Raw genomic sequence first — 57,671 nt, 5'->3', positions numbered from 1 at the left:
AATCTGTCCGCCGGCGGCGTTGGCTTGCGTATTGATGGGGGGCTCCCCGCCTGTATCGTGAACGGGCTGCAGTTAAAAAAGGTGAAGCTGGATCTGGAAGAGTACGGCAGTTTTACCGTCAACATGGAGTTGGTTGGCGTCAGTGAAGATTACGAGCTTGACGACGACAACCGTGAGCATTGTTTTTGGCGCCTGTCCTGGCGTTTCGTCAATCAGAGCCTGGCGATGGAGCGCAAACTGCAAAGCGCGGTGTTTGCGCTGGAACTGGATTTTAACAAAAGGAAACGGCGCTGAGCAGCGCCTCAGCCGAGGGCGCGCAGGCTGCCGATTTCCTCCCAGCCGTACCGTTCGGCTTCGGTTAATACCTCGCAGACTTCACCGCTGGCCGCCAGTATGGCTTCCCGCAGGCCGCTACCATTCAGGAGATAGCTAATCAACAACGCGGTGAACAGATCGCCGGTGCCTTTGACCGCCGATTGGCGTTTAGGATGGCGAAAACTCTGTACATCGCGATGGCTGACAAGCAGCAGGCCGACTTCATCGGCGTTTTTCGCGATGCCCGGCGCGCTGGTCACCAGCACCCATTCCGTTGCGCCCCCCAGCAGTTCCTGCGCGGCCTGCAGAGTTTGTTCCTTGCTGTTGAGCTTGTGGCCGCAGAGTTGCTCAAGTTCAAAGCCGTTCGGCGTCAGGCCGTTGGCGAGCTGCAAAAAAGGGGAGCGGTAGCAGTTTACGATACGTTCATCCACGTAGATCCCTTCACCGTAATCGCCCATTACCGGATCGATATAGATCTGAATCGCCGGATTAACGCTGCGCACGCGCGGCAGCCAATTGGCCAGGATATGGCACTGCGAAACATTCCCCAGATAACCGACAACGATGGCACGCGCCCGTTGGACAACCCCACGGGTAAGTAAATCTTCCAGGAAACCGCTGAACCAATCGTCGGGGATCACACCGCCGCTCGGGGCGCCGTAGTAAGGGGGGCAACCGAACAACACGCTGGGCACCTGCAAGGCTTCCAGGCCTTTTTTGAGCAGGGCGCGATAGGCAATACCGTTACCAACGCTGCCATAAACCACCTGCGACTGGATGGTGATAACGTCAATCAGCGGCGGGCGCAGCGTGGGGTTCTGTTGCATGGTGTTTCCTCAGTTATGGCGGTCAGCCCTCGCGGCCTGGGCGGAAAATATGATAAATGTTAGGCCGATCATCTTTTTATCTTGCCGGCTTTATTTGAACGGCGAGAGGCTGCTATGCTTATTTGCACTAGTACAAAGATGGATATGTATGAATTCATTTTATGCAAAAGGCGGCAGCGCTGTCCAGATAGCCGAACACATCAGCGCACAGATTAAAGCCGGCGAATTGAAGCCGGGCGAGGTGCTGGCTCCGGTGCGGAAAATGGCGCAGGTGCTGGGTGTTAACCCCAATACGGTGGCCAGCGCATACGGCAAGCTGCGTGATGCCGGGCTGGTGGCTACCCGCGGCCGTGCCGGGACGGTGGTGCTACAACCGTTGGCGCCGGTGGCGCGCAGCCCGCTGCCGGTTCCACCGGGCATGCGGGATCTCGCCAGCGGCAAATTGGATGCGGCGCTGCTGCCACGGCTGGCGTTCACCGCCGCGGATATTTTCCCACAGCATAGCGGCTATGACGTTAGCGAGGATTTGCCGGCGCTGTGCACGTTGGGGTGTAACTGGCTGGCTGGGCAGGGCGTGGCGGCCGATGGCCTGGCGGTGTTTTCCGGCGCACTGGACGCCATTGAAAAGGCGTTGCGCTGCCATGCGGTGCCCGGTTCTGCCATCTGGGTGGAAGATCCCTGCTGGCCACCGCTGCTCACGCTGCTGCGCCATCTGCGCTTGAAGGCGTTGCCGCTACCGCTGGATGAACAAGGATGTTGCCTGCCGGAGAGCCATACCGAACGGGGCTGCGCGGTGATTTTTACCCCGCGCGCGCAAAACCCGACCGGGTTGGCATTGAGCGCCGAACGGGCGCAGCGCTGGCGTGCCTTCCTGCGCCAAAACCCGGATTGCCTGGCGATCGCCGACGATTTCTGGGGCCCGCTGTCTAGCCAGCCGCTGCACCTGCCGTTTGACGGGACTCACGGCCTGTATGTGCTGTCGGTCAGTAAATTCCTGGGGCCGGATTTGCGCATCGCGCTGGCCTGCGGCAAGCCCGCAGTGTTGCAGGCGATGCGCGCTGATCAATCTATCCGCGAGCGCTGGGTCAGCCATATTTTGCAACAGGCGACGGCAACCCTCTGGGCCGGGGCGGGCGAGGTGCTGGCGCAGGCGCGGCAAGTCTATCACCGGCGGCGGCGGTTACTGGTAGAAAAACTGCAGCAGTTGGCTGGTTTCCCTTTGCCGCCGGGGGAAGGGCTGTATCTTTGGCTACCGGTGCGCTCGGAAACGGCCGCCTGCCAACTGATGGCGCAGCGTGGCTGGCTGGTGCAAAGCGGCGAACCGTTCCGGCTGAAAAGCGGCCCGGCGCTGCGCATTAGCCTGGCGAATGTGCCCGAGGAACAGTTGGCCACGCTGGCGCAAGACCTTAGCGCCGCCATGCAGGCCAATGTGCAGGTGAATTAAGGCCGTGGCGTGCGCAGGATATATCCGCAAATACTAGCTTACAGTCGTGTTAAATTCAGTGCGCTATAGCTAGATATAGCTAAATAGCGCCACGCGCTTTTGTGCGCTACTGCCTGATACGTGGCATATAGACGATGACAAACTCCTGAAGGGGAACGCCATGCCAGAAACGAAAACCCTTGGCACAGAACAACTCAGTGCGCCGCCTACCGCAACCCAGCTATTTACCGGCTTTCTGATGCTGGGGTTGATCGGTTTTGGCGGCGTGTTGCCGTTGGCGCGTAATATGTTGGTGGAAGAACGCCGTTGGTTAAGTGGCGAGCAATTCACTGAGCTGCTGGGCCTGTGCCAGTTTTTGCCCGGCGGCAATATCATCAACCTTTCCGTTGCCGTGGGGATGGAGTTTCGCGGGCTACGCGGGGCGCTGTGCGCCCTGCTAGGGTTGATCTGCGCGCCGACCGCCATCGTGATCGGGCTGGGGGTGGTGTACGCCCGCTATCAGAATGATCCTCATGTACAGCATGTGTTTGCCGGCCTGGCCGCCGCCGCCGCGGGGTTACTGTTGTCTACCGCCTTAAAAATGCTGCTGCCGCTGCGCGGCAAATGGTTGTCGTTAACCCTTGTTGCCACATGCCTGGTCGCCATCGCTTGGCTGCGTTTGCCCTTGTTGCCAACCATGCTGGTGTTGGCGCCGGTCAGTATTTTGCTGACATGGAAGATCCGCCAATGATGGGGGTATTGCTCTCGCTGGCGCTGATCTTCACCGAGCTTTCGCTGATGGCCTTTGGCGGCGGCGTGTCGATTCTGCCGGAGATGCAGCGCCAGGTCGTCGAAGTGCATCACTGGATGAGCGCCCAGGAATTCAGCGCGCTGTTCGCCATGGCGCAGGCGGCCCCGGGGCCGAATATGATGGTGGTGCCATTGATTGGTTGGCATGTCGCCGGTTGGGCCGGGCTGTTGGTGTCATCCGTGGCCAAGTTCGGCCCTTCGTCGCTGGTGACGCTGCTGGTGATGAACGCCTGGAAGCGTTTCAAGGATAAACCGTGGCGGCGCATTGTGCAGACCGGGCTGGTGCCGGTGACCGTCGGCCTGGTGGCGGCCAGCGGGCTTTTGATTGCTGAAGCCTCGGCCACCAATTGGCGGCTGGCGGTGTTGATCCTGTTGGCCACGGTCTTCGGCATGAGCAAACGCATTCATCCGTTGTGGGTGCTGGCTGGGGGCGCGCTGCTCGGTTTGTTGACGGCATGAAAAACAGGGCCCGCATGGGCCCCAGTGCATTATACCCAGCCTTTGCCGCGGAATTGGTGCATGGTTTTCGCCACGAACGCCATCTCTTCCGGGGTGCCGAGCGAGACGCGGCACCAGTTATCGGCCGGCGGAAACGCTCTGCCAACCAGGATGCCGGCGCTTTTCATCTGCTGCTGGTAATCCTTCAGCGGCACGTTGAGCTGATGAAAAACAAAGTTTCCCTCTGAAGGCAGGTAAGGGATCGCCAGCTGATCCAGCGCCTGCAGTAGGATTTGCCGCGCGGTGTCGTTGCTCTTTTTGCTGTAAGCAATAAAGGCGTGATCGTCCAGTGAAGCCAGTGCGGCATCCACCCCGCAGAAGTTGATTTTCTCACCGGCGACATGGTTGCCTAGCCGCGCGATGAGCGCCGGTTGGGCAACGGCATAGCCAACACGCATCCCCGCCATGGCAAAGATTTTCGAAAACGTTTTCAGCAGAATGACATTATCGGCGCCGTTATGAATTAACGGGCCGACGGAGCGGAAGCGACGATCGTTAACAAATTCGGCGTAGGCTTCGTCGACGATAAACAGCGTGTTGGCCGGTTTGCTGGCGATCCACGGCTCGATCAGATCCGCCGGCGTAATGGTTGATGTGGGGTTGTTGGGGTTCACCAAATACACCAGCGACGGGCCGGCGTAGCTTGCCACGGCATTTTTCAGGCCTTCGATATTGAACTGCCAGCCGTCGAGCATCGGCACTTTGGTGATTTTCATGCCAGCGATTTTGGCGAAGTGTTCACCATCACCATAGGTCAGTTCGGGGATCACCAACTGGGTATCCAGCGTGGCATAGGCCTCCACCGCGGCGCGAATGCCTTCGGAAGAGCCAGCGGTGAGCAGAATAGCGGTTTCCGGCACCTGATACTGGCTGGCCAACTTGCTGCGAAGGGCGATAATCTCGTCTTTGGCATAACGATTGGCTTTACTCACCGCCTCGCGCGCAGCGGCCTGCGCCTTGGGCGACATACCCAGCGGGTTCTCGTTGAAGTTTATGCGGATTGGGTGCTCTGCCGTCGGGGTTTGGAAATTGCTGACGCCGCTGGGGGCGGCGGCCAGCGCATTGCGCTGTAATCCCGCCAGTGCGACACCCCCCATCAGTGCGCCTGAAAGCTTTAATAATTGTCTGCGTTTGGCGTTCAATACGTTGTTTTCTGACATATCTACTTTCTCCTTGTAAAGAATCAAACTTCACTCAAGACAAAGCAGGATGTATGCCAATAGTTAATGTATTGATTTATATGATTAACTAAATAATGGTGCATTATAATGCATCATGATGATGCACTATAATGCACCGTGGTGATAACCCGTTCTTTTTATTGCGATACAGGGTACCTCTAAATCGTTATTGAGAATGATAATTAATTTCAATAACATCTACACTCCTTGTTATTTCTCTTTGTATCATTTTATGAAAATCAATCCTGTCATTTTGTCATCGACATTATTTTTCCCTTTGGGTTACACGCACGCAGAAAATAAATCCACGGTTAGTGAGGATACTATTCTAGTTTCAGCCGCGCGCAATGATGAACCTATCATCACGGCGCAAGACATAGATAAATACAGAGGCAGTTCTAATTCGAATATTTTTTCATCAATGACGTCCGTGCAGGCAAATAATATGCGCAATGAGGCAGGTGCTATTGATATTGGTATCCGGGGCTTACAGGGGGAAGGGCGGGTTCCGGTATTTATTGATGGCAGCCTGCAATCTACGCATACTTCACGTGGTTATCAGGGGACCAGTGACAGAACCTATATCGACGCTGATTTAATTAGCCGCGTGGCGGTGCAAAAAGGGGCGGCGGTTAATGCTTCGCCATTCGCATCCGGCGCTATTGGCGGGGTGGTTAATATCAAAACCCTTACGGTGGATGATATTGTTAACCCCGGCGAACAAAGTGGTTTTTTGATCAAACTGCGCAGTTACAACAATAATCGCAAGCCCGATATTCCCGATGACTACGAACAACAAAATTATTATCAACTGACGCCAAAGCCGAAGTCTCGCCAGTTCAACAATGGCTCGGCGACGGCGGCTTTTGGTTTTCGTGATGAGTTTTTTGATGCGGTAATTGCATACAGCGAACGGGCCTCGGGGAATTACTATGCTGGGAAGCACGGTTTTGCTCGCTATCACGAACCGGTGGTTACCCCGAATCATGAGGTGGTCAACACCAGTTTCCAGAGCCAGTCTTTCCTGGCGAAAATGGGGCTGCATACCAATAATGGCCAGGATTTTGAATTCGCTTACCGTAACCACCGGCAACAAGCCGGTGAGGTTTTGGCGGCCTATTGGTACCAAAACAACAACGACATAGATTTCAACCCACTGCCAGAGGGTGTTGAATCCATGCCGCAATGGGCGCTGGGCAGCGCTATCGTCAACAGCTACAGCGCCAGCTATGCCTATAAACCCTATGACAATGATTTAGTCAATTTGAACGTCGGCTTGTGGTTAACCGATGCCAACCTGCGGCAATACAACGGGTTGTGGGGCATCGGCGTCAATGCGCAACAATATTTGCACGCCTACAGCAACGATCGCAAAGGGGTGAGCGTTTATAATGAAAGTGCCTTGCAACGGCTGCCGTTGATTTTGCGCTATGGGGTGGCGTTGCAGGATGAACGGCTTAAACCTGAACAAGATGGCGTCATTCGGTTTAGCGATATTGCGGTAACTTCGCGTAACGGTAAAAGAAGCGAGAAAAGTGCGTTTATTAACGGGGAGCTTGATCTCTCCCCGCTGACTGTGTATATCGGTTTTAACCTGCACGCTGCGAAAATAACCGATTTCCAGAGTAATGAATCGCTAAACTACCGCCCAAAACTGGATGTGCTGTCTGAACTGGATTATCACCTGACGCCGACAACGGCACTGTTTTTTAAAGCGTCAAGAACCTATCGCATGCCGAGCCTTTATGAAAGCACGGTGTCAAATGAGGTGTTCAGCTACAACCCGTATAACCGGCTATCGCCAGAGATTTCATTGCAGCGTGAAATTGGGCTGAAAACTAAGCAGCAAGATCTTTTGTTGCCAGAGGACAAACTGGATCTTTCCCTGTCCTATTTCCGCAACAAGGTTAATGGCTTTATTTCCGGCGGTGTGTTGGATAAAACGCCGGACATGTCTGAATGGCGGGAGAATTATACCTTCATCAACTACGATAAGATGGATCTTTCCGGGGTTGAGTTATCGGCCAATTATGATGCAGGGCTGTTTTATACTCATGTTTCCGCGACTCTGTATACCGATACCCAGGTTTGCTCCCATTATCAGGCGCAGCGGGCCAACACCGATAACTGTAATAGCCTGGGATTTGCCTGGGGATTAACCCCCAGCCGCATTCCGGCCAAAAAGAATCTGGTGGTCAACGTGGGGAAAAAATTCATGGCGGGGGATCTGGATACCGGGGTGCGTTATAAATATCACTCCGCCAAAACAAACCCGTCGGATTGGCTGGTCGGCACTGGAGCGTCGCCGATTATTGATATCCCCTCGGGTTATCAACTTGATTTATACGGGCAATACCGGGTTAATAAAAACGCAACGCTGTTCGCCGCGGTGAATAATCTCACTAACCGTTATGATATTCAGCCGGGATCGGTGATCAGCATGCCTGAACCGGGGCGCACCGTCACTCTGGGGATTGATGTCCGGTTTTAAGCGTCGGTATGGGTTCGGCGGAGCACTTGGCTCCGCCGTTTTCTTTTGGCGCCGCCGGTTCAGGCCAACTTGCGCCGCCACAGCCGGGTGAAATGTTCGGGCTTACTGAACATCACCAGATTGCCCAACAGGATCAGGCACAGACCGAGCACGGCATTCAAGTGCCATTGATAGCCTTCATACAGGGTGGATATAGTCAGTGCCACCAGCGGGAACAGCAGGGTGCTGTAAGCGGCGGCACCGGCGCCAATGCGGCCTAACAGGATAAAATAGGCGGCGAAGGCGATCACCGAGCCAAAGATGGCCAGATACAGCAGCGATCCGATATAGCTTATATTCAAGGCGATCTGGAACGAAGCGCCTTGCGCCAGCGCGATGAACGCCATCAGGATGGCGCCGTAGCTCATGGCATAGGCATTGGTTGTTAACACGTCCAGCCCGTGGCGTTGGTGGCGGGCGCTGATCATGTTGCCCAGTGAGAATCCATAAGTCCCCAGCATACTCAGGCCAATGCCCTTCAACAGCTCTGGCGCCAGCTGCGTGGCGTGCAGATCTTGCCAGAACAGGGCGATAATCCCAGTCAGCCCCAAGATCACCGCCGGCAACAGATTGGGCGTCGGGCGTTGGCGGAAGAAAATCATGCCGTTCAGCGCGTTGAATAGTACCGCCATAGAAAAAATCACCGATTCTAAACCGCTGCTGATGTAGGCCGCGGCATGATAGAAGCAGTAAAAGTTGAAGCCAAACACACAACAACCCTGGATCATGCAGAACAGATGGTCACGCGGGCCGATCCGCCGCAGGCGGCGCAGCAGCAGCAACACCGCCAGCAGGGTGATCGCCGAGATCAGAAAGCGGTAGCTGATGGAAACCGGGATCGCCACCGTTCCCTGTTGTTGTAATGTTATCGCAATCCAGGTGGTGCCCCAAATCAGCACCACGGCAAGGTACAACAGCGCGTTCATTATTGACTCCGCAAAACGAAAAAAACAGAGCGCCAGTATCACCGCCTTGCCCGTATGCCGCTTGTAGGTGGCTGCGTACAGTTGCATATTCTTGCGCTTTTTTCATTACGGTGAACCACAACGGCTGGTATCCGGGCGGGCGGCTCTTTACACTGAAGCGGTAGGGCAAGAAAAGGGGGAGCCATGTCCAGCTATCAAGCATTCGAAACACTGAGTGAACACCGGGCCACGTTGCACAACAATGTGTTGCTGGCATCCGGCGTGGAGCTGGCCGCCTGGTCCAACAGCCATGACCGCATTACGCAGGAAAGCGCCGATCACCACACCCTGAGCTTGTACGTTGCCGACGGCTACGAGTGCTATCAAAAAACCGCCAACGGCTGGAAAAACGGCGGTGGGCCGGATCGCTTCTGTATTATGCCGCGCCAGTATGAATCCACCTGGGACGTGCGCAGCGATCTTTCTTTTGTCCACCTGTACTGCACCGATCGCCACCTGCGCCAATTGGTGGAGCAAACCTGGGATCGTAGCCCGGCCGCCATCCAGTTGGAACCGCGCTCGTTTGCCGAAGATCAGCAAATTACCTTGCTCTATCGTCAGTTCCTGCTCAACGTCGACTGGCAGGATCGCGCCAACCAGCTGGCGCTCAGTAGTGCCTCGTCGATGCTGATGTCGCACCTGATACAGCATTATACCCATCTGCAATGGCGCTTGCCGTCGGTGCGCGGCGGCCTGGCGCCGGTGGTATTAAAACGGGTGTGTGATTATATCGCCGGCCATTTGGATCAACCGCTGCTGCTGGCGGATCTGGCCGCACAGGCCGGGCTGAGCGAATTCCATTTCGCCCGGATGTTCAAACACAATACCGGGTTGGCACCGCACCAGTATGTGATGCGCGCGCGCTTGCAGCAGGCCAAACATCTGCTGTGCCATAGCCGATTGCCGTTGACGGAGATCGCGCTGGCCTGCGGTTTCAGTTCGGCCAGCCACTTCAGCAACCGTTTTAAGGCCGCCTATGGCCTGGCGCCGATGCGTATGCGCCAGGCGCAGTAATCCTCCGCAAAATAGCAGGGGCCGTAGAAACGGCCCCTGGCGCAAGATGTTATAACGCTGAGTGGTTGGCTACTTGTTATCCTGTTCTACCGCATCGTACAACTGCTCCAGAATATCCGGGAATGCCGACTGCACGCGGTTCCAACTGGGGACAAAGGGTTTATCCCCTGGGCTTTCGCTGAAGGCTTGCCCGGCATGGGAAATCACGTTGGAAAACAGCTCCACCGCCGATTCCTCGCTGTGGCGATCGAACTTCAGGCCGTTCATTTTGGCATCGTGCTCAAACGCATCAATCATATCCAGCGCCGTGCGGTAATAGGTGGCGCGCAGCACGCGGAATGAATCGCTGGTAATGTTTACCCCCAGAATGGCCAGCTTGCGGTATAGCGCCTTGGTGATATCGACGGCCATGCGCTGCAGCCCGGCCTGAGGATCGTTTTCCGACATCGGCTGGTGTTTATGATCGTAGTTATCGGCTATATCCACCTGGCAGATGCGGCTGGTTGCGGTATTGCGGTGGATTTCCGACAGCACGCCAATCTCAAGCCCCCAGTCGCTGGGAATGCGCAAGTTATTGAGGATGTGGGTGCGCATGGCGAACTCACCGGAAAGCGGGTAGCGATAACTGCGCAGGTAATCCAGGAAATCGGAATTACCGTACACTTTTTGCAGTGATTTCAGCAGCGGGAACACCAGCAGGCGGCCCACGCGGCCATTCAGTTTGCCATCCGCCACGCGGGCGTAATAGCCCTTACAGAAGTCATAGTGGAAGTTGGGGTTCGCCACCGGGTACAGCAGGCGCGCCAACATGCGGCGATCGTACGTGACAATGTCACAATCGTGCAATGCTACGCAACTGCTGCGGTGTGATGCCAGCGTATAGCCCACACAGAACCACACGTTGCGGCCCTTGCCGGGTTCATCCGGCGCCAGCTTTTCCGCCTGCAGCCGATCGGCGATCGCTTTCAGGCGCGGGCCGTCGTTCCACAGAATGCGGTGGCGTTGCGGCAGGCGCGAGAAAAATTCTTTGGCGTGCTCAAACTGCTGCTGGTCGGCGCGATCCAACCCGATGATGATCTCTTCCAGATAGGGCACCTGCGCCAGAATTTCCACGATGCGATCCAGTGCCGGGCCTTCTAGCTCGGAATACAACGAAGGCAGTATCAGCCCCATGGTATTGCGGCCAGAAAAGACCTGCAGTTCATACTCCAGCTCGGCCAAATCACGGTTGGCCAGGTTATGGAAATTGGTGATGATGCCGTCTTGATAAAACTCGCTCATGGCTGCTTCTCCAGAAAATGGTCTAATCCTTCGCTCCAGCCCTGTGGCCCCGCCTGGCGTGTGCGGTACAGTTGGCCGGCAAAGTCGCTCGGAAAATCAATCGCAGTATCTTGCTGCCCCCGGATCGCGACGGCATAGTCCGCGGTGCTTAGCAGGGGGATATCATTCGGGCCGTCGCCCAGGCAAAGCGTAGTGACCGGCTGTTGCCGCCGGCGTTGGTAGTATTCGGTTAGCCAGCGGGCGGCATGCCCCTTGCTGACGTTTTCCCCCATGACGTGATAAAAACGGCCGCCCTGGGTCAAGGTTAGCCGGTGCTGCGCCAGTTGGCTGCGAAATGCGCTTAACTGTTCATCATTTCCCAGCCAGCGGAGCGGCTCTGAGCCGGCGCGTCGGCGCGCGCGTTGGGCGTCCGCCAGCGGCAGGCCGGTCCAGGCAGCCACCGTGGCATCATCCACATCGGCGAAGCCTTGAAATGAGAATTGCCTGCGGGCGCGCAGCTCTGCCAAGGTGGCGCGCAGGGTGGCGTAATCGGCGCCGAACACTTTATCGGCTTCCTGCCAATCGGTGGGGAATACAATTTGCGCGCCGTTCTCTGCAATAAATGGCAAATGCGTCAGATTAAGCTGCTGTTGCAGTAGGCTGACTTCCGCCGCCGTTTTACTGGTCGCGATAATCAAGGGGACCTGATGCCGAGCCAGGCGATCCAGCCACGGTTGCGCCGCATCCCAGCGATAGCTGTGATGATCCAGTAGCGAACCGTCAAGATCGCTAAACAGCAACAGATTGGGACTCAATTTCAGCATTTCCTCTCCATTCTCTCGTGAGTCATTCGCCGGTAAACAAAGGGGATGTCTCGATTGTGGGCGGGCCAGGAAGCCGTGTGACGAGCAATGCGGTAAGGTGGGCGATTAGCGGTGGATAGGGCCTCCTGTAGCCAAAAAAGCGTGATTTAACTCACACTTAACCCTAGCGATAAATTGTTGATTGTGCAAGTTTGCGCCGATTGCCGAAAACGCAGGCCGCGGCGCTGGGTTTAAAATCAGGGGGAGACAGACAAGGGAAGCGGGCAGGCCAGGCAGGCAAAGGGGCGTTGCCTGCCGAAGGTATTTTACGGCGTCGGCCACTGGGTAGGGGTTTGGCTCATGACATCGATAAACGCGTCTTTCACCACAGACCAGAAATACGTCATGCCTTCCTGGCTGTATTCCACACCCATCAGCCCCATCACGAACCAAATGCTGGTGAAGATCCCTAGGCTGCTGAACATGAATGCCATGCCGTGGTGGCTGGTTTTACGGCAAAGCACGTTTAACTGGCTGGCGAAAAACATCATCACTGCGCTCAGCAATTCCCAGCGCATCATGATAAAACCGGTAGCTATGGCACTCATCGAACCTTGGATCCTATGTTGCTTGCAGCGCGCACCCGCCCAGCGTGCAGCGCTGAAGGAAACGGTGTGCATTGCGATAAAATAAAAAGGGTAGTAGACACCAAAATGTGATGTAGGTCACATTATAGCATTGAGATGATGGCGTGCTCAATACATGAGCACCTGCGGCCGGCAAAGATATTTATCGTTAAATCGCCTAACCGTTTGTCGCAGCCGGCAACACCAATCGCGTTTACTTTTACTTTTTTACAAACTGCAATCTTATAACCAAACCCGGCGGGGTAGACTGGCATTCTGAGATAAACCGAATAAAAACGTAGGGTTAAACGTGTTGCCGCCATCCCGCAAAAAGGTCAGTAATTATTCTTCCGCTCGCTTTGCCTGGCTTTGCGCCGGCATCCTGGTTTGCTTTTTTCTGCTGATGTTTCGGGTTGGCTATTTGCAACTGCTGGAAAATCAACAATTGGCCAGTCAGGCAGACCAGCGCTCGGTGCGTACCCAGGTGGTGCCCACCAACCGCGGCATGATTACCGATCGCAATAATGAAGCGCTGGCGGTCAGCGTCTCGTCCAAAGACATCGTGCTCGATCCCAAGCACATCCTGGATAGCGGTGTGGATTTGAACAATGAGCGTTGGCAAAGCCTGGCCAACGTGCTGAAGCTGCCGCTGCCGGTAATTCAGCAACTGATCCACAATAATGCGCGCAAGCGTTTCGTCTATCTGGCGCGCAAGGTGGAGGACGATAACGCCAACTACATCAACAAACTGCACCTGGTCGGGGTGAGCAGTGAACAGGATTTCAGCCGCTTTTACCCTATGGGGCAAGACGCCGCCGGGCTTATCGGCATCGTCGGGCAGGATAACCAGGGGCTGGAGGGGATTGAGTTGGGCTTTAATCACCTGTTGCAGGGCAAGAACGGCCTGCGGGTGTACCAAAAAGACGGCAACGGCGCGATCATCAACGTGCTGAAAAATGTGGATCCGGTGCCGCCGCCTAATGTGACGCTGAGCATTGATAAGTTTATCCAGTATGTGCTGTTTGCCCAAATCCGCGACGGCGTGATCGCCAACCAGGCGGATTCCGGCTGTGCGGTGTTGGTTAAGGTCAGCACCGGCGAAATTCTGGGCATGGCTAGCTACCCGTCCTTCAATCCCAACAACTATGCCAATACGCCGGCAAAGGATATCCGCAACGTTTGCAGCAGCGACAGTTTCGAACCTGGTTCAACGGTGAAGCCAGTGGTGGTGATGGTTGGGCTGGATCGTAATCTGATCAGGCCCGACACGGTGCTGGATACCACGCCATATCGGGTTAACGGCCATCTGATCAAAGACGTGGGGCACTGGACCAAGCTGACGGTGACCGGCGTGCTGCAAAAATCCAGCGATATTGCGGTATCTCATATTGCCCTGGCGATGCCGGCAACGGTGCTGCCGGATGTCTACCAGCATTTTGGCCTGGGCCGCCCGACCGAGCTTGGCATCGGCAACGAGAGCAGCGGCTACCTGCCGTCGCACCGCAGCCGCTGGGCGGATATTGAACGCGCGACGTTTTCATTCGGTTATGGCCTGCGCGTCACTCCGCTGCAAATGGTGCGCGAATATGCGGCCATCGGCGCGTTTGGCGTCTATCGTCCACTGTCGATCACCAAGGTCACGCCGCCGGTGATGGGGCAACGCATCATGTCGGAAAGCGTGGTCAGATCGGTGGTGCATATGATGGAAAGCGACGCCCTGCCGGGCGGCAGTGGGGTGAGCGCCGCTGTGCCTGGCTACCGGCTGGCGATCAAGACCGGTACCGCCGAAAAAATGGGCGCCAACGGCAAATACGACGGCGGCTACATCAACTATACCGCTGGCGTGGCACCCGCCAGCGATCCGCAGGTTGCACTGGTGGTGATGGTCAACAACCCGAAAGCGGGCAAGCACTTTGGGGGATCGGTTGCCGGGCCGGTATTTGGCAAAATCATGGGGCAGGTGCTGGAGCACATGAACGTGTTGCCGGATGCGCAACCGTTGAATGTGATCAATACCGCCAGCCGCTATGCCGGCAGCATGGCGACGCCGCAGTAAAAATAACACCGGGCCGACAAAACTTACTTAACCCTCCGGCGGCAGAAGCCGCCCGGATGGCAAACTGCCCACTGGCTCACACTTTACATCTGGCAATCCATGAAAGAAAAGGCGGCGGTGCTGATCGGTAACGTTGGCGTGAGTGACACGGTGTTGTTGCGCGCGCTGATGGATGGCCGCCTCTTCAGCGGTATGCTGCCTTTTGAACTACCGTCGTCGATGGAAAGCGTGCGTGAGCAACATTCCGCTGCACCACACGACAGTGACAAACCGCTTTACCCGACCGGATTTGGGCTACTTTACGCTTGGGTTTGATTATATTCCGGTGGCGTGGCGCGCCGCTGGAATATGGCAGAAGGGGGATTAACAATATATTGCGGGCCACGGCGGGAAAATAACGGCCGCGGCCGCTGACTTCTCTGATGCTTAACGGCTGGTCTGGTGGCCGATAATGCCGCCCAACGCCGCGCCGCCAAGCGTACCCAGTGCGCTACCGTGGGTTAGAACGGCGCCACCGACGGCACCCACCCCGGCACCAATCGCCGTATTACGATCGCGGTTAGACATACTTCCGCACGCAGTCACAGAAAGCGTTGCCAAAATCAAAACGGTTACGCCAGCAGCACGTTTAATGTTCATAGGTATTCCTTGGTAACAATTCTTGTTAATAAAAAACCAAAGGTAACAATTTAAAGCATCGTTAAATGTTGGGATGAATGTATTCCGTCGCAGGGAAATAAAACAGGGAAATATTCTTAATTTAATGGATTAGTGGACGAATGATAAAACGATGTGTCGGCTATCGCGATTTATGGCGTTATCTGAAGATAAATAAAAAACAGGTGGCGTGGCTATTACCCATAACCTGGCAATAGCCACGTGTTTTAGTAGCTTTCGCCAAAGCCGAAAGAACCGTCCTGCAGGCAAATCTCTGCCGCGAACTGTGCGCCTTTTTGCAAACTTGCCGCAATGGCGTTGCTCTGGCAGAAGGCTAACAGGAAGGCGGTAATGAAGGCGTCGCCGGCGCCCAGCGTATCACGCGGCACCACTTGCAAGGCTGGTTGTTCAAACAACTTGGCGCCGTCAAACAGCCATGCGCCCTGTGCGCCACGGGTGGCGATCGCATAGCGGCAGCCCGCGCCGACCGCCGCTTCCAGCAATTGCTTGCATGCCGCTGGTTCAAGATCGGCGCAGGAAAAGAAGGCGAAATCGAGCCACTGGCACAGCGGCAGCGCCGTCTCTGGGTTAAAGTCGTCCGAAAAATCATAGGACAACAGGCCCGGCAGGGCGTGCAGTGCAGGCAACAGCGGGTCAAGATAGCTGTAGCAACTGGTATGGATCAGGGAAAAACCGCGCAGATAGTCCGTATCGTCAAGCACGAAATCCATCGGGGTGGTTTTCCGGATGCCGCCCTGGTTGGAGCCGATGAAAATACGTTCCCCTTGTTCAACCGTCAGGCTTGCACAGCCGTTTGGCCCAGCCACCTGGCGGCAACGCGAAATGTCGACATGATGTGCCGCCAACGCCCGTTGCACCTGCTGGCCCGCGGCGTCGTCGCCGAACAGGCCCAGATAGGCCGCCTGCGCCTGCAGCAGCTTCGCGTAGACGCTGAAGTTAAGCGCGTTGCCCCCGGGGTAGCGGATGCGCAGATGGGCGTATTGATCGACGACGTTATCGCCTATTCCTATCACTTTCATTACATAATCTCACGGGGTTATGCCACCGTGCAGGCACGGCGGCAAGGCAGGTCAGTAAGGGACTTTGCCCATATAGCGGCGCGTTTCCAGCGAGTGCTGCCGAATCGCGGCCAGCGCGGCGCGGTATTCGCAGATAACGCGGTAAAACAGCACTGGGTTAAAGAATTCCTGCACGCTGGCAGGCAGTGCGTCCAACCCAAGTTCTTGAGCATCAATGATCTCAACCTTTTCGGCATACTGCGCCAGAAAATCGCTAACCCGCTGATCCAGCGCGCGGGTGCGGCCGGCGTTCATCAACAGAATATGCGGCGTCTGCGCATCAGTCACTTCAAACGGGCCGTGGAAAAACTCACCGCTGTGAATAGCGGCGGCATGCAGGCGCTGCATTTCCATCAGCGAACAGATCGCCGCGCCATACGCCATGCCGAATGAGGCACCGCTGGAGAGAATGTAAAACAGCGATTCACGTTGGTAACGCTCGGCAAAGGCGGCACAGCGCGGCTGCACCTGGCGGCAGGCGGCGGCAATCACCGGCTCCAATTGCGCAAGCGCCTGCTGGAAGTCTGCATAATGCGTATAGCCTTCCGTTTGCTGCAACAGCTCAACGCACAGCCCCAGCATCAGCGTCGCCGGGTTTTCCTGGGCGTCTGCGTGGTCACCCCACGTGTAGAGCATATTGTGATCGGCATGTTCGGCAAGCTGCGAATGCGGGTTATGCGTCAGCGTGACGGTTTGCGCGCCGCGTTGCTGCGCCAGCGCGGCGGCGGCCACCGATTCCGGCGTATTGCCGCCGTGTGAACACACGATCGCCAGCGAATGGGCGCCCAGCGCTTTGGGTGGCACGTGCACGAATTCATTTGCCGTCATGATGCTGCTGTACAACGTGGCCGATTCGCTGTCCAGGAAGTATTTGGCCGGGTACATATCAACCAACGAACCGCCGCAGGCAATCAGGTAAACGTGCTGTATTTTGCCCTGGCATGCCTGTACCACGGATTCAATGATTTTTCTGGTGTTCATAACTTACCTTTGATTGATCACAATAAAAAATGGCGGCATCAGTTGCCGTAAATATCAAAATTGAAATAGCGTTTGGCGATCTGGTCGTAAGTGCCGTCGCTGTGCAACTTGGCGATCGCCTGGTTAAGCGCCGCCAGTAATTCCGGGTTGTCTTTGCGTAGGCCAATGCCAGTGCCGGGGCCAAAGATGTCCGGATCGTTCACGCGTTGTTTCACCTGGATAAAGTCTTGGCCTTCGGGTTTATCCAGCAATGAAAGCGCCTGCACGGTGGCGTCATCCAGCACGGCGTCCACGCGGCCGACGATCAGATCGGCGTAGGCGGCGCTGGCGTCCGGGTAGGGAACAATATTCACCCCGTGCGCCTGCCAATATTTTTTCGCGTAGGTTTCAAACACCGAACCGCTTTGCACGCCGACGGTTTTACCGCGCAGGGCGTTAACATCCGGGGTCAGCCCGCTGTTTTTCTTCACGACGATATAAGCCGGCGTGTTGAACAGCTTGTCACTGAAAGCGATCGATTTTTTCCGTTCATCGGTAATCGACATCGAAGAAAGAATGGCGTCAAACTTGCGCGCCTGCAGCGCGGGAATTAGCCCGTCAAAACTGCTTTCCACCCAAACGCACTTCACCTTAAGCTCGGCGCAGATCGCGTTGCCGAGTTCGATATCAAAACCCGCCAGCTTGCCCTGCGGGGTTTTATATTCGAAAGGTGGGTAGGTTGCGTCGGTGCCGAAACGGATCTGCTGCAACGGCGGCGCGGCGAATGCGGCGTGGCTGGCGGCAAGCGCCAGTACCAGCGCCGCGGGTGACAGAAACCTCATCTTGCCCATACTTCCCCCTGGTGATGTTAAAAATACCAAAAAATAGACCACGAAATAAATCTAGCCTGATATTTAAACTTTTGGCAATGATTTTTGCGGATAATTAGACCAAAATGGTGATATAAGGATTGAGCGTTTTCTTGTGGTCTGGTATTTGCAGCGCTTATGTTCGCCGGGTAAGACAATGAAGAGTAGATAAAAAGCCATGTTATGGTTTATTTTTGACAATATCACGATGGGTATTAACGGGTGAAATTAGACCATGAATGAATTAGCTGGCACATCGCGCCGCCCGCGTAAATCCTACCTGGTGGCGAAAGAAGCCCTGAAGGGGATGCTACACTCGGCGGAATACAGCGCCGGCGATCAAATTCCGCCGGAGCGCGAGCTGGTGCAATTGTTGGGCGTCAGCCGTATGACGTTGCGGAAAATGATTGCCGAATTTGTTCAGGACGGTGTGTTGGAAAGGCGCGGTAACCAGGGCACTTACCTGGCGCACAGTGCGATAGAGCGGCCATTGACACAGCCGATACAGCAGGGGATCAGCAAAATCGTCGAGCTGAATGCCGCCACGCCCAGCAGCCGCCTGATCCTGTTCCATGAAGCCAATGCCAGCCAGCGCATCGCCCAGCGCCTGCAGATCGCAGAGGGTGAACCGATCGTGATGATTAAGCGGTTGCGCCTGGCGGATGGCAAGCCGTTCTGCCTGGAAACCAGCTTTTTGCCGCGCAGCAAAGTGCCCACGCTGCAGGCCGGCGATCTGCAGCAGGGGGAATCGCTGTATCAGCTACTGCGCGAGCGCTATCAGTTGCACGGCGAGGCGGACGAAGGGCTGATCAGCGTGGCGGCGATGACGGAAGATGAGCAGCAACTGCTGGAAGCGCCGGCCGGTAGCGCGGCGCTGGTTTACCGCGGTGTGATTTTTGACGCAAGCCAGCGGCCGCTGGAATACCTGGTTTCGGTTAACCATCCGGATCGCGTTTCTTTCAAAATCGGCTATTCGATCAACCACGGTATGCGTTAGGCCGGCGGATGAAAACTCCTGTCGGTAGGTGGCAAAATGCCCTAAGATAATTGTGGATTGGGGCATTCCTCTGATAACAGATAAAAAGAGAGCCTAGCATTATGGAAATCAAGGACTACTACGCCATTCTGGGCGTTAAACCCGCGGATGACATCAAGGCGATCAAAACCGCTTACCGCAGGCTGGCAAGGAAATACCATCCCGATGTCAGCACCGAACCCGATGCCGAGGCCCGGTTCAAGGAAATCGCTGAAGCCTATGAAGTGCTGAAAGACAGCGAACGCCGTGCCGAATACGACGAAATCCTCAAACACCGCAACGATCCCAACTTTGGCCGCGCTACCAACCATCAGCAGCAGGAACACGCCTACAGCGGCAACGCCGAAGACTTTTCCGACTTTTTCTCCTCTATGTTCGGCGGCCACGCCCGCAGTCAGCAGCACCGCCAGGCGCATGCGATGCGTGGGCAAGATGTCGAAATGCCGGTGGCGATGTTCCTGGAAGAGACGCTCAGCGAACAGCAGCGCACCATTCGCTATCAACTGCCGGTGTATAACGCCTTTGGCCTGGTAGAGCAGGAAACCACCAAAACCCTGAATGTGAAAATCCCGGCTGGTGTGGGCGACGGCGAACGTATCCGCCTTAAAGGGCAGGGCTCGCCCGGCATCGGCGGCGGGGCGAACGGCGATCTCTATCTGGTTATCCAAATCGCACCGCACCCGTTGTTCGACGTGGTTGGGCACAATCTGGAAATCGTACTGCCGCTGGCGCCATGGGAAGCGGCGCTGGGGCGCAAAGTCTCGGTGCCCACCCTGAAAGACAATATCCTGCTGACCATTCCTGCCGGTAGCCAGGCCGGGCAGCGCCTGCGGGTGAAGGGCAAAGGGCTGGCCGGTAAAAAAACCACCGGCGATTTGTTTGCGGTCATCAAAATTGTGATGCCGCCGAAGCCAGACGAGAAAAGCGCGGCGCTGTGGAAACAGCTGGCCGAAGAGCAACAAGGCTTCGATCCGCGCAAAGAATGGAGTAAAGCATAATGACAACGCTACATGTCACCTTTACCGTAAGTGAGTTTTGCCTGCATACCGGTGTGACGGAGGACGAACTGGCCGAAGTGGTCGGCCTGGGTGTGATTGAACCCTGCAATACCGAGGCGGATAATTGGTTGTTTGATGAACAGGCGCTGTTCTATTTCAACCGTGCCTACCGCCTGCACCGGGAGCTGGCGATCGACTGGCCCGGCATCGCGGTTACGCTGGGGTTGTTGGACGATATCGCACAGTTGCGTAAAGAGAATGAACAATTGCGCCGTAAGTTGGAAAGGTTCACCGGCGGTTTTTAAACGCCTTGCTTCAGTCAGTTGCCCTTGGCCCCTCTTGGGGGCCAAGGTGGCAGCGGAACGTTCAAACACTCATGCATTGCCTTGCGCGCGGCTCAAGGGCGGCGGCGCCGTTTTGGGCGTGATTTTGCAATGGTAGTCGCAGTATTGCAGCAGCGTATGCTGGTGGCTGATCACAATCACGATCGCCTCCGGCAAAGCACGTTTTATCATCTGCAACAGTTCCCCTGCGCTTTCTTCGTCCAGGTTGCTGGTGGCTTCATCCAGGCACAGCAGCGCCGGTTGGTTCAGCAGTGCGCGGGCCAGCGACAGCCGCTGTTGTTCGCCGCCCGACAAAATATCTCCCCAGTTCTTTTTCTCCGCCAGCGCCGGGATCAAATAGGGTAACCCCACATCTTGCAGCGCCTGCTTAAGCTGCGGCGTGCTGAATGCGATCACGCGCGGATAGCTTAGCACCGATGCCAGGGTGTCTTCCGGCAGGTAAGCCTTCTGCGGAATAAACAGCTGCCTGCCGCGTGGGAGTTGCCATGTGCCGGTGATCTCCTTTTGTAGGCCGGCCAGCCCCCGCTGCATTGACGATTTGCCAATGCCGCTGGCGCCGCTGATCATCAGCCAGTCGCCAGGGGAAAGGCATTGATTCACTGGGTTAAACAGCGGGGCGCCGAGCTGGTTACAAGGGGAGAAGTGTTGGAAAAAAAACAGGCTGCCGTCGCGCGCATAGTTCACCGCCGTGGGCAGATTGCGCATACTCTGCTGGAAGCGCCAAAGGCGATCCACAGTGGCGGACCAGGCGGCAAGCTGGCGGTAAGAATCGATAAACCAACCAAACGCATCAAGCACATAGCTAAATGCGCCGCGCACCTGCATGATGGTTCCCAGCGTAATCTGCCGGCTGATATACAACGGCAGCACGGCGAACAGCGGTAGCATCAGGCTCAGGCGAAAGTAGCTGGTGATGAAGCTTTCCAGTTTGAATTCACGCAGCATCAGGCTCCGCCAGTTGCTGACGATCCCGGAGAAAAAACCATGCGCGCGCCGCAATTCGGCGCGTTCGCCGTGGTAAATCGCCACTTGTTCTGAATGTTCGCGAATGCGCAATAGGCTGGCGCGGTAGTCCGCTTCGGCCCGTTGTTTTTCACCGTTGAGATCGTGCAGCGGGCGGCCAATCCGGTGCGCCAGAAAACTGCTGATAAAGGCGTAAATCAGCGCGATCCACACCAGGTAGCCGTGAAGGACGATATCCATGCCCATGAAGGTAAAGCGCTGTTCACCGGAGAGCTGCCACAGTATGAAGATAAAGGAAAATAGCCCGGTGACGTTTTTTAACAGTGAGAGGAACAGCTCCAGGCTTTGTTCGATCAGCAGACGAATATCTTCGGCAATACGCTGATCCGGGTTATCCGGCCCGTTGCTGCGCCCAAGGTGGTAGTGGGTATGCCGCCGCAGCCATTCGGTCTCATAGCGCAGCGTCATTTTTTGGCGCCAGTGGATAATCAGCGCCTTGCGGCACCAGTTGCTGCTGACCACCAGTAAAACAAACAGCAGCGTATAGCCGGCGTATTGATAGCCTAACTGCCAGGGAGAGGCATGTTGGAAATACTCCGCCAGCGCATCGTAAAACGCCCGGCTCCAGTTGGTGTACTGAACGCTGACCCAGACAATCCCCAGCGTGGCGCCGACGGTGCCGGCCAGCAGTAGCCAGGAATACCATTCGCGCGGGTGGTTCCAATAGGGCTTAATCAGAAGAAAAAAACGTTTGAGAATTAACATAATAAGTAGCCGCACCCACAGGGTGCGGCTTGGGTTCCTTTGCGCCCGATCAGTACGTCCACTTCACATTGAATACCACATTGCGTGGCTCGCCGTAGAAGTTGTAGCCATTGATGCTGCGGTTGTTCAACGTGAGGTAATAGGTCTTATCGGTCAGGTTATTGCCCGTCAGGCTCAAGCTGAGGTTTTTACTGTAGTGATACGTCACGTTGGCGTTGTACAACGTGTAGCCGCCCTGATGAATGTTATACACGGTGTCGGTATCGGTCTGCGCCGTCATCCCGGCGCCGATGGTCCACTGATTCAGTTGGCCCGGCAGGGTATAGCTGCTGTACAGTTTGAACATATGCTGCGGCGTATAGGGGCTGTATTTTTCCCCCTTCGAACCGTCGTCATCGTCTTCCAGCCGTTTGGTATTGGTCAGCGTATAGCCGGCGTAAAGTTGCCAGCCGTCGGTCAGTTTGCCCGACATTTCCACTTCCACACCCTGGCTTTGTATTTTCCCTTGCGCACTGTAACAGTCATCGCTGGTCGGGCAGTCGGTGTCTGCAACCGGGAGGTTGGCCTGGATAATACGGTACAGCGCCACCGAAGCATTCAGGTCGCCATCAAAAAAGGCGCCTTTGATCCCGGTTTCATAATTTTTCCCAGTTACCGCCGGCAATAAGGCGTTGTTGCGATCGGGGTAGTCCTGCGGTTTGTAGATATCGCTGTAGCTGAGATACCAGGTGTAATTATCAGCAAAGTCCCACAGCAGGCCGGCGTAAGGGATCAGCTTATCGCGCACTTTATAGCTGTTGGCATGGTTGGTGACGCCCGTAGCACGGTTGGTGTTGTACATGTCGTAGCTGTAGGCACTGTAGCGGCTGCCGAGGATCAGCTTCCAGTTATCGGCCAGCTCAAAACGGGTGGTGGCGAACAGTGCACGCTGATAGACACGGTACTGATAGCGGCGGGTGTAATCCGGCCAGTCGGGTTCGGCCAGCGCATTGGGCTGCCAGCCATAGATATCCACCGCGTCGCGGTTAGCCACCGTGCCAAACAGATTATCGAAGTTCTCTTTTTGGTAATCCCCGCCGAACACCAGCTCATGGCTGCGCCCCAGCCAGTCAAACGGGCCGCTTAAGGTCAGGTTATAGCCCCATTGGTCGGATTGGTTATCACGCTGGATAGCATTATAGAGTGTCGGCGTAGTGCTGCCATAAACCCCAATCGCCTTGCTAACCGCCGTGCCGCGCGTGTAGTTCAACGCGCTTTTCAGCGCCCAGTCGTTGTCGAAGTTGTGTTCAAACTCAATGAAGGGATTGATTTTCTCAAACGTGATGCGGTTCCAACTGGCGCCCAGGAAGGTGGAGCGCGGCAGTTTGAGATCGCTATAGTCGCTGGCCATCGGCACGCCGTACAGATTGGGCACGGTGTGGGTTTTTTGCCAGTTAACGCCGGTGGTGACGGTGGTATCCGGCGTGATATCCCAGGCCAGAGTACCGTACAGCACCTGGCGATCGCTGTCGACGTAGTCAACGAAACTCTGTTTATCCTGATAAACGCCAACGAAGCGGCCGCGCACTGTGGCATCGTCGTTCAATGGGCCGGAGACATCCACCGTGCTGCGGTAGTTATCCCAGCGGCCGGCGCTGACATCGGCGGTGGCACGGAAATCGTAGGTGGGTTTTTTGCGCACCAGGTTCACGGTGCCGCCGGGTTCGCCATTGCCCTGCGTCAGGCCAGAGGCGCCGCGCAGCACTTCCAGGTGATCGTAAATCGCCAGATCGGGCGATTCGCTGGAGGATTCTGAGTAGCCCATGCCGGAGACGCTGTTCTGGAACGATGAGTTAACCCCGTCTTCCTTGACGTTATCCATGCTGAACCCACGCGATTGGAACTTCACCTGATACGAGCTTTGGTTGACGACATTGATTCCGGTGGTTTGGCTCATGGCATCATCAAGCGAAGTCATATTCTGATCGTTCATGCGTTGGCGGCTTACCACGCTGACCGACTGGGGTGTTTCGCGCGGTGACAGCGCCAGGCCCGTCGCCGTAGACATCTGTTTAGTGGTGTAAGAGGCGGTGTCTTCAGTGGTGGCGCCGTAATCCGATGCGGCCGTTACCAGCAAATTCTCTTCGCCGCCGGTGCGGGCCAAGAGATAACTGCCATCGGGCTGGCGCAGGGCCGTGAGCCTTTTCCCGGCCAGCAGGGCTTGCAGGCCGGCATCAACGCTGTATCGCCCCTCAAGCGCGGAACCATTAACGCCCTGGGCCTGGGTTGCGTCAGCCAGGCGGATGCCGGCCTGGCGGGCAAACTGCGCAAGCTGCACGGAAAGCGGCCCGGCCGGGATCTGGTACTGTTTAGCCTGCGCCATTTCGGCGGCATACACAGGTTGGATCCCTGAAGTCACGGTACCGGTCAGCAGCAGTAAATGGATGGCGGTTGCCAGAGGCAGGCGGCGTAATGGGTGGACGTGCGGCGTTGTCGATTGTACTGACATAATTTTCCTGAAAACGAAGTATTGAAATCGCGTTGTTATTCACGCCTTATGCCGCACAACAGAGCACCGTCCGCGTGCAGTTACGGCAAAAATGGCCTTGGCGCCATCCCGGCGGTCCAATATTGCGCGGGCATTCAGCCGGTGGCGGGCGAGGGCGACGTCGTAGGTCAAATTCACCGCATCAGACACCAAGCTGAACCGTTATAGCTAAAATTTTAGCTTCAGCCGTGATCGCTGTTCTAGAACGATACATATATGCTTTTTAGCGCTAAAAAATAATGGATTTATACCGTGCAAGCCTTTTTGGCGTGATGTTTATCACAAAAAATTGTATGGAAGTGTATATTTACATGAGAATGGTTTTCATCTCAAACAAAATGTTGTAGCGATACTCGCTGACGCGTCCATTTGTGTCGAATGCCAGCCCTGTATTACGGCGGCCAGGATAAGAAATGACATATTTTAACTTAATGATTGATAAGTGATTTATTATCTTATTAGTTTAAATAAAAAGCTAAACCGTTACAGCTTGGGTGTGACACAAATTTTTTTATCCAAAAGTGCTTGAAGCCGAGTTGCGAGGAAAAATACCGGTGCAGGGCAGGCGCGATGAACCACGTCTTTACCGCCACGAAAATGCCCGTAATAACGCAGCGATAAACCACTGGTATTGTGTGGGCTGAAACCTTTCAGTAAAACGATTCAAAAAAACACGCAAGGTTGCCGAAAACCGTGTAAAACTTGATGCAGATCATGATTCAATCGCGTGGGTTTTGCTTTGATAAACCTTGTTCGTTATGTGAGCAGAATCACATAAGGCGCTGTCCAGTTTGAGTCTGGGAATTTCAATGTCGCGGTGCTGTTCGGCTACATCCTGTTGGGGGCGAGTTATGTCTATAGTGCGTACATGTTTAAGTCTTTTTGGCGGCGATACGGTGATCGTGCGCTGTTCTGATAGTTTTCGTATCTCGATGATTAATGAACCGCAAAACGACGGCATTAATAAACAGGCAAGCTCCGCGAACGTTATTAGCACTCGGGCGGACGGCGAGGTATATCTTAACGTGCCGTACACCGGCGTATGGAATTTTGTGATCGACGCAGAAAGCAGCGCGCCGGAGCACTCTATCCGTTACCTACCGGCCTAGGCCCTGTTTGCCGGCTTCCTGCGAAGCCGGTTTCCTGGCGCCGCTTGCCATGCCCCTTGCATGGTTTACTCCTCGCCTCAAGCGGCGCCGGCACAATCCCTGTTTTCCCCACGCGCAGCTAAATCAAATTGTACCGTTTGTCATGCACCAGTTTCTCCGGCAGCGGGAAATCATCGTTCATCTCTTTCATATTGCGTTCAATGGTGTTGCAAATGGCATTGAGCGGCAAATCATTCGGCGCCGTGCCGAAAGGATCTTCCAGCTCTTCGGCCAGCGCTTCCAGAGAAAGAAAGGTATAAGAGATAAATACCGAAACCAGCGGCGTCATGTAGTGCAAATCCTCGACCAGCGCAAAGGGCAACAGGGTGCAAAACAGGTATACCGTGCGGTGCAGGATCAGGCTATAGGCAAACGGGATCGGCGTATTTGAGATGCGCTCGCAGCCGCCCAACACCTTAGAAAGCGCGTTTAGATTGTGATCGATCCCCGTGTACAGCATATCGGAGATGTTGCCTTGTTGGCGTTGCTCACCCAGCCAGACGCCCATGCACAGCAGCAGGCGGTTGGCGGGGAAAGGGCTGCGCAGCACCTCATCGGCAAAACGGGCGGGCACCAGCCGGGCCAAGTCTGCCCGATCGTCCGTATGGCGCAGTTGATGGTTCAGGCTCCAACTGAACGCCGTCAGCAAAGCGGCGAAGGTTTCGGCCTCTTGCGGCTTGTGCAACAGCACGCTTTTGATTTGCCGCAACAGTGAACGTTGGGTGATCAACAATCCCCCCCATAACTGGCGCGCTTCGATAAAGCGGGCGTAGCTGGTGCTATTACGGAACCCCAGGAAGATGGCGATGGCCACCCCAAGCAGGCTGAACGGGGCGGTGGTCAGGCGGATGCCCAGTGTTTCATACCACTGGTAGCCGATAACGGCGAATACCGACATCAGCAGGTTGAGGCTAAGGCGAAAAAGGATTTTGGACAACACGGAACCATACCAGTCGAACAAACGTAGGAACCAGTGCTGTGGCGGGCGAACAATCATGATGACCTGTACAAGCGATATGTTAAGAAAAGGTGTTTTTCAGGCCTGAGGTAGTGGGAATGTGTTGCCACGGGGTTACGTCTCGGTTGTTTTATTATTGCAGGCGGCACAAGTATAACCCTAATGGCGCAGCGCGCAAGCCATTGCACGGGGCATGCGGCAAGCCGCGAATGCCCCGTGCGTTGCCACCGGCCTTTAGCGCAGGGCCATACAGGCGCGGGTGATACGCTCGCACGCTTCCTGCAGGCGCGCATCATCAATGGCGTATGCGATACGCAGGTAGGGGGCGGCGCCAAACGCCGAGCCTTGTAACAGCGCCACGTGCCCGGCGTGCAGCAAATAGTTGGCCACGTCCACGTCGTTTTCAAGGACGGCGCCTTCCGGTGTGCGCTTGCCGAGCAAACCGGCGCAGTTGGCGAACAGATAAAATGCCCCGGGCGGCGGTGCCACGCTCAGGCCGGGAATGGCGTTAATGCAGGCCATGATTTTACTGCGGCGATCGGCCAGGATTTGCAGCCAGTCGGCGATGAACCCGCGTTCCTGGCGCAAAGCGGCCACGGCCGCCGCCTGTGAAACCGAACTGGGGTTGGAGGTGCTTTGTGATTGCAGCACCTGCATCGCTGAAATCAACCAGGCCGGGCCGCCGGCAAAGCCCAGCCGCCAGCCAGTCATCGAATAGCCTTTCGACATACCGTTCACCGTCAGAATGCGTTCGCGCAAGCGCGGCTCAACCTGCGCCAGGGTGGCAAACGCCGCCGGCGCGTGGCAGATATGTTCATAAATATCGTCGGCGATGATCAGTACCTGTGGCGCATCAAGCAGCACCGCCGCCAGCGCCTTCAGCTCTTGTGCGCTGTACACCGCGCCGGTGGGGTTATTGGGCGAATTCAAAATCAGCCAGCGGGTTTGCGGGGTAATGGCCGCCGCCAGTGCGGCGGGTTGCAGCTTCCAACCGCTTTCTTCGCTGCAGGGGATGATATCGCTTTCGCCTTCCGCCAGCGCCACCATATCCGGGTAGGAAACCCAATACGGGGCGGGGATCATCACCCGATCGCCGGCGGCCACCGTCGCCAACAGCGCATTATAGATAAGCTGTTTCGCACCGCTGCCGGCGATCACTTCCTGCGGTTGATAGCTAAGCTGGTTATCGCGTTTAAACTTATCGATGATCGCCTGCTTAAGCGCGGCCGTGCCGGAAACGGCGGTATATTTTGTTTCACCCTGAACGATAGCGGCGATGCCGGCCTGTTTGATATGCGCGGGCGTATCAAAATCCAGCTCGCCTTCGCCCAGGTTGATCACATCGACACCGGCGGCGCAGAGTTCGCGCACTTTATCGGATATCGCGCCGGTTGGTGAAGGGCGCACGCGCCGTAGCCGCGGCGCAAGAAATTCAGCAGACATCTTTTCCCCTTTCTGATGCTTAATCTGGATTGTATTATATGATACATATAAACCAATTTTAAATTATCATAGCGATAATGCTTTTGCTCATGGTTTCTGCCATTGATGACGGCATCATTATCTGTCTACGCCGGCTATCGGCTGTTCTCATCCCCACGGGAGCGTTCCATGTCGTTGATTTTTGTTGCACATAACACGCCGGCGCCGGCGTTATACGGCGCCATGGCGGCGATCTTGTCCAACGCGCTGCGGTTACCGATGGCGCACCTGCCGGTAACATGGAACCTGGCCCACTACGCGGACGCCTGCCAACATGTCACCGCCGGCGGCACGCTGGTCACCAGCGGGTTGGTGTGGTACGAACGCCTGACTGGACAAACGCTGGCGGCGCCCATCACACCGGCTACGCTGCTCGGCCAGCGGCAGGACAGGGTGGTGCCGCTCGGGCCCAGCCAGCTTGCGTATTTTCCTGCGTTGGCACGGCGGCTGCAGCGCAGCGGCGTGGATTATGAGCTGGTGCATATCGAGCAACAACACGGCAGCTTGGGTTTCAGCCGCCTGCTTGCGGGCCACTGGCGGCAAGACCGGTTCGGCCGCCTCCGACAGGGCGACGATACCGGCGTGCCGGGGGCGGCACTGCGGATCGCCCTGATCGGCCGCCGGCAGGATCAGCAGGATGCCTACCCGGCCACATTGGCCGCGTTGGGGGATGCCGCCGATGCCCTGGGGTTGCCGTTGGAGGTGGTTTGCCTCGCACCGCAGGAGATCGCCGATCAGGCCGGCGCGCAAGCGCGTTTGGCCGGGTTCAGCGGCATGCTGTTGCCGGGCGGCTCCGCCATGGCTAATGTGCCGGGGCAAATCCAGGCGGCACACTATACGCTGGCGCATGCCATTCCCACGCTGGGGCTGTGTCTGGGCATGCAAACCATGGCGACCGCGGTGGCGCAACAGATGTTGGGCAGCACCCAGGCCAATCTGGCGGAGGCCGATCCGGCGGCGGCCATCAAAACCTTCACGCCGCTGCATGACGCTGCCGGGCTACCGTTGCACCGCCTGGGCGCCCAATCCCTGTACTGCCGGCCCGGCAGCCTGATGCATGGGTTATTGGGCGAGCGTTACAGCGTGCGTTACAACCACCGTTATCAGTTGAACCCGCTCTTAAAGGCGGACCTGGAACAACAGGGCCTGTGCATCAGCGCCACCGATGCCAGCGGCGCAGTGGCCGATGGCATTGAGTTTACCCGCCATCCGTTTTTCCTTGGCGTGCAGGGGCACCCGGAATTGTCGTCTCGCGTGGGGCAAGCACACCCACTGCTGATGGCGTTTTTACGGGCTGCCGACCGCCAACGCTAAGCTGCTTGGGGTGCGCCGGATTAGCCACCGGCGCAAGAGGTTATCGTGACAATGTCACGCCGCTGCGTTGATCCGCCGCCAAACGTTGCAGTTCGGCCGCGGCTTGTTCAATCACCTCCGGCCCCAGATCCAGCAGTGGGGCACGCACGTGGTGGCCGTCGAAGCCGCGCAGATTCATCACCGCCTTCACCCACTGCGGCTGGCCGTGGCGGCGCGCCAACGCGCGGTACGGGTACCACAGCGCATGCAGTTCACGGGCGGTGTTGGCATCGCCTTGTTCCAGCGCGCGGTAGCTGGCCAGAATCAACTCCGGTAGCGCACAGCTGTTGGTGGTGCTGATACCGTCAAAATTGCACATCATTGGCCCAAGGAAAGCCAGATCCGAAGCGCAGAACAGGCGCAGGCGCCCGGCCAGCCGGTTGGCGATTTGGTCGATGGCGGTAGGGTTCAAATCCCCCTGTTTGATGCCCACCACGCCGCTAATATCCGCGAGCTGCTCCAGCACCATCGGCGGCAGCGTAATGCCAATACCCGGCGCGTTATAGACCAGAATGCCGGTGCGGGAAAGCGGCGCCATTTGTTTGAAAAAACTGACGATCTGCGCATCGGTCACTTCCGAGACGAACGGCGGCGTCACCATCGGCAGGCCGCCCAGTTCGCCGGCCAACTGCGTGAGATCGCGCACGGTGCGCGCGTCGGAACCGGCGCTGCACAGCATCACCGGCACCCGATCGCCGACCACATCCATCACCTTGCGAAACAGGACGGCGCGTTCATCGGCGGTCATCGCCGGGAACTCACCGTAGGTGCCGCCAATCAGAATACCGTCATAGCCCAATCCGATAACGCGTTCGATGTTGCGCGCCAGCCCGTCAAAATCAAACTCGCCGCTGGCGGTGAACGGCGTCACGGTGATGTTGAAAATACCGCGCAGGCGCGCTTTGCTTTCACTGATGTCTTTCATACAGCCATTTTCCTTAAAGAAAGATAAAAAGAGCGCGGGGGAGCCGGGTCAAGTGGCCCGTACGCCTGGCTTCCCCCGCTGCCGGGTTAACGCAGGTAAAGCGGGCGATCTACCGTCCCCAGAATACGGTAGCCGGTTTCCGTCACCACAACGCTCTCGCTGACGCCCACGGTGAATTCGCCGTAGATCCGCAGCGCCGGCGGAATATGGAACGTCATGCCCGGCTGCAGCTCGGTGGTGATGCCGCTGTAGAGGCTAAGGATCGCGCCTTCGCCCCAGTCGGGCGCGAAGGACACGCCAATCGAGTAGCCAGTGCGCTTTTTGAAGTTATCGGTATAGCCGGCGCGGTCGATCACGCGTTGGCAGGCAAGATGCGGATCTTCACAGGTGGCGCCGGGGCGAATGGCGTCAAGCGCCGCCTGCAGAGCTTCCTGGCAGACTTTTTCCATCTCCAGCGCGATGGCCGGCGGTTTGCCCAGCCAGGCGGAGCGCATCATTGCGGCGTGGTAGCGATCGTGCGCGGCGGCCATTTCCAGGAAAATCGGGTCTCCATCGAGCATCTTGCGGCGGCGCCAGGTGCCATGTGGAACGCCGGTGCGCGGGCCGGTGGAAACCAGCGGCTCCATGCCCATGTATTCCGAGCCGGCGGCGATCGCTGCACCCATCATGGCGGCCACCAGATCGTTTTCCGTGGCGCCGGCCCTGATGGCCTCACGCCCGGCCAGCATGCCGGCATCGACATAGCGCGCGGCATAGGCCAGTTTTTCCAGCTCGGCGGGGGATTTCACCGCCCGCAGTTGCTCAACCACCCCGGCGCCATCGTGCAGCGTGCCCAGCTCAGCCTGCAAGGTTTCATAGACTGCAATCGGCAGGAACCAGCCGCGCTTGTCGATGCCGATGCGGCGATCGGCCCAGCCGCGCGTTTTGAGCACGTTGAGCAGAAAGCCCACCGGATTATCGCCATCGGTATAAATCGCCGCGTCGCGGATAAAGGTATTGGCGCTGAAGTTGAAGTATTCCAACTGGCGGATCACAAACACCGGATCGCCCTCGACCGGCAGCACCAGTGCCTGGAACGTGTAATAGCCCGGCGTTTGCTGGCCGGTGAGGTAAAAAATGTTTTCCGGCCCGGTAATGATCATCACGTCCAGCTCGGCCTGGGTCAGCAACTGGCGTGCTTTCTGGACACGCGTTTGGTATTCGCCGGCGCTGAACGCAGATTCCGCCCCGCGGATAATGCGGCCCAAATCCGGTAGCGCGCTGTCTGGTACATCGTTGTGTGGGTTCATGAATTAAACTCCTGAATGAATTGTGCCTGAGCCGGGTCAAAGGCAATCCCCAGCCCGGCGCCGTTTGGGCTGCTGACCAGCCCCTGGGAATAGCGCAGGCCGCTGGCCGGATCGTCAGCGGCGCCGTCGGCGCCATACAGTTCTGCGTAGGCGGGCCGGCAGGCATGCGCCACGTGCAACGCGGCCGCCGTGGCGGCGCCGCCCTCATTCATCTGGCCGATCATGAAAGGGATATTGGCCGCCTGCAGCCGCTGCGCAGCGTGCAATACCGGCGCGATGCCGCCCATTTTGACCAGTTTGAGGTGCGCCCAAACCTGCCCGCGCAGCGCGATAATCCGTTCCAGATCGCTTTCGTTGCTCATGCTTTCGTCGAGCATCAGCGGTATCGGGCTGGCGGCGGCCAGCGCGGCGTAGTGGTGCGCATCCTTGTCCGCCAACGGTTGCTCCAGATAGCTAAGTGAAAAGGGCGCCAGCGCCTGCAGCTTTGCCAGCGCTTCATCCGGGCGCCATTGGCCATTGGCGTCTGCCGACAGGCTGATGCCATCGCCAAAGCGATCGCGCAACGCGGCAATACGCTTGAGATCGTGCGTGAAGCTGCCGACGGCGATACGCAGTTTCAACTGGGTAAAGCCGCGTTCCACATAGGTGCTGGCCTGCTGCAACATCTGTTCGTCCGGCGCCCAGAACAACGTCTGGTTGGTGCAATAGCTGACCGGCAACGGGTGCTGCGCGCCAATCAACTGCGCTACGCTCAGGCCCTGCTGGCGGGCGAACAGATCGTGCAGGGCGATATCAATCAGCATGCGCGTGGGCGCCAGACAGCCGGCCAAGTGGGTTTCCAGCGTCAGCAGCAGGGTACTGGCGCTTTGGCTGAGATCGAGCCGCCGTAGGGCGCGCATCACATCGTTCAGCACCTGCTCCGGGCTATAGCCATTGAGGTAGGCGATATTGACGCGCACTTCACCCAGGCCGCAGGCACCCTCCGCCTCCAGCAGCAGGTAAAGTTCTTCGAGCGCCGTGACGCTGCCGGAGGCGGCGGTATACAGCTGCAGCGCTTGATAATGCACATTGGCGCGGTACAGAGTGGCTTTCACCGGCAACTCCTTAAGGGGTCAACATCGCCAGGGCGACATCGCGGTAGATTTTGCTGGCGGCGATAAACTCGCTGACCGGAACGAATTCGTCCGGCTTATGGGCAACCGCCAGCGCGCCGGGGCCGATCACAATCCCCTTGGTTCCCTGGCTGCGGAAATGCACCAGATCGCAGCCGCCCTGGAAGCCGAAAGGGCCGGGCTCCGGCTGGCCGTGCTTGCGGCAGGCGACCAGACCGGCCTGCACGATAGCCTCGTCCGCCGGGGTTTCCGTGGCGCCGCCGGTGGTGGGTTTAAACATGACGATGTCACTTTTAACGCCGAACTTTTCCTCAGCCAGTAGCAGCAGATCGCGCAGTTCCTGTTCCACCTGTTGTTGGTCTTCCCCCGGCACCAGGCGGCGATCGAGCAGCAGATCGCAACTGTCCGGCAGCACGTTGTCGGCATGGCCGCCGGCAATGCGGGTAACGGTCAGGCTGGCGGCGCCCACCAGCGGGTGGCAGCGGCAGCGTACCTGTTGGTTATGCGCCTGTTCGACCAGCCCCAGCAGTTGGGCGGCGCGAAAGATGGCGTTTTCCCCCAGTTCCGGCGTGCCGGAGTGGGCGGTAACGCCGTGAACCCGCACCAGTGGGCGCAGGCTGCCTTTGTGCGCGGAGTAGGTGCTGTTCGAGGTGGGCTCGCCAATCACCGCGTAATCGATTTTCGCCGGCGCTTCGCGCACGTAGAACTTGGCGCCTTCGCTGGCGACTTCTTCATCGGCAACAAAAATGCCCATCAGCGTGCCGCGCCAGCTTTCCCGATTGGCAGCCAGCATCCGCATCGCTTCCAGCATGGCCACCAGCGGCCCTTTGGCGTCACAGGCGCCACGGCCATACAGCTTGCCGTCACGTTCGGTGAGGGTAAACGGATCCTGGCTCCAGCCGTTGCCGGCGGGCACCACGTCGATATGGGTGTTAAAGGCAAAGCACGGCCCGGCGCCGTTTTCCAACCGGGCGATCACATTGGTGCGGCCTGGCGCATATTCGCTGAGCGTCAAATCAAACCCGGCGGCCGCCAGCCAGCGGTGAATACATTCTGCGGCTTCACGTTCGCGGCCGGGTGGGTTTTCGGTGTTGATCGCCACCAGGCTGGCGAGATCGCGTTTCATTCGGTCAATATCGGGCGATGGATGACTCATCGTTAACTCCTGATTCCCTTGGTGTGGCAAAAATATCAATGCAAAATCTGGCTGAGAAAGCGCTGCGCCCGCGGGCTGACGTCGCCGCCAAAAAACCTGTCGCTCGGCGCGTTTTCTATAATTTCGCCGTTTTCCATAAACACGATTTGGTTGGCCGCGCGCTTGGCGAAGCCCATCTCATGGGTGACGACGATGCTGGTCATCCCTTCGGCGCTCAGATCGGCCATCACATCGAGCACTTCGCGGATCATTTCCGGATCCAGAGCCGAAGTGGGTTCGTCAAACAGCATCAGCTTGGGTTTCATCGCCAGCGCGCGGGCGATAGCCACCCGTTGCTGCTGGCCGCCGGAAAGCTCGTCCGGAAAGGCGTCGATCTTGTCGGGGATGCGTACCTTGCCCAACAATTCCTGGGCCTGGGCGCGGGCCTGTTCGCGGCTGACGCCCAGTACGGTCATCGGCGCCAGCATTATGTTTTCGCCGGCGGTCAGGTGTGAGAACAGTTCGTAGTTCTGGAACACCATGCCGATCTCCTGGCGCAAGCGGTGCGGTGAAATACCGGAGCGCACGATGTCCTGTTCGCGAAAGAAAATGCTGCCGCCCTCAAAGGGTTCCAGCAGGTTGACACAACGCAACAGCGTGGATTTGCCGGAGCCGGAAGGGCCGATCAGCACCACGGTTTCCCCCTGGGTAATGTCCAGCGAACAGTTCTTCAATACGTGCTGGGCGCCAAAGTGCTTTTCGATGCCGATGATTTCGAGTAACGGTTTCTTGCGGGCCATGGGCATCTCCTCAATGTTGTGTGCTGCTGCGCAGCAGACGGTCGGTAAAAGACAGCCGTGTTTTTTTGCGTTTTTTAGGATCCAACGCGCGCTCCAGCCAGGCCTGGCCCAGCATGAACAGCGAAGTCAGCGCCAGATAATAAATCCCGGCTGAACACAAGGCTTCGAAGTAACGGAAGTTGGCGCTGGCGGTTTGGTTGGCGATCAGCAGCAGTTCCTGCACCGCGATCACCGAAACCAGGGCGCTGGATTTCAGCATGCTGATCATCTGGTTGCCCATCGGCGGCAGTACAATGCGCGCCGCCTGCGGCAACACGATCTTGCGCATGATTTGTCCCTGGGTCATGCCCAGCGCCATACCCGCGGTGCGTTGGCCGCTGCGCACTGCCTGCAGGCCGGAGCGCAGGATTTCCGCCATATAAGCGCCTTCATTGAGCGACAGCGCCAGCACCGCGCAGGTGAAGGCCGAAAAACGCAGGCCGAAGGTGGGCAGCACGTTGTAAACGAAAATGATCTGGAACAGCACCGGGGTGCCGCGGAACACCCACAGGTAGAAAAAGGCCAGCAGTGGGCCAGCACGGAAGCGGGCTTCCTGCAACAGGGCCAGGATCAGCCCCATGATGATGCCGAAAAACAGTGAGCACACCGTGATCAACAAGGTCATTAATGCGCCCTGAAAGAACGCAGGCGAAATCAGATATTGCCAAACAAGATCCACAGACATGAGTTTTCCTCTCTTTTCAGGGCCGAGCGTTTAAACGGTGGGTCAGAAAATGGCAACGGAATCCGGGAACTGCCATTTCTCAATCAGCGTTTTGTAAGTGCCGTCGGCAACCAACGCCTGCAGGCCGTTTTCCAGCAAGGCTTTCATTTCGCCGTCGCCCTTGCGAACGGCAAAACCAATGTGGGTGCCGGCTTCAAACTCATCGCCGACGGCTTCGAAGGTGTCGCCTTTTTCGCTGAGCAGGGCTACCGCGCCGGGGGTGGACAGGTATTCCGCATCGGCCCGTTTTTGCGCCACCGCCACGGCGGAATCGGTGGCGGCCGGGAAGGTCATCACGTTGATCGCCGGCTTGTTGGCGGCCAGGCAGTTTTGGTTGTCTGCGCGCGCCTGGCTCTCTTCGATCCCGCCGAGGGTGACGGCGATGTTCTTACCGCACAGCGATAAATCGCGGCCGGTGATTTTTTCCGGGTTGCCTTTCACCACCACCACGCGGCTGCCGATTTTCAAGTAGGGAACAAAATCCACCTGTTCCGCGCGGGTGGGGTTGATGTACATCGCCGAGTTGATGATATCCATGCGTTTGCCTTGCAGCGCTGGGATCAGGCCTTTGAACTCCATGGACAGCGGGGCTGGGGTGAGCGCCACTTTAGCCGCCAGGGCATTGATCAAATCAATATCAAACCCGGTCAGCTTGCCGTCTTTCATGTACTCAAACGGCATGAACGTGGCCGCCGTGCCGTAGGTCAGTTTGCCTTTGCTAACCAGTTGTGGTTCCGCCGCCTGTGCGTGGCTTAAGGCAAAGGCATTCAGGCAGAGCGCCGCCAACGAAGCGGCGGCATAACGGCGCAAAAACGCTTTTTTGGACATGTTGGGTTCCTCGTTCCGGTTGTTGAAATTGCTCTTTATGTATCATTAAATACAATTAATGGCGTGCGTCAAGGCTCTTCTTTGGTGCATTTTATGCACGATCTTGGGGCTTATTCTGGATTGTATTCACCCTAAAAATCACCTGTGCTATTGTACAATAATCACAATAAATACTTTTTCAGGCGCATTCTTCCATGACCCAGACAGCAACAGCCAGCGGACGGCGACTGGCGAACCAAATCCTTGACGTAATACGTGATGCAAAGTTTGAGCCAGGTCATCACCTGAGGGAGCAACAGCTTGCCGATTTGCTCGGCGTTTCACGTACGCCGGTGCGCTCGGCGCTGAAATTGCTGAGCGAGCTGGGCATTATCGAAGCCCGGCGCAATCAGGGGTTCTTCCTGGTTAAATCCTTTAATGAACTGCACCAGATCAATATTGATATTCCGGTCAGCAGCGATCAGGATTTGTATGAACAGCTGGTGCGCGATCGGATTGCCGGCAAGCTGCCGGATTCACTCACCCAGATTGAAATTGCCCAACGCTACGATGTGGATCGCAGCGTGATGGCGCGCACGCTGCTGCGCCTGTCGGAAGATGGGCTGATCGCCCGTAACAAAGGGCAGGGTTGGTCATTTTTACCGACGCTCAATACCGATGTGGCGCTGAGCAACGGCTACGGCTTTCGCCTGATGATTGAGCCGGCCGCGTTGCTTTCACCGGCGTTTCGGGTGGAGCGCAGTGCGCTCAAGCGCCTGCGTTTACAGCATATCTATTTGATTTCCCACCCGGATATTTTGGCCGTCGACGGCCGGCAGATCTTCGACACCGATGCCAGCTTCCATGAGATGCTGGCCGAGTTCAGCGGCAATATCTTTGTGCTGCAGGCGATCCAACAACAAAACCGCCTGCGGCGATTGCTGGAGTTTGGCAGCTACACCAACAAGCAGCGGGTGCGCGAATGGTGCGAGGAGCATGTGGCCATCATCGACGCCGTGCTGGATAAACGCATGGACGCGGCGGCGGAAATGATGCGCAGCCATTTACAGTCCGCTTACCAGATGGTGTTGAACAAGGTGGGCAAGGCCAGTCAATAAAACGGCCGCACCCAAATGCCGCTCATTTTTCCGCCTGTTGCAGCGATTCTATCACCGCGCTGACTTTTTGAATCGCCAACTGCGCGGCACGCGATAGTTGCCGGCGCGGGGCGACGCACAGCGCCAGCGTTAACGGGCGAACCGGCGGCCCTTGTAAAGGGACAAACGCCAGTGCGCCGGTTTCCACTTCGGTGAAGACGTCCAGCACGCTGAGCACCGCAATCCCCGCGCCGGCGCGGATCAGGGATTTCATCATGCGGATATCATTGCAGGTCATGCTGGCTGCCGGCGTCATATTGTGGCGTTTATACAACAGCGCGGTGCGATCGTGCACGATCAGCGGCGCGGCCGGCATCAGGTGGCGGTATTCGCCCAGTTGACCGATGGAAAGCCGGGGCTGATCGGCCAACGGGTGCGCCGGCGGCATCACCACGCCGATCGGCATTTCAGAAAACGCACGCACTTCCAGGCCGGTGCTTTCGATCGGATCGAGCAAAATACCGAAGTCGACGTCGGCATTGGCCACCTGCTCGCCGATCACCTGGCTGTCGTGGATGCCGATATCGAAGGTAAACCACGGGTATTCCTGGGCGATGGCCGCCAGGGCCTCCACCACCGGCCCTTCGTTCAGCGCGGCAATCAGCCCAATGCTGACGTGGCCGCGCTTCAACCCTTGCAGTTCATCAAAGCGTTCCCGCGTGCGGCGGTACTCCTTGTTCCAGCGCAAAATATCATCGTAAAGCAGTTCGCCCGCGGTGGTCAGGCGCAGGCCGGAGGGCAGGCGTTCGAACAGCAGGGTTTCCATCATCTCTTCAGCCAGCAGGATCTGGCGGTTAATCGCCGAGGCGGAAACATGCAGCACTTCCGCCGCTTTGCGCAAGCTGCCGGTGCGAGCGACGGCCAAAAAATAGTGTGAAAAACGTGAAAATGGATCCATAGGTTAATGCCCTGTACTAATTTTTGCAGATGATAAGTAAAAAAACTGTTATGGACTGCAACACCTCCGATTATCCACAATGCAAGCACTGATAACAACAGCGCCGGGCATCGCCCAGGCCTGGAGACGAAGACAGGTGAATGCAATGACGAAAATTACCCCTCCGCCGCAATGCAGCTTTGAACCCGATGACTGGCTGCGCCTGGCGCAATATTGGCACCCGATCGCCATTTCCTCTGAAGTGACCAACGCACCGCAAAAGGTGACGTTGCTGGATGAACAACTGGTGATCTACCGCGTGAAAGACAATGTGGTGGTCGCACGGGATATCTGCCCGCACCGGGGCGTGCCGCTTAGCCTATCAACGCACGATAGCGAAGGGATTATCTGCCCGTATCACGGCCTGCGCTTTGGTGAAAACGGCCGTTGCAACCGTGTGCCTTCCAGCCCGGATCAGGCGATCCCTGCCAAACTGCACTTGCTGACCTTCCCGGTGGCCGAGCGCTATGGGCTGGTGTGGACCTGCTTGGCGCCAGCGGAAGATGAAATGCCGGCGCTGCCGACCATGCCGCATTGGGAAGATGAAGGTTTTCAACAGATCGTATGCCCGGCGTTTGATGTTGCCGGCTTTGCCGGGCGCCAGGTAGAAGGCTTCCTCGACGTGGCGCACTTTGCCTGGATCCACACCGAAACCTTTGCCGATCCGGAAAACCAGGTGGTGCCGCCTTATAACCCGGTGGAAACGCCATACGGTTTCAGCGTCGACTACTGGAGCACAGTGGGCAACTACCCGGCCAGCTCGGATTACCGCGCGCCCGAAGATTTTAAATGGTTACGACATTTTGAAATGCACCTGCCGTTTACCGCCACGCTGACCATTCACTTCCCGGGCGATGCGCGGCTGGTGATCATGAACGCCGCTTGCCCGGTCTCCGCCAGAAAAACCCGGCTGTTTGCGCCGATTACGCGTAATTTTGACCAGCATATTCCGGTGGAAGATGTGCACGCTTTCAACCTGAAGGTGTTTGAAGAAGATCGGCTGATGGTGGAAACCCAGCGCCCAGAGCGTTTGCCGTTGGATCTGACGCTGGAGGCCCATATCCCGGCGGACCGCAGTTCGATCGCTTACCGCCGCGGTTTGAAGAAACGGGGCTTTGGCGAGTTTTTCCTGGCATAGGAGGAAAGGGCAATGGATACGCTGAACGTGATTGTCGACGCTTTATCACGGCAAGGCCGCGGCAACATGGCGCTGCGGCTGGTGGCGGAAAACGGCGAACCGTTGCCCGCCTGGCAGGCGGGGGCGCACATTGATGTGCACCTGCCGCAAGGGATCGTCCGCCAGTATTCGCTGGCGGGCAACCCGGCACGCCGCGATCATTACCTGCTGTGCGTTAAAAAAGAGGCCGCATCGCGCGGGGGCTCGCGCTACCTGCATGAAACGCTGCGGCTGGGGCAGCGGTTGACCATCTCGGCGCCGCGCAATGTGTTCCCGCTGGCGCCGGCCGGCCACTATCTGCTGCTGGCCGCCGGCATCGGCATCACGCCGCTGTTGGCGATGGCGGAAGCGCTGGATGCCGCCGGCACCCCGTTTGAGCTGCACTATTATGTGAAACAGCGTGGCGACGTGGCGTTCGCAGAACGGCTGGCGCAAGGGTTCCGGCATGGCCGCTGCACGGTATGGTCAGGCTGCGCCGGGCACAGCCCGCGCAAGGAACTGCCGCCGGGTTTGTATGCCCAGCCGGATGATGCGCGGCTCTATCTGTGCGGGCCGGCTGATTTCATGGCGCACGTCGCCCGGCAGGCAAGTGATCACGGCTGGCAGCCCGAGCAGATCCACACCGAGGCATTCTGTGCGCCGCCGCCGGTAGCACCGTCGGCGGATGAAGGGTTCAGCGTAACCTTGCGGTCAACCGGCGAAAGTTATCGCGTTCCCGCCGAGAAAAGCATTGCCTGCGTGCTGATTGAGAATAACGTGGATGTACCGCTTTCTTGTGAGATGGGGCTGTGCGGCGCCTGCCTGACGCCGGTGGTTGAAGGCGAAGTGGATCACCGCGATACGGTGCAATCCGACGAGGAAAAAACGGCGGCGCAGCAGCAAATTGCGCTGTGCTGTTCACGCAGCCGCAGCGCGCGGCTGGTGATCGATCTGTAATCAGGCCAGGTATTGCATGCCCGGCAGATTAACGGCCGGTACCCGGCTGTTTAAAAAGTGATACAGCCGGTCAATATTGCCCTTTTTCAGCGTATTTTCCGGCCACACCAGGTAGTAACCGTCGCCCGTGCCAGCCGCTTGCGCCAGGGGCGCAACCAATTGGTCTTGCTCCAGCGCCTGCGCGCACAAAACCAGATCGCCAATGGAGACGCCGTGGCCGCAAATAGCGGCCACGATGCCTTGCTCCAGGCTATCGAAAACTTTGCCCTTATGTATCTCCACCGCCATTTCCCCACCGGCTTTCTGCAACCAACGGCGCCAGTCACGGCGATCCGGCGAAGGATGGATCAGCTCGCAGAAGGGCAGATCCGCTAGCTTTTTCAGCGGGAAAGCGGGCGCGCACACCGGGATCAGCCATTCGTCAAACAGCGGCGCGCAGGCGGTGCCGGCACCGAAATCCCCACGCCCGAGCAGGATCGCGCAATCGTACGGCTCACTGAGAAAATCAACTTGATCCACATCCATCCACACGCTGGCGATCTGCACGTTCATCGTTGAGTTAATCTCATTCAAGGCCCGCATGCAGTCCAATAGCCAGCGCATGGTCAGCGTCGACGGCGCTTTGAGGCGCAAATCGTGAGTGTTGCTGCGGAAAGCCTCACAGGCGGTTTCCAGGGTGTGAAAGCCGGCGCGCAATTGCCCGGCCAGCAGCTTGCCGGCGGGGGTGGGCGCCACGTTTGGCCCGCGGCGAATAAACAACCGGCAGCCGAAATAGTCTTCCAGCGTTTTGACGTGGCGGCTAACGGCACTGGGCGTGATGGCCAGCGCTTCCGCTGCCAGCGAAAAAGAAGCGTGCCTGGCGGCGCTTTCAAACGCCCGCAGGGCATAAAGGGGAGGAAGTTTTGCCGGCATGTTGGCACCAATTGTGAGTTTTACTCACATTAGAGCGCACTTTTTTCCGTTTTTCAATCCGCGCGTGCCCACCGATAATCCGCTTCGCCGGCAGGTTAATTGCCGCCAGCGCCACCCCCTAAACATCACAAACCAGGAAAGGCCATGAACGCCCCATTGTTACTGCTTTATATCGCCTCGATTTTTATGCTGATTATTACCCCCGGCCCGGTGGTGGCGGTGGTGGTGGATACCGCCGCCCGCCATGGACGCAAACAGGCGATTTATACCAGCCTGGGTTCGAATATGGCGTCGCTGTGCCTGATCGCCGTAGCGGCGCTGGCTATCGCCGGCACGCTGACCATTAACACCACGCTGTTTATGCTCATCAGCCTGGCCGGTTGCCTCTATCTGGCCGCCGTCGCATTGCATGCGCTATGGGCTGGCAGGCAGACGATGTTGGATGAGGCACCCGCTTCTCGCCGCACGGATAGGGGCTTTTTGCGCGGTTTTATGGTGGGGATCGCCAACCCGAAAGACATCATTTTCTTCATGGCGTTTTTCCCGCAGTTTATCAACGTTACACGTGCATTCGGCAGCAGTATGGCCGTGCTGTCTGCGGTGTGGGTGACGATGGATTTGCTGATATTAACCGCCTATGTGTTTCTGGTGCGCGGGGCGTTTATGCGCCGCTACCGGCCGGCTATCGGCGTGGTATCGTCAGCATTTTTACTTATTATCGCGGCAGTGGGGTTTGCCTATACGCTGTTTGCGTGGGTAAGGCTGTGAGGCGAATGTGTCCAGCCTGCATAAACGGCCGGGTTGCCGCCGTTTATGCAGGGCTGGTGCAGGGCTAACGGCGCCCGCGCAGGTTAGTGTTGGACGACCAGACGTAAGTGGCGGTGGCATCTGGCTTGAACTTATTCTTTTTCTTTTCCGCCCGGGCTTTTTTAGCCAGGGCTTCGCGTTCACTCATTAATTTATCAATGTAATCGTCTTTGATACGGTTGTTCTCAGCGTTGGTCAGCGGGCGGCCGTGTTTTTTCCTTTCCTGATCGAGCAGTGTTTTAAGCTGACGCTGTTCGCTTTCCGTCATGTCTTTCTGTGTCAATCTGGGCATAGTTTTGGCCTGTTCGCGGAGTTGAGGCTCTTATTATAGAGGAAACGCTTGGTTTTGTTTCCTGCGACTTCGCTTAACCGTCAACTTTCGCCCAGCATCACCGCCACCTGATGGGGTTTGCCGTCATCCACGAGCCGGAATGCCAGCCCCGGTTGCGGCACGCCGTCCACGCTGATTTGGCCTTTGCCGCTGCCTTGCACCAACGTGATGTGGTATTCACTGCCGCCTTCGCGGTAGCTGACGGTGACCTGCGGCCAATGCGCCGGCAGCCGGGTTTCAATTGCCAGCATATCGCCCTGGCGTTTCAGCCCCAGCAGCGATTCCAGGATCAGACGGTACAGCCAGCCGGCGGAGCCGGTGTACCAACTCCAGCCGCCGCGCCCGGTATGCGGCGGTTCGGAATAGACATCGGCACTGATGACATACGGCTCCACTTTGTAACGTGCAACCGCGCTTTTATCCTGGCTGTGCACGATCGGGTTAATCAGATCCAGCAGTTCCCAGGCCCGTTCGACGTTGCCCATTTCCGCAAAGGCCATCACGGCCCAGATGGCGCCGTGGGTATACTGGCCGCCGTTTTCACGCACGCCGGGCAAATAGCCGCGAATGTAGCCGGGATCTGGGCCTTCGCCGTTGAACGGTGGGGTCAACAGCTTGATCAGCCCTGCGTTGTCATCCACCAAGTGTTCGTCCAGCGCCTGCATCGCTACGGCATTGCGCGCTGTGTCGCCGGCGCCGGACAGCACCGCCCAACTTTGCGCGATCGCATCAATCCGGCACTCGGCCGAATGCTGTGAGCCCAGCGCCGTTCCGTCGTCAAAATAACCGCGCCGGTACCAGGCGCCATCCCAGGCATGGTCAGCAAGGTGTTGCCGCAGTTGATCGGCCTGCTGCCTGCACAGGGCGGCCAAATCGCCGTCGTTGCGCCGCGCGGCCAGAGCACCGAAGCGTTGCAGAATGTGAAACAGGAAGAAACCCAGCCACACGCTTTCCCCGCGCCCTTCAAGGCCAACCCGGTTCATGCCGTCATTCCAATCGCCCGATCCCATCAGCGGTAGGCCGCGCTCACCGAAGCGCAACCCGTGTTTCAGCGCTCTGGCGGCATGTTGATACAGGGTTTCTTTCACCGCGCTTTGCTGCGGCTGTTCGTAGGTGGATTCCTCACCCGGCGGTACCTGCCGGGCCTCCAGGTAAGGGATGGACTCGGCGAGGATCCCGTCGTCGCCGGTTGCGTCCAGGTAGTGGCAAACCGCCAGCGGCAGCCAGAGGTAATCATCGGAACAGCGGGTGCGCACGCCGTTGCCCTGCGGCGGGTGCCACCAGTGCAGGACATCGCCCTCAATGAACTGGTGTGAAGCACACAGCACAATCTGTTCGCGCATTCGTTGTGGCAGCACATGACTCAGCGCCAGAATGTCCTGCAACTGATCGCGGAAGCCAAACGCGCCGCCGGACTGATAATAGCCGCTGCGCGCATAAATTCGGCAAGAGAGCGTTTGATACAGCAACCAACCGTTGGCCAGCAGATCCACCTGCGGCTGCGGGGTATGAATTTGAACCTTGCCGAGGATATCGCGCCAGGAGGTCTTCACCTGATCAAGCGCGCTCAGCAGCACATCTTCTTGCAGGTATTGCCGCAGTAACGCCTCTGCCTGCTCGGCGTTAGCGCCGATCCCCAGGGCAAACACCACGCTGCGTTGGTCGCCATCGATAAGCGCCATGGCGGATTGCGCGGCACCGCAAGGATCCAGGCCGGCGCCGGTATTGCCGGAGAGGCGCCGCCGCGTGAGGGCCTCGGGCTTTGCCAGCGTGCCGTTGCGGCCGATAAACTCACGCCGATCGCCGGTAATGGAACAATGGGCGCCGCTGACGCCGAAGAACGCGGTGCGTTCGTTACCATTGCCGCCGTAATGGTTAGTGGCCAGGATCCCACAACCGTTATGCGCGTCGGCACCCCGTGTCGCGATGTGCATAGCTGAATTTTGCCGCAGATCGCCGAGGATGAACTCCATATAGCCCGTCGCGGAAAGCTTACGCGTGCGCCCCGACAGGTTGGTCAGTGTCAGCAAAAACAATTTCACCGGCGCCGCTTTGGCGACAAACACCGTGAGCTGCGAATCGATGCCGTTTTCCCGGTGCTCGAATACGCTGTAGCCAAAGCCGTGGCGGGTGAGATAGCCGCCGTTTCCCCGTGCCGGCAGCGCGGTCGGCGACCAGACATGCCCGTTTTCTTCATCGCGCAGATAGAAGGCTTCGCCGCTGCTGTCGCTGACCGGATCGTTGTTCCACGGGGTTAAACGGTATTCGTGCGCGTTTTCAAACCAGGTGTAGCTTTGGCCGCTTTCCGATACCACGCTGCCGAAACCTGGGTTGGCGATCACATTGGCCCACGGCATTGGGGTGGCGGTGTTGGCGCCCAGCGTGATGATGTATTCGCGCCCGTCCGGCGAAAACCCGCCGGTGCCGTTATAAAACTGCAGGTTGCCCACTGCCGGCAGCGGCGGGCGGGGCAATTCTTGCGGCAAAGGGGCCACGGTCGGTAACCGGGTCGAGGCAGAGATCAACGCCAGCGAGCGCTGCTGCGCGGGCGAAACCTGCAGGCGCTGCTGGAGCTGCGCAGCCAGTGCCCCCTGGCGGTCGTCCAGGTAGATGCGCGCAACGCTCAGCAGCAGCGTGCGATCTTCCGCCGCCAAATGCTCGCTGGAGCGTACAAAGATGCCGCCGGCGCGCTGCGTATGTGCGCTGGCGACGCCCGCCGAAATCAGCGCCATGATGTCATTTTGCAAATCCTGCCGGTAACCGCCCGCGGTCTCGTTGACGATCACCAGATCCACCTGCAGGCCCTTCATCTGCCAATAGCTATGCGCCTGTATGAGCTGCTGTACTAGGGCGATGTTTTCGCTGTCGGTCACCGTTAATAACACGATCGGCAGATCGCCCGAGATCGCATGCCCCCACAGGCCGGACTGCCCACGGCGGTTACGGCTGATATCGCCCTGCGCCGCGCGCATTTCCGGGCCAGGGAAAATGACCGCGCCGGCAAGGCGGTTGTACAGATTGGCTTCTTCCTCATTGATGTTCAATTGGCGCAGCACTACCTGGCTGTGTGACCAGGCCAGCTCAAAGACGCGATCGGCCAAGTGGCGATCGCGGTATTTCTCGAGCATGCCGAGGCCACCGGCGCGGCTTTCGCTAACGCCATAGAAAATATCCAGCGTAACCGGGATATTCGGCTCAAGCAGCACACGCTGGCGAATGGCGATGACGGGATCGAGCACTGCGCCGGCACTGTTGGACAGCGGCCCATTTTGCTGGAGAGCCTGCGGATTGGCGGCGGTGCGCCCGCGGCCGATAAATTTGGCACGATCGGTTTCGAACGAGACGCTGCCGCGCGGTTGTTGCACCGTCATCATGTGCAACAACCACGGGGATTGCTCATGAGGTTCGCGTGGGCGGCGGTGGCACAAAATCGCATCCTGTTCAGCCAACAACTCGGTTTGCACAAACAGATTGCTGAATGCTGGGTGGGCCAGATCGTTGTTAGCCGGCGCCAGCACCACTTCGGCATAGCTGGTCACTTCGATCAACCGGGGCTGTTTGCCGTGATTGACCAGCGTTACGCGGCGCAGCTCAATATCGTCTTCCGGCGATACCACCACCTGCGTTTTCACCGCCAGGGTGCCCAGCGTGCGCTGGAATTTGGCGCCGGCATCGTTAAACACGGCGTAATCGTTTTGCGCCGCGCCGCCGAGCGGCTGCCAGGAGTTGCTCCAGGTTTCGCCGGTTTGCGGATCCTTGAGGTAGCAAAATGCGCCCCAGTTATCGCATGTGGCATCTTCCCGCCAACGTGTCAGCGCCAGGTTCTGCCAATAGCGGTAGCTGCCGCCGGTTTGGGTCAACATCAGGCGATAATTGGCGTTGGCCAGCAGTTGCACTTCGGGGATGAGCGAATCCAGATGGGTGAATTCACGTGCTGACACGCTTGCCGGTTCCCGTAGCCCGTCGTTCGCCTCGAATTGGCGGCGGTTGCCGTACAGTTCTATCGCATCCGGCACGCGTTCTTGCAGCAACAGGCGCGCCGACTGGAATACCGGCGAACTGGCGAAACGGTCCACCATCGGGGCGTTCAGCAACAGATGCGAGAACGCAAGCAAGCTCATGCCCTGGTGGTGGGCCATATAGGAACGCACCACCACAAAGGATTGGCCATGGCTGAGGCGGGAAGGGGTATAGTCCAGCGCTTCATAAAAACCGTAGCGCCCGCGGGCGCCATGGCTCTCCAGCGTAACCAGGTTGCGGTATGCGCGCCTGGCATCCACCATCAGCGCCATCACCGTGGCATAGGGCGCCACTACCATATCGTCGCTCAGCCCGCGCCTTAACCCCAGGCCCGGTACGCCAAAAGCGTGGTATTGGTAATTTTGCTGTGCGTCGAAGCCAAAGTAGCCAGACTCAGAAACGCCCCAGGGCACCCGGTATTTTTTGCCCCAGTCGATTTGCCATTGCACGGCGGTGCGGCACATTTGCGCCAGCAGCGAGCCGGGATACGCCGGCATCACCAGTTGCGGCATCAGGTATTCAAACATTGAACCGCTCCACGACATCAGCGCGGGCTGGCGATCGAGCACGGTGAACAACCGCCCGAGCGCATACCAACTGCGCTGCGGAATCTGGTTGGTGGCAATGGCGACGTAGTTGGTTAAGCGGACTTCAGAAGCCAGCAAATCATATTTGCCGCTGTCCGGCCGGTTTTGCTCGCAGTTAAAACCGATGGTTAGCAGGTGAGTGGCCTGGTTATAGAGGAAGCCGAAATCCATTTGCGCCATCTGCGCCAGCTTTTGCTCCAGCGCCGCCAGGCGTTGCAGGCAGTCTTTGGCCTGCATGCCGGCCTGTATCAGATACGCCTGCCGCTCGACGGAAAGCGCCAGCCCCGGCGGTGGGGCGGCTAACCAGGCCAGAGTGGGCAGCGGTTCCTGGTGCGTCTCTTCGCCGTCGAGCCAGCTATACCATTGTGGCCATGCCTGGCAAAGCGCCTGCAATTCGTGATCCAGCGCATTGGCCCAGTGGTGGATAGCGGCAGGTTGTTCCTGGGCGGCCTTTTTGAGCTCTGCGCCGTCATGGCGCATGGCTTCCAGCAACGCCATCAGCGTGCCGGGAGGCGTTTGCAGGGCTTCGGCCCAACGCTGGCGCAGCGCCGGCAAGGCCTTGGGCGCGCTGCTGCCCCAGTGCTGCTCCAGCAGGCCCAGCGTGTCTGATAGGCCGTTGAGCATCCGCTGCGGATCGATGGCTGGCTGCTCGCGCAACGCTGGCAAGCCGGCGCGCAGCGTCAGCAGGTGGCCCGCCAGGTTACCGCTGTCGACGCTGGAAATGTAACGCGGCGACAGCGGTTCTAAGCTGCGGGTGTCATACCAGTTGTAAAGATGGCCGCGATAGTGCTCCAGCCCGCTGACGGTGGCCAACGTGCGCTCTATACGCTGGATCGCCGCCGCCAGGGTGAGATAGCCGAAATCGTAAGCGGTCAGATCCGCTAATAGCGCCAGGCCGATATTGGTTGGCGAAGTTCGGTGGGCGATTTTGGTCGCCGGCATTTCCTGCACGTTATCCGGCGGCAGCCAATTCTCTTCTGCGGTAACAAAGGTGGCGAAAAAGTCCCAGGTTTCACGGCTGAGCCGGCGCAGGACGGTGCGCTGCGCCAGGCTCAGCGGGATGGCCGGGCGCACCGGCGGCCGGCTGAGAAGGCAAGACAGCAGGGGTGCCAACGCCCATAGCAGCGCCAGCGGCAAGATCAGCGCCAGCAATGGCCCGTGATACAGAACGCCGGCCAGCAGGAGCAGGGCCGCTGCCAGCGGGTTCGCCCACATGACGCGGTAGAAATTGGCGGCGGTGATGCGGTTAAGGTTGATGCTGTGCGCATAGCTGGCCCACTCTTGCAGATTGTGTTTACTCACCCCCATTCGCCACAGGGTAATGGCAATGGCCCGCAGGCTATACCAGGCCTGATGGGGCAATACGGCCAGCGTTAACACCAACTGGAGCAGATTGCTCCCGACACTCTTGACGGTCAGCCACAGGTGGCGGGCCAACGGGCGATAAGATGGTTTTCGCAGGCCATCCTGCAGCAAGCTGAGTAGCGCCGGCAGTAGCGGTGGGAGCAGGAATGCCATGAGCCAATAACCGTTGATCGGCAGCCAGACGGCGCTGAAAAACAGTAGCGCCATCAAACTGGGCGCCACCAGACTGCGGCGCAGATTATCGAAAAGTTTCCAGCGCGACAGCATGCTCAGCCGGTTTTTCACGTACGCGCCGCTTGCCGTTTTTATCGATGGGCGCAGCCAGTGCAGCAGTTGCCAGTCCCCGCGGATCCAGCGGGTGCGGCGCACCACATCCACTAAATAGCTGCTGGGATATTGCTCATACAGCAACACGTCGCTGATTAATCCCGCGCGGGCATAGCAGCCCTCAAGCAGATCGTGGCTCAGAATGACATTGTCCGGACAGACGTCGCGCAGCGCCCGCGCGTAAACATCAACGTCATAGATGCCTTTGCCGATGAACGAACCTTCGCCGAACAGATCCTGATAAATATCGGAAGACGCCAGTGTATAAGGATCGTTCCCCGGCGTGGCGCTGCTCAGGGCGGCATAGCGGCTTTGGCCATAGCGCGGGATTTCCTCCGCCATGCGTGGCTGGAGGATGGCATAGCCATTAACCACACGCCGGCTGGCTTCGTCATAGCGCGGCTGATTGAGTGGGTGCGCCATGGCGGCGATCAGTTGGTGGGCCGTATCGCGCGGCAACACGGTATCGCTGTCTAACGTAATGACATATTTGACGTTTTTCAGCACTTCCAGCCCAAAGCCGATCTGGGTTGAAAAGGCATTGCCATGGTTGCGCAGCCAGTCGTTAAGCGCATTCAGCTTGCCGCGCTTGCGTTCATACCCCATCCAAACCTGCTGCATGTCATTCCATTGGCGCGAGCGGTTGAATAAAAAGAAGTGGCTGGCGGCCTGGCCGGGATAACGGGCGTTAAGCGTTTCAATATGATGAACCGCATAATTGAGCAATGCGTCATCGTCGGCACGCTGTTGCTGCGGCGCATCGGTAAAATCAGTCAACAGCGCATAGTGCAGGTGGGCCATATCATTGCCCAGATAGCACACTTCCAGGGTATTAATCAGTTGGTCGATGGCGCTTTTACTGCTAAGCAGCGTTGGCACAGCGATCAACGTACGGCATTCAGCAGGGATGCCGGCAGAAAAGTCCAGCCGCGGCAGTGACTGCGGCGCACGGCTATGCCCGGTGATATTGCCAAGCGCGTTGAGAAACAGCTGGCTGAACACGATAACCAACGGCACCGCCAGCAGCAGTAGCCAGAAATAGCTGATGCCGGCGGCATGGCCCTGGCTCAGCAGTTCGGCGCAGCTGGCGGTGGTGAGCAGGCTGAGACTGCCTAACCAGGCAAGCAGCGGCATTTGGCTAAAGGCGTGGCGGACACGGGTGACAACGCCAAGCTTCACCCCCAGCCGTTGTTCCAGTGCTTTGCGGCCTTGGGCGATCAGATAGTAGCCAACGTGTGCGCTGCGTTGCGGGGCATCGGGTGTTTGCTCCGCCTGTTGCGCCATATCCAGCGTTTGCCGGGCTATTTCTATTTCGCTATAGGGGCAGTGGCGCGCCAGCATCTCTATCACATGGCGGTAGCGATCCCGGGTATTGAAGTGCATCCGGCTATAAATTCCGGTGGGATCTTTTTGCAGGATGCGTTCCACCTGGCTTAGCGTTTCCACGAACTCCGGCCAATCCATCTCGCTCAGTTGGCGCAGCCCGGTGATGCTGTTACTCACCGACAGTTGATTGGCCGCCAACTGCTGATTAAAACGGTGCACCAGTTCGCTGGAGGTCAGTTTGACTTCGGTGAGCCGTTGCTCAACCCAGGTGAGCGGCAGCGCCAACATAGTGCCGTGCCCCTGCAGGCGGCGTACCAGTTCGGCGACGAAGGCGCTGGTGCGCGGCGGGTTGGAACGGGCCATATCGGCGATCACCACGATCAGGTTGGCGGGATCGTTGGCGGCGGCTTCCTGCATTTTGGTCACCCAGCTATCCGCCAGGTTACGCTCCTGCTGTATCTGCGCCACTTCCACTGCCACCCGGCGGAGATTTTCCAGCAGCGCCAACCGCAGCATGCCGGGGAGCGCCCACAGTTCACCCAGCTTCAGGCTGGTTTCTTTCTGGTATGCGGCGATATAGCGCGCCAGGTTCTCGGCGTCCCAACGGCCATCGCCGTGCGCTATCGCTTCGGTGGCGATATCGTATATTCGTGGGCAGCCATGCGGTGGGGCGAGCTGCGGCAAACCACGGCCGAAGTTTTTCGGCAAATGCTGCCTGACCGCCCTGATCTGTTCTTCGATAATGTAAAAATTATCCAGCAGCCAGTTGCCGGCCGGCGTCATATTGGCTTTGTTGCACTGGCTGAGGGTTTGGCAACTGTCAACCAGCACCCGTTCGTTATCATTCAGGCGCTGGAGCAGATAGTAAGGGGTTTTGTGCGTGGTCAGCTTATGCGAACGGGCCAACCGCTGGCCGTGGCGCTCCATTTGGTCGACGGAAAATAGCTCGGCCTGAATGGTATCGGCGCTGGTTTCCCGCGTGGCTTGATGGGCTTTTGCCAGCGCTTTTTTCTGGCGAAATATGTTCAGCCAGTTGATGCGTTTTTCTTTCACGAATTAATACCTGTATCTGACCCAAAGGACAGCCGGTTATCACCGTTGGGAGATCGTGAACATCTTGATATCACAGCCAATTCATTTTGGCGGGAGAGGGCCGTAGGATACGTGGTTTTTTATATTTTTATTTTTAGGTTGAACGCAATAATTTGCGGATCAACCATCATGCTGCTTTTAAAGACCGGCGGCTCATTATGGCAATTTGGCATATTCTTCCGCCAGGGCGTCGTAAATAGGGCGAAAGCGTTTTTGAATCAGCAACGCTTGCCCTTCACGCGCGGCCATTACGCCGGAAAGCAAGATACATGTCTGTTTGAAAAGGAAAATTTTAAATTCTTCGTCCGTCATCGCCGGCTTTGTGGACAGCGAGGGTTCTTTTGATAAGGCTTTTAACGGCGCGAAAAGCTTATGAATAGTGTCTTTATTCTTCACCTGGCAGGAAAAAATGACCGCATTTCGGGCAAATCAGCGTGATATTTTTACGCATTTTGCGGCTGCTTTGCTCGGTAATAAAAGCGCAATGCGGGCAGGTGACTTTAACTGATGTGTCACTAAACATCTTAAGGGCATCAAAGATAGACATATCTTGTACCTGATAGATGTGTGGGCAATTAGTATACACCTAAGGCGGCGCTAAAACCGATTTATCTTCCTCTGTTGGAAGGACAGGATAGGGGCACGGCATGATTGCCGTGCTATTTTTCGGGCTGCGCAAATAGGGCGGTAAATAATTGGCGGTACAGCCGTTGCAGTTCAGCGCCGCTGTCGCCGCGCGCCTGGCGAATCCGGCGGCGCAGCAGGGTGCCGTCGCACAACACCGCCATCAGTTCCCCGCGCGCGGCGATCTGCTCGTCCGGTAGCCAGGGATAGTGGGTCTTCATCAGCGTGCAGCCTTCCTGCATCATGCGTTCATCGGCGCGCAGCAGTATCCCGGCGATGCGTGGGTTGCGGACCGCTTCAGCGCTGATTTCCAACAGTAAGGCTTCGTCATCTTCCAACAGTTGCGAATCTTCCTGCGGGGCTGAGAACATCGAACCGGCGGCGGACAGCGCTTGCGCCATGCGCTCCAGATCGTGGTTGATGTCCAGCATCAGGTTAACGCGCCGAAACACGATGCGTTGGACGATCTCCTCGACAATCTCTTCCTTGTTATGAAAGCAGCGGTAGATCTGGCCGGCGCCTAACTGCGAAAGGCGCGCAATATCGGCAATGGAGGCGCCGCGCAGCCCTTGGCGCTGAAAGCAGATACGCGCTGCGTCGATGATCAGACTGCGGCGCGCTTCAAGGCGGGATTCTCGGGTGTTTTTATCGCTCATGAGGAAAATGCCAGTGGTGATTGTTGGAAAGCGTGAATGGCGCCTGCGGTTGCCGACACCATTCACCGATGTGTTGCGCTACGGTTTCCAGCCGCCGCCCAATACTTTATACAGCGTGATCTTCTGGGTCAACGAACTCAACTGGGTCGCGATCTCGGTTTGCTGCGCCTGATACAACGAACGCTGAGCCACCAACAGATTCAGGTAGTTGTCCACGCCCTGCCGGTAACGCAACTGCGCAATGTCATAATAGCGCTGGTTGGCCGCAGTATCCTGTTCACGTGCGCGCAGCTCATCCTGATAGGTGGCCTGGCCCGCCAACGCATCCGAGACTTCCCTGAACGCCTGCTGGATCGCTTTCTCGTAGTTGGCGATCTCGATGCGCTTGGACACTTCGGCCACCTCCAGGTTGGCACGGTTTTTACCGCCATCGAAAATGGGCACGCTGATGCTGGGAATAAACGACCAGGCGGCGGTGCCCCCTTCAAGCAGGTGGCCCAGGCTATCAGAGGCGGAGCCGCCGGACGCCGTCAGGCTGATGCTAGGGAAGAAGGCGGCGCGCGCCGCGCCGATATTGGCATTGGCCGCCTTGAGCGTATGCTCGGCCGCCACGATGTCCGGCCGCCGGGCCAGCAGATCGGAGGGCAGGCCGGCCGGCAGCGCCGGCAAGCGCCAGTCACGGTTCAGGCCGGCGTTGTTCACCAGCGCGTTGGGCACCTCGGCGCCCAGTAACAGGCGTAGCGCGTTGATATCCTGGCGCACCTGACGGCTGTATTTGGCCACATCGGCTACTGCGCTTTTCAGTGCGGTTTCCGCCTGCGCCAGATCCTGTTCGGTGCTGGCGCCGTGATCGTAACTCAGTTTGGTCAGGTTATAGGAGTTTTGCTGGCTTTCGGCGGTCTGGCGCGCCAGGCGGAGCAGATCGCTATCGGCGCAGAGCGTCAGGTAGCTGGTGGCGACGTCCGCCACCAGGCTGATCTGCGTCGCGCGCGAGGTTGCTTCGGTAGCAAGGTAGGTTTCCAGCGCCTGATCGCGCAGGCTCCTTACCCGGCCAAAGAAGTCCAACTCCCAGGATGTTACCCCCAGATTGGCCTCGTATTGCTGATAGGTGACAGGGCCGGTGGACTTGGTGGAGTACAGGTTGCCCGGCAGGTGCGCGGACGTGAGGCTGGCGCCGGCATCTACCGTCGGCAGCAGCGCGGCCCGCTGGATGCCGTATTGGGCGCGGGCGCTCTCAACGTTAAGCGCGGCGACCTTCAGATCGCGGTTGTTGGCTAATGCGAGCTGAATCAGCTGGTGGAGCGCTGGATCGGCAAAGAACTGTTGCCAACCGATAGCTTCCGCCGTGGCGGCCGCGCCGCCGGCTTCTTGCCACTGGTTAGGCACCGGCATCGCCGGCCGGTCGTAGTGGGGCTGCAGGTTGCAGCCCGCCAGCGCCAGAACCAGCAGCGCCGGCGCTAATCTGTGCAATTTATGATTCATCATGCGGGTGGGGTTATTTGTCTTCATGCTGCTTTCCGTTATCGGGTGCTGCGAGGGTTTTCGCCTGGCGACGGCTGAACAACCGAACCACCACCACGTAAAACATCGGGACGAAAAAGATTGCCAGGAAGGTGGCGGTCAACATACCGCCGACCACGGCGGTGCCGATCGAGTGCTGGCTGCCGGCACCGGCGCCGCTGGCAATCGCCAACGGCAGCACGCCCAGAACGAACGCCATCGAGGTCATGATGATCGGGCGAATACGAAGCCGCGCCGCTTCAATTGCGGCCTGCACGATATCTTTACCTTCCCGCTCATGCAGCTCTTTGGCGAATTCAACGATCAGAATGGCGTTCTTGGCCGCCAGGCCCACGGTGGTCAGCAGCCCCACCTGGAAGAAAACATCGTTGGAAAGCCCGCGCATCAATACGGCGGCGATGGTGCCCAATACCCCCAGGGGGACAACCAAAAGCACCGAGAATGGAATCGACCAGCTTTCATACAATGCGGCCAGGCACAGGAACACCACCAGGATCGACAGCGTATAGAGCGCCACGGTCTGCGAACCGGCGGTTTGTTCTTCATAAGACAGGCCATGCCATTGGATCTGGAAGCCGGTAGGCAGTTTGGCGGCGATCTCGTTAATCGCTTTTACCGCATCGCCAGAGCTATAACCCGCCGCCGGCGCCCCCATAATATTCACCGATTCCACACCGTTGAAACGTTCATAGCGTGGTGAGCCATAGGTCCATTCACCGCTGCCGAAGGAGGCGAAAGGCACCATCTGGCCGCTGCTGTTGCGGAAATACCACTGGTTTAAATCTTCCGGCGTAACCCGCGAGGCAGCCCGGCCTTGCAGATAGACTTTTTTAACGCGGTCCTGATAGATGAACTGGTTGACGTAGCTGGAGCCCCAAGCGGTAGACAGGGTGTCATTGATGTCTTCCAGGCTTAGCCCCAACGCGCGGGCGCGTTCATCGTCGATGTTCAATTTATACTGCGGTTCATCGCTCATCCCGTTGTGGCGCACCATGCTCAGACGAGGATCCTGATTTGCCAGTGACAGGAACTGGTTCATCGCCGCCACCAGGGCGGTATGACCTTTCGCAGAGGTGTCCTGCAGATAGAAATCGAAACCGGTGGCGTTGCCCAGTTCCATCACCGCCGGCGGCACCAGGGCAAACGCGACGCCGTCTTTCAACGTGGCGAACCGCTGCATGGCTCGCCCGGCCAGGGCCTGCACGCTCTGTTGCGCGCTGCTGCGCTCACTCCAGTCTTTCAGGCGCACGAAGGCCATTGCGCTGTTTTGCCCACGGCCAGAGAAGCTGAAGCCATTGGCGGCGAACACTGAACTGACGGTATCTTTTTCTTCGGTCAACAGGTAGTGGCTCATCTCGCTCAACACCTGCTGGGTGCGCGCCGCTGAGGCATTCGCCGGCAAGGTGACCTGCATCATCATCGTGCCCTGATCCTCATCAGGCAGGAAGGTGGTCGGCACGCGGGTAAACAGGTAGCCGGTTGCCGCGACGATAAGCACATAGATCAACAGGAACAGCCGGCGTTTGCTGATCACTGAATTTACGCCGCGCGTGTAGTGCAGCGTGCCGTTGTCGAACTTGCGGTTAAACCAGCCGGCGAAACCGGTGGTGGCATGTTCGCCCGCGCTGGGCTTGAGCAGGGTGGCGCACAGCGCCGGGGTGAAGATCAACGCCATCAACACGGAAAGCACCATCGCCGAGACTATGGTGATGGAGAACTGCCGGTAGATAATCCCGGTCGAGCCGCCGAAGAACGCCATTGGCACCAATACTGCCGATAGCACCATGGCGATACCGAACAGCGCGCCCTGGATTTGCTCCATCGACTTGATGGTGGCTTCTTTCGGCGGCAGCTTCTCCTCGTGCATCACACGCTCAACGTTTTCCACCACGACGATGGCGTCATCCACCAACAGGCCGATCGCCAGCACCATACCGAACATGGTTAAGGTGTTGATCGAATAGCCGAAGGCATACAGCAGGCCAAAGGTGCCGAGCAGTACGACGGGCACCACCAGGGTGGTCACCAGCGTGGCGCGCAGGTTCTGCAGGAACAGCAGCATGACGCAGAATACCAGCACAATGGCTTCAAACAGGGTTTTGACCACTTCGTGGATAGACGCGCTGACCACTGGTGAAGTGTCGTAGGGGAATTCTACGCTCACGCCGGCAGGCAGCGACGACTTCAGGTTATCGACGGTGGCACGCACGGCATTGACGGTATCCAGCACGTTGGCGCCGCTGGCCAGGCGCAAAGCCATACCGGAAGACGGCTTGCCGTTAAAGGTGGAAGAGATGCTGTAATCTTCCGGCCCCAGATCAATATTGGCCACGTCTTTGAGCCGCACTTGCGAACCGTCGCTGTTGACCTTCAGCAAAATGTTTTGGAACTGCTCGACGTTTTCCAGGCGGGTTTTGCCGATGATGGTAGCGCTGAGTTTGGCGCCCTCGACCGTTGGCAGACCGCCCAGTTTACCGGAGGATATCTGCACGTTCTGTTGCGAAATGGCCGTGCTGACATCGCTTGGGATCAGCGAATATTTATACAGTTTGGCCGGATCCAGCCAGACGCGCATCGCATATTCCGAGCCCATTACCAGAAAATCGCCAACCCCTTTGGTACGCGCGATGGGATCTTCCAGGCGGGAAACCAGCAGGTTGCTGAGATCGGAATCACTGAGCTTGCCGTCTTCGGAAATCAGGCTGACGACCAGCATAAAGTTGGCCTGATACTTCGCTACCCGAATACCCTGTTGGGTAACTTCCGAAGGCAACTGCGATTCCGCCAACGAGACTTTATTCTGCACCTGTACCTGGGCGATATCCGGATCGGTGCCTTGCTCGAAGGTGGCGATAATGGTGGCGCTGCCGTCGCTGTTGCTCTGCGACTCGATGTAACGCAGGTTATCGATACCGTTCAACTGCTGCTCAATGACCTGCACCACGGTTTTTTGCGTGGTTTCGGCGCTGGCGCCGGGGTAGGTCACCGAAACCGAAATGGCCGGCGGCGCGATATTGGGGTATTGGTTGATCGACAGGTTAACAATGGACAACCCGCCGGCCAACATGATCACCAGCGCGATGACCCAGGCGAAAATGGGGCGCTCGATAAAAAACTTCGACATGACAGGCTCCCTATTGTGCCGATGGATCGGTCATGGACAATGACACTGTCGGCGCGGCCACCGTATTCTCGCTGCGTTCATTCGGCGTGACTTTTACGCCGGCGCGTACTTTAAGCAGCCCGGAAACCACCACTTTCTCCCCGGCGTTCAGGCCGCTGATAATTTGACATTGGCCATCGTGCATTTCGCCGGTGGTGACGCTGCGTTGCTCGATGGTGTTATCGGCCTTGACGACATAAACGTAAGGGTGGCCTTTGGTATCGTGGCTGACGGCCTCCTGCGGCACCAGGATGCCTTGTTTCTGCACCCCTTGTTTCAGCAATGCATGGACGAACATCCCCGGCAACAGCTCACGATCGGGGTTAGGGAAGGTTGCGCGCATGGTGACCGAGCCTGTGCCCTGATCGACCGTGACTTCAGCGAATTCCAAGCGGCCTTCATGCGGATAGCTGCTGCCGTCTTCCAGCGTGAGCTGCACGGCGGCTTCATGATTG

48 protein-coding genes (2 of these 48 only partly in view) are annotated in these 57,671 nt (G+C 57.8%); 17 read left to right on the top strand and 31 right to left on the bottom strand.

The window, feature by feature from the left end:
• Positions 1-294: the final stretch of a flagellar brake protein gene (locus AC559G_RS18035; RefSeq protein WP_498913626.1), read on the top strand. It extends 423 nt beyond the left edge of the window; the window shows 294 of its 717 coding nt (coding positions 424-717); its start codon lies beyond the left edge, outside the window; its stop codon occupies positions 292-294.
• 8 nt (positions 295-302) lie between these two features.
• Here AC559G_RS18035 and AC559G_RS18030 read toward each other — a convergent pair whose 3' ends face one another.
• Positions 303-1,142, bottom strand: coding sequence for a carbohydrate kinase family protein (locus AC559G_RS18030; protein WP_498913624.1), 840 nt, complete (start codon positions 1,140-1,142; stop codon positions 303-305).
• A gap of 148 nt (positions 1,143-1,290) precedes the next feature.
• Here AC559G_RS18030 and AC559G_RS18025 point away from each other — a divergent pair, with 148 nt between their 5' ends.
• From AC559G_RS18025 to AC559G_RS18015, 3 genes are all read left to right on the top strand, one after another.
• Positions 1,291-2,586, top strand: a complete 1,296-nt coding sequence (locus AC559G_RS18025; RefSeq protein ID WP_498913622.1) for a transcriptional regulator domain-containing protein — start codon at positions 1,291-1,293, stop codon at positions 2,584-2,586.
• Between the two features lie 160 nt (positions 2,587-2,746).
• Complete coding sequence (locus tag AC559G_RS18020; protein ID WP_498913620.1) at positions 2,747-3,316, top strand: chromate transporter; 570 nt, start codon at positions 2,747-2,749, stop codon at positions 3,314-3,316.
• On the top strand, positions 3,313-3,834 hold the full coding sequence (locus AC559G_RS18015) for a chromate transporter (RefSeq protein WP_498913618.1): 522 nt from the start codon (positions 3,313-3,315) through the stop codon (positions 3,832-3,834). The genes AC559G_RS18020 and AC559G_RS18015 overlap by 4 nt, the downstream gene beginning before the upstream one ends.
• 29 nt (positions 3,835-3,863) lie before the next feature.
• Here AC559G_RS18015 and AC559G_RS18010 read toward each other — a convergent pair whose 3' ends face one another.
• Positions 3,864-5,033 carry a pyridoxal phosphate-dependent aminotransferase gene (locus tag AC559G_RS18010; protein WP_498913616.1) on the bottom strand — a complete coding sequence of 390 codons (1,170 nt, stop codon included), beginning with the start codon at positions 5,031-5,033 and terminating at the stop codon, positions 3,864-3,866.
• Positions 5,034-5,229: 196 nt separating this feature from the next.
• On the opposite strand from AC559G_RS18010, the gene AC559G_RS18005 reads away from it, so the two are divergent.
• Positions 5,230-7,545, top strand: a complete 2,316-nt coding sequence (locus AC559G_RS18005) for a TonB-dependent receptor domain-containing protein (protein ID WP_498913614.1) — start codon at positions 5,230-5,232, stop codon at positions 7,543-7,545.
• 59 nt (positions 7,546-7,604) lie between these two features.
• Here AC559G_RS18005 and AC559G_RS18000 read toward each other — a convergent pair whose 3' ends face one another.
• On the bottom strand, positions 7,605-8,510 hold the full coding sequence (locus AC559G_RS18000; RefSeq protein WP_498913612.1) for a DMT family transporter: 906 nt from the start codon (positions 8,508-8,510) through the stop codon (positions 7,605-7,607).
• A 183-nt stretch (positions 8,511-8,693) separates the two neighbouring features.
• Here AC559G_RS18000 and AC559G_RS17995 point away from each other — a divergent pair, with 183 nt between their 5' ends.
• Positions 8,694-9,563 carry a helix-turn-helix domain-containing protein gene (locus AC559G_RS17995; RefSeq protein WP_498913611.1) on the top strand — a complete coding sequence of 290 codons (870 nt, stop codon included), beginning with the start codon at positions 8,694-8,696 and terminating at the stop codon, positions 9,561-9,563.
• 69 nt (positions 9,564-9,632) lie between these two features.
• Here the strand turns inward: AC559G_RS17995 and AC559G_RS17990 are convergent, their stop codons facing one another.
• The 3 genes from AC559G_RS17990 to AC559G_RS17980 form a co-directional block, all read right to left on the bottom strand.
• Complete coding sequence (locus tag AC559G_RS17990; RefSeq protein ID WP_095848735.1) at positions 9,633-10,844, bottom strand: glycosyltransferase family protein; 1,212 nt, start codon at positions 10,842-10,844, stop codon at positions 9,633-9,635.
• The gene (locus AC559G_RS17985) at positions 10,841-11,647 is read right to left on the bottom strand and encodes a mannosyl-3-phosphoglycerate phosphatase-related protein (RefSeq protein WP_498913608.1); all 807 of its coding nucleotides are present in this window, start codon (positions 11,645-11,647) and stop codon (positions 10,841-10,843) included. The genes AC559G_RS17990 and AC559G_RS17985 overlap by 4 nt, the downstream gene beginning before the upstream one ends.
• 305 nt (positions 11,648-11,952) lie before the next feature.
• Positions 11,953-12,234, bottom strand: coding sequence for a YjcB family protein (locus AC559G_RS17980; protein WP_498913606.1), 282 nt, complete (start codon positions 12,232-12,234; stop codon positions 11,953-11,955).
• 331 nt (positions 12,235-12,565) lie between these two features.
• Between AC559G_RS17980 and AC559G_RS17975 the strand changes: the two genes are divergently transcribed.
• Both AC559G_RS17975 and AC559G_RS17970 read left to right on the top strand, forming a co-directional pair.
• The gene (locus AC559G_RS17975; protein WP_498913672.1) at positions 12,566-14,308 is read left to right on the top strand and encodes a penicillin-binding transpeptidase domain-containing protein; all 1,743 of its coding nucleotides are present in this window, start codon (positions 12,566-12,568) and stop codon (positions 14,306-14,308) included.
• A gap of 99 nt (positions 14,309-14,407) precedes the next feature.
• Positions 14,408-14,623, top strand: coding sequence for a hypothetical protein (locus AC559G_RS17970; RefSeq protein WP_498913604.1), 216 nt, complete (start codon positions 14,408-14,410; stop codon positions 14,621-14,623).
• A gap of 111 nt (positions 14,624-14,734) precedes the next feature.
• Here the strand turns inward: AC559G_RS17970 and AC559G_RS17965 are convergent, their stop codons facing one another.
• From AC559G_RS17965 to AC559G_RS17950, 4 genes are all read right to left on the bottom strand, one after another.
• Complete coding sequence (locus tag AC559G_RS17965) at positions 14,735-14,947, bottom strand: YMGG-like glycine zipper-containing protein (protein ID WP_095848732.1); 213 nt, start codon at positions 14,945-14,947, stop codon at positions 14,735-14,737.
• 245 nt (positions 14,948-15,192) lie between these two features.
• On the bottom strand, positions 15,193-16,005 hold the full coding sequence (locus AC559G_RS17960; protein WP_498913602.1) for a carbohydrate kinase family protein: 813 nt from the start codon (positions 16,003-16,005) through the stop codon (positions 15,193-15,195).
• Positions 16,006-16,056: 51 nt separating this feature from the next.
• The gene (locus tag AC559G_RS17955; RefSeq protein WP_498913601.1) at positions 16,057-17,025 is read right to left on the bottom strand and encodes an SIS domain-containing protein; all 969 of its coding nucleotides are present in this window, start codon (positions 17,023-17,025) and stop codon (positions 16,057-16,059) included.
• Between the two features lie 38 nt (positions 17,026-17,063).
• Positions 17,064-17,855: an ABC transporter substrate-binding protein gene (locus tag AC559G_RS17950; RefSeq protein ID WP_498913599.1), complete on the bottom strand. Its 792-nt coding sequence runs from the start codon at positions 17,853-17,855 to the stop codon at positions 17,064-17,066.
• 253 nt (positions 17,856-18,108) lie between these two features.
• Here AC559G_RS17950 and AC559G_RS17945 point away from each other — a divergent pair, with 253 nt between their 5' ends.
• The 3 genes from AC559G_RS17945 (at position 18,109) to cbpM (ending at position 20,212) form a co-directional block, all read left to right on the top strand.
• The gene (locus AC559G_RS17945; protein WP_498913597.1) at positions 18,109-18,870 is read left to right on the top strand and encodes a GntR family transcriptional regulator; all 762 of its coding nucleotides are present in this window, start codon (positions 18,109-18,111) and stop codon (positions 18,868-18,870) included.
• 101 nt (positions 18,871-18,971) lie between these two features.
• The gene (gene cbpA / locus AC559G_RS17940) at positions 18,972-19,907 is read left to right on the top strand and encodes a curved DNA-binding protein (protein ID WP_498913596.1); all 936 of its coding nucleotides are present in this window, start codon (positions 18,972-18,974) and stop codon (positions 19,905-19,907) included.
• On the top strand, positions 19,907-20,212 hold the full coding sequence (gene cbpM / locus AC559G_RS17935; RefSeq protein WP_498913594.1) for a chaperone modulator CbpM: 306 nt from the start codon (positions 19,907-19,909) through the stop codon (positions 20,210-20,212). Before cbpA ends, cbpM begins: the two co-directional genes overlap by 1 nt.
• Before the next feature lie 69 nt (positions 20,213-20,281).
• Here the strand turns inward: cbpM and AC559G_RS17930 are convergent, their stop codons facing one another.
• Both AC559G_RS17930 and AC559G_RS17925 read right to left on the bottom strand, forming a co-directional pair.
• Entirely contained in the window at positions 20,282-21,979 is a 1,698-nt protein-coding gene (locus tag AC559G_RS17930; RefSeq protein ID WP_498913592.1) for an ABC transporter ATP-binding protein/permease, read from the bottom strand.
• 49 nt (positions 21,980-22,028) lie between these two features.
• Complete coding sequence (locus tag AC559G_RS17925) at positions 22,029-24,467, bottom strand: TonB-dependent siderophore receptor (RefSeq protein ID WP_498913591.1); 2,439 nt, start codon at positions 24,465-24,467, stop codon at positions 22,029-22,031.
• Positions 24,468-25,357: 890 nt separating this feature from the next.
• On the opposite strand from AC559G_RS17925, the gene AC559G_RS17920 reads away from it, so the two are divergent.
• Positions 25,358-25,615: a hypothetical protein gene (locus tag AC559G_RS17920; protein WP_095848722.1), complete on the top strand. Its 258-nt coding sequence runs from the start codon at positions 25,358-25,360 to the stop codon at positions 25,613-25,615.
• A 118-nt stretch (positions 25,616-25,733) separates the two neighbouring features.
• On the opposite strand, the gene AC559G_RS17915 is transcribed toward AC559G_RS17920, so the two are convergent.
• Positions 25,734-26,651, bottom strand: coding sequence for a bestrophin family protein (locus AC559G_RS17915; RefSeq protein ID WP_498913589.1), 918 nt, complete (start codon positions 26,649-26,651; stop codon positions 25,734-25,736).
• Between the two features lie 195 nt (positions 26,652-26,846).
• Complete coding sequence (locus tag AC559G_RS17910) at positions 26,847-28,055, bottom strand: aminotransferase class I/II-fold pyridoxal phosphate-dependent enzyme (protein WP_498913587.1); 1,209 nt, start codon at positions 28,053-28,055, stop codon at positions 26,847-26,849.
• Positions 28,056-28,223: 168 nt separating this feature from the next.
• Between AC559G_RS17910 and AC559G_RS17905 the strand changes: the two genes are divergently transcribed.
• Positions 28,224-29,408 carry a type 1 glutamine amidotransferase family protein gene (locus tag AC559G_RS17905; RefSeq protein WP_498913585.1) on the top strand — a complete coding sequence of 395 codons (1,185 nt, stop codon included), beginning with the start codon at positions 28,224-28,226 and terminating at the stop codon, positions 29,406-29,408.
• Between the two features lie 40 nt (positions 29,409-29,448).
• Here the strand turns inward: AC559G_RS17905 and AC559G_RS17900 are convergent, their stop codons facing one another.
• The 7 genes from AC559G_RS17900 to AC559G_RS17870 all read right to left on the bottom strand — a co-directional run bounded on the left by AC559G_RS17900 (position 29,449) and on the right by AC559G_RS17870 (position 36,299).
• Positions 29,449-30,372 (bottom strand): dihydrodipicolinate synthase family protein, encoded by a 924-nt coding sequence (locus AC559G_RS17900; RefSeq protein ID WP_498913584.1) that lies wholly within the window; start codon positions 30,370-30,372, stop codon positions 29,449-29,451.
• Between the two features lie 86 nt (positions 30,373-30,458).
• A complete protein-coding gene (locus AC559G_RS17895; RefSeq protein WP_498913583.1) occupies positions 30,459-31,661 on the bottom strand; it encodes a M24 family metallopeptidase in 1,203 nt (400 codons plus the stop codon).
• Positions 31,658-32,755 (bottom strand): mandelate racemase/muconate lactonizing enzyme family protein, encoded by a 1,098-nt coding sequence (locus tag AC559G_RS17890; RefSeq protein ID WP_498913581.1) that lies wholly within the window; start codon positions 32,753-32,755, stop codon positions 31,658-31,660. Before AC559G_RS17890 ends, AC559G_RS17895 begins: the two co-directional genes overlap by 4 nt.
• Positions 32,756-32,765: 10 nt before the next feature.
• Complete coding sequence (locus AC559G_RS17885; RefSeq protein WP_498913580.1) at positions 32,766-33,929, bottom strand: M20 family metallopeptidase; 1,164 nt, start codon at positions 33,927-33,929, stop codon at positions 32,766-32,768.
• Between the two features lie 35 nt (positions 33,930-33,964).
• Entirely contained in the window at positions 33,965-34,708 is a 744-nt protein-coding gene (locus AC559G_RS17880) for an amino acid ABC transporter ATP-binding protein (protein WP_498913578.1), read from the bottom strand.
• A 10-nt stretch (positions 34,709-34,718) separates the two neighbouring features.
• Positions 34,719-35,432, bottom strand: coding sequence for an amino acid ABC transporter permease (locus AC559G_RS17875; protein WP_498913577.1), 714 nt, complete (start codon positions 35,430-35,432; stop codon positions 34,719-34,721).
• 42 nt (positions 35,433-35,474) lie between these two features.
• Positions 35,475-36,299 carry an ABC transporter substrate-binding protein gene (locus tag AC559G_RS17870; RefSeq protein ID WP_498913575.1) on the bottom strand — a complete coding sequence of 275 codons (825 nt, stop codon included), beginning with the start codon at positions 36,297-36,299 and terminating at the stop codon, positions 35,475-35,477.
• Positions 36,300-36,493: 194 nt separating this feature from the next.
• Here AC559G_RS17870 and AC559G_RS17865 point away from each other — a divergent pair, with 194 nt between their 5' ends.
• A complete protein-coding gene (locus AC559G_RS17865) occupies positions 36,494-37,396 on the top strand; it encodes a GntR family transcriptional regulator (RefSeq protein ID WP_498913573.1) in 903 nt (300 codons plus the stop codon).
• Between the two features lie 22 nt (positions 37,397-37,418).
• Here the strand turns inward: AC559G_RS17865 and AC559G_RS17860 are convergent, their stop codons facing one another.
• Entirely contained in the window at positions 37,419-38,333 is a 915-nt protein-coding gene (locus AC559G_RS17860) for a LysR family transcriptional regulator (protein ID WP_498913571.1), read from the bottom strand.
• 145 nt (positions 38,334-38,478) lie between these two features.
• On the opposite strand from AC559G_RS17860, the gene AC559G_RS17855 reads away from it, so the two are divergent.
• Positions 38,479-39,510: an aromatic ring-hydroxylating oxygenase subunit alpha gene (locus tag AC559G_RS17855; protein ID WP_498913569.1), complete on the top strand. Its 1,032-nt coding sequence runs from the start codon at positions 38,479-38,481 to the stop codon at positions 39,508-39,510.
• A gap of 12 nt (positions 39,511-39,522) precedes the next feature.
• Positions 39,523-40,485 (top strand): PDR/VanB family oxidoreductase, encoded by a 963-nt coding sequence (locus AC559G_RS17850; protein ID WP_498913566.1) that lies wholly within the window; start codon positions 39,523-39,525, stop codon positions 40,483-40,485.
• Here AC559G_RS17850 and AC559G_RS17845 read toward each other — a convergent pair whose 3' ends face one another.
• Complete coding sequence (locus AC559G_RS17845; RefSeq protein ID WP_498913564.1) at positions 40,486-41,397, bottom strand: LysR family transcriptional regulator; 912 nt, start codon at positions 41,395-41,397, stop codon at positions 40,486-40,488.
• A gap of 144 nt (positions 41,398-41,541) precedes the next feature.
• Between AC559G_RS17845 and AC559G_RS17840 the strand changes: the two genes are divergently transcribed.
• Positions 41,542-42,165, top strand: coding sequence for a LysE family translocator (locus AC559G_RS17840; RefSeq protein WP_498913562.1), 624 nt, complete (start codon positions 41,542-41,544; stop codon positions 42,163-42,165).
• A 64-nt stretch (positions 42,166-42,229) separates the two neighbouring features.
• Here the strand turns inward: AC559G_RS17840 and AC559G_RS17835 are convergent, their stop codons facing one another.
• From AC559G_RS17835 to AC559G_RS17800, 8 genes are all read right to left on the bottom strand, one after another.
• Positions 42,230-42,496, bottom strand: a complete 267-nt coding sequence (locus tag AC559G_RS17835) for a YjbD family protein (RefSeq protein WP_095848702.1) — start codon at positions 42,494-42,496, stop codon at positions 42,230-42,232.
• An 80-nt stretch (positions 42,497-42,576) separates the two neighbouring features.
• A complete protein-coding gene (locus tag AC559G_RS17830) occupies positions 42,577-51,213 on the bottom strand; it encodes a GH36-type glycosyl hydrolase domain-containing protein (RefSeq protein ID WP_498913560.1) in 8,637 nt (2,878 codons plus the stop codon).
• A gap of 195 nt (positions 51,214-51,408) precedes the next feature.
• Positions 51,409-51,648 (bottom strand): hypothetical protein, encoded by a 240-nt coding sequence (locus AC559G_RS17825; RefSeq protein ID WP_498913558.1) that lies wholly within the window; start codon positions 51,646-51,648, stop codon positions 51,409-51,411.
• Positions 51,638-51,799: a YnfU family zinc-binding protein gene (locus AC559G_RS17820; RefSeq protein WP_279022800.1), complete on the bottom strand. Its 162-nt coding sequence runs from the start codon at positions 51,797-51,799 to the stop codon at positions 51,638-51,640. The genes AC559G_RS17825 and AC559G_RS17820 overlap by 11 nt, the downstream gene beginning before the upstream one ends.
• 112 nt (positions 51,800-51,911) lie before the next feature.
• Positions 51,912-52,532 (bottom strand): TetR/AcrR family transcriptional regulator, encoded by a 621-nt coding sequence (locus AC559G_RS17815; RefSeq protein WP_498913556.1) that lies wholly within the window; start codon positions 52,530-52,532, stop codon positions 51,912-51,914.
• 78 nt (positions 52,533-52,610) lie between these two features.
• A complete protein-coding gene (locus tag AC559G_RS17810; protein ID WP_498913670.1) occupies positions 52,611-54,014 on the bottom strand; it encodes an efflux transporter outer membrane subunit in 1,404 nt (467 codons plus the stop codon).
• Positions 54,015-54,027: 13 nt separating this feature from the next.
• Positions 54,028-57,177, bottom strand: coding sequence for an efflux RND transporter permease subunit (locus tag AC559G_RS17805; RefSeq protein ID WP_498913554.1), 3,150 nt, complete (start codon positions 57,175-57,177; stop codon positions 54,028-54,030).
• A 10-nt stretch (positions 57,178-57,187) separates the two neighbouring features.
• Positions 57,188-57,671, bottom strand: the 3' end of a protein-coding gene (locus tag AC559G_RS17800; RefSeq protein ID WP_498913552.1) for an efflux RND transporter periplasmic adaptor subunit. It continues 653 nt past the right edge of the window; 484 of the gene's 1,137 nt are visible here — the last part of the coding sequence; its start codon lies beyond the right edge, outside the window; the stop codon is at positions 57,188-57,190.

Source organism: Gibbsiella greigii (genome assembly GCF_039540155.1).
In the GTDB taxonomy this organism is placed as follows: Bacteria; Pseudomonadota; Gammaproteobacteria; order Enterobacterales; family Enterobacteriaceae; genus Gibbsiella; species Gibbsiella quercinecans.
The sequence above is the reverse complement of the archived record's forward strand: the minus strand, read 5'-3'. Positions and strand labels throughout refer to the sequence as shown.

What these genes read in the sequence shown, in the direction of transcription:
- AC559G_RS18030 (WP_498913624.1), bottom strand. Translation starts at nt 1,142, where the DNA reads ATGCAACAGAACCCCACGCTGCGCCCGCCGCTGATTGACGTTATCACC.
- AC559G_RS18025 (WP_498913622.1), top strand. Translation starts at nt 1,291, where the DNA reads ATGAATTCATTTTATGCAAAAGGCGGCAGCGCTGTCCAGATAGCCGAA.
- AC559G_RS18020 (WP_498913620.1), top strand. Translation starts at nt 2,747, where the DNA reads ATGCCAGAAACGAAAACCCTTGGCACAGAACAACTCAGTGCGCCGCCT.
- AC559G_RS18015 (WP_498913618.1), top strand. Translation starts at nt 3,313, where the DNA reads ATGATGGGGGTATTGCTCTCGCTGGCGCTGATCTTCACCGAGCTTTCG.
- AC559G_RS18010 (WP_498913616.1), bottom strand. Translation starts at nt 5,033, where the DNA reads ATGTCAGAAAACAACGTATTGAACGCCAAACGCAGACAATTATTAAAG.
- AC559G_RS18005 (WP_498913614.1), top strand. Translation starts at nt 5,230, where the DNA reads ATGATAATTAATTTCAATAACATCTACACTCCTTGTTATTTCTCTTTG.
- AC559G_RS18000 (WP_498913612.1), bottom strand. Translation starts at nt 8,510, where the DNA reads ATGAACGCGCTGTTGTACCTTGCCGTGGTGCTGATTTGGGGCACCACC.
- AC559G_RS17995 (WP_498913611.1), top strand. Translation starts at nt 8,694, where the DNA reads ATGTCCAGCTATCAAGCATTCGAAACACTGAGTGAACACCGGGCCACG.
- AC559G_RS17990 (WP_095848735.1), bottom strand. Translation starts at nt 10,844, where the DNA reads ATGAGCGAGTTTTATCAAGACGGCATCATCACCAATTTCCATAACCTG.
- AC559G_RS17985 (WP_498913608.1), bottom strand. Translation starts at nt 11,647, where the DNA reads ATGCTGAAATTGAGTCCCAATCTGTTGCTGTTTAGCGATCTTGACGGT.
- AC559G_RS17980 (WP_498913606.1), bottom strand. Translation starts at nt 12,234, where the DNA reads ATGAGTGCCATAGCTACCGGTTTTATCATGATGCGCTGGGAATTGCTG.
- AC559G_RS17970 (WP_498913604.1), top strand. Translation starts at nt 14,408, where the DNA reads ATGAAAGAAAAGGCGGCGGTGCTGATCGGTAACGTTGGCGTGAGTGAC.
- AC559G_RS17965 (WP_095848732.1), bottom strand. Translation starts at nt 14,947, where the DNA reads ATGAACATTAAACGTGCTGCTGGCGTAACCGTTTTGATTTTGGCAACG.
- AC559G_RS17960 (WP_498913602.1), bottom strand. Translation starts at nt 16,005, where the DNA reads ATGAAAGTGATAGGAATAGGCGATAACGTCGTCGATCAATACGCCCAT.
- AC559G_RS17955 (WP_498913601.1), bottom strand. Translation starts at nt 17,025, where the DNA reads ATGAACACCAGAAAAATCATTGAATCCGTGGTACAGGCATGCCAGGGC.
- AC559G_RS17950 (WP_498913599.1), bottom strand. Translation starts at nt 17,855, where the DNA reads ATGGGCAAGATGAGGTTTCTGTCACCCGCGGCGCTGGTACTGGCGCTT.
- AC559G_RS17945 (WP_498913597.1), top strand. Translation starts at nt 18,109, where the DNA reads ATGAATGAATTAGCTGGCACATCGCGCCGCCCGCGTAAATCCTACCTG.
- cbpA (WP_498913596.1), top strand. Translation starts at nt 18,972, where the DNA reads ATGGAAATCAAGGACTACTACGCCATTCTGGGCGTTAAACCCGCGGAT.
- cbpM (WP_498913594.1), top strand. Translation starts at nt 19,907, where the DNA reads ATGACAACGCTACATGTCACCTTTACCGTAAGTGAGTTTTGCCTGCAT.
- AC559G_RS17930 (WP_498913592.1), bottom strand. Translation starts at nt 21,979, where the DNA reads ATGTTAATTCTCAAACGTTTTTTTCTTCTGATTAAGCCCTATTGGAAC.
- AC559G_RS17925 (WP_498913591.1), bottom strand. Translation starts at nt 24,467, where the DNA reads ATGTCAGTACAATCGACAACGCCGCACGTCCACCCATTACGCCGCCTG.
- AC559G_RS17920 (WP_095848722.1), top strand. Translation starts at nt 25,358, where the DNA reads ATGTCTATAGTGCGTACATGTTTAAGTCTTTTTGGCGGCGATACGGTG.
- AC559G_RS17915 (WP_498913589.1), bottom strand. Translation starts at nt 26,651, where the DNA reads ATGATTGTTCGCCCGCCACAGCACTGGTTCCTACGTTTGTTCGACTGG.
- AC559G_RS17910 (WP_498913587.1), bottom strand. Translation starts at nt 28,055, where the DNA reads ATGTCTGCTGAATTTCTTGCGCCGCGGCTACGGCGCGTGCGCCCTTCA.
- AC559G_RS17905 (WP_498913585.1), top strand. Translation starts at nt 28,224, where the DNA reads ATGTCGTTGATTTTTGTTGCACATAACACGCCGGCGCCGGCGTTATAC.
- AC559G_RS17900 (WP_498913584.1), bottom strand. Translation starts at nt 30,372, where the DNA reads ATGAAAGACATCAGTGAAAGCAAAGCGCGCCTGCGCGGTATTTTCAAC.
- AC559G_RS17895 (WP_498913583.1), bottom strand. Translation starts at nt 31,661, where the DNA reads ATGAACCCACACAACGATGTACCAGACAGCGCGCTACCGGATTTGGGC.
- AC559G_RS17885 (WP_498913580.1), bottom strand. Translation starts at nt 33,929, where the DNA reads ATGAGTCATCCATCGCCCGATATTGACCGAATGAAACGCGATCTCGCC.
- AC559G_RS17880 (WP_498913578.1), bottom strand. Translation starts at nt 34,708, where the DNA reads ATGGCCCGCAAGAAACCGTTACTCGAAATCATCGGCATCGAAAAGCAC.
- AC559G_RS17875 (WP_498913577.1), bottom strand. Translation starts at nt 35,432, where the DNA reads ATGTCTGTGGATCTTGTTTGGCAATATCTGATTTCGCCTGCGTTCTTT.
- AC559G_RS17870 (WP_498913575.1), bottom strand. Translation starts at nt 36,299, where the DNA reads ATGTCCAAAAAAGCGTTTTTGCGCCGTTATGCCGCCGCTTCGTTGGCG.
- AC559G_RS17865 (WP_498913573.1), top strand. Translation starts at nt 36,494, where the DNA reads ATGACCCAGACAGCAACAGCCAGCGGACGGCGACTGGCGAACCAAATC.
- AC559G_RS17860 (WP_498913571.1), bottom strand. Translation starts at nt 38,333, where the DNA reads ATGGATCCATTTTCACGTTTTTCACACTATTTTTTGGCCGTCGCTCGC.
- AC559G_RS17855 (WP_498913569.1), top strand. Translation starts at nt 38,479, where the DNA reads ATGACGAAAATTACCCCTCCGCCGCAATGCAGCTTTGAACCCGATGAC.
- AC559G_RS17850 (WP_498913566.1), top strand. Translation starts at nt 39,523, where the DNA reads ATGGATACGCTGAACGTGATTGTCGACGCTTTATCACGGCAAGGCCGC.
- AC559G_RS17845 (WP_498913564.1), bottom strand. Translation starts at nt 41,397, where the DNA reads ATGCCGGCAAAACTTCCTCCCCTTTATGCCCTGCGGGCGTTTGAAAGC.
- AC559G_RS17840 (WP_498913562.1), top strand. Translation starts at nt 41,542, where the DNA reads ATGAACGCCCCATTGTTACTGCTTTATATCGCCTCGATTTTTATGCTG.
- AC559G_RS17835 (WP_095848702.1), bottom strand. Translation starts at nt 42,496, where the DNA reads ATGCCCAGATTGACACAGAAAGACATGACGGAAAGCGAACAGCGTCAG.
- AC559G_RS17820 (WP_279022800.1), bottom strand. Translation starts at nt 51,799, where the DNA reads ATGTCTATCTTTGATGCCCTTAAGATGTTTAGTGACACATCAGTTAAA.
- AC559G_RS17815 (WP_498913556.1), bottom strand. Translation starts at nt 52,532, where the DNA reads ATGAGCGATAAAAACACCCGAGAATCCCGCCTTGAAGCGCGCCGCAGT.
- AC559G_RS17810 (WP_498913670.1), bottom strand. Translation starts at nt 54,014, where the DNA reads ATGAATCATAAATTGCACAGATTAGCGCCGGCGCTGCTGGTTCTGGCG.
- AC559G_RS17805 (WP_498913554.1), bottom strand. Translation starts at nt 57,177, where the DNA reads ATGTCGAAGTTTTTTATCGAGCGCCCCATTTTCGCCTGGGTCATCGCG.